The sequence below is a fragment of the Bradyrhizobium sp. CCBAU 11361 genome (assembly GCF_028128935.1).
In the GTDB taxonomy this organism is placed as follows: domain Bacteria; phylum Pseudomonadota; class Alphaproteobacteria; order Rhizobiales; family Xanthobacteraceae; genus Bradyrhizobium; species Bradyrhizobium niftali.
Genome location: NZ_LBJZ01000163.1, coordinates 1 through 55,050, shown reverse-complemented (window position 1 = coordinate 55,050; position 55,050 = coordinate 1). Strand labels below are relative to the sequence as shown.

Here is a 55,050-nt window from a genome sequence, read left to right as displayed (position 1 = left end):
CGAAAACATCAAGCAGCCTCGCTCCTAAAAGGGGGGAGCAGAGAATAGGCCTTATCGGAGCGGGACGCATGGGAACCGGTATAGGCATCAGCCTGTTACGTCACCAAACCGAGCTGCATATTAAGGCCAACAAAAATCGCTTCGGGGCGGATCGTTTGACTGGTGCAGGCGCCCATGAACATCCTACGATCTCTAACCTGGCTCGGCATGTAAGTGTGGTCGTTTTATCCTTGCCTTCCAGCCTCGAGGTTGAGGCGGTATGCCTTGGTCAGAATGGCCTGTTCGTCCATATGCCGCGAGGAAGTTTGATAATTGACTGTTCGACGTCCTATCCTGCTTCGACAGTGGCGTTAGCTGAACAGGCTCAAGAACGCGGTCTTAGCTTCGTGGATGCTCCAGTAACGCGGAGCCCCGAACAGGCAGAGCTAGGCCTTCTCAATGCCGTCGTTGGATCGAGTGAAAAGCTTTTTCCGCTGGTTAGACGTATTCTTGCTGAGTTTTGTGAGACGGTTCTTCACGTCGGGGATGTCGGACAAGGTCACAAGCTCAAGCTCGTCTACAACGGTATGACCATGGGTATAGCGGCGGTAGCTGCGGAGGTTTGCCAACTTGCGCGCGGCGTTGACGTGGATCTCGTAACTCTTCGCTCTTTGGTTAGTCGCGGCTCTACCAACAATGGAATATTCCAAGCTTTCGTCGGATTTTTGGTGGGTGAGAGCCCAGATGTTCTGGCTATCTCAATCGCGAATTCCGCTAAGGATATTGAGTACGCTGTGCGCCTTGCAGCGGCGAGCTCAGTTCCGGTACCGGTCTTGGCTGCTGCTGCGCACAAACTTGCTCACGCAGTTGATGGGGGCGAAGGCGGGCTCACCCTACCTCATCTGTCATCCTCGTGAAAAAGTCAGCGCAGTGCTAGGACACGGACCCCATTAAGGCGCAGCCATAGCCTTGTTGACGCGAGTTGAACAAAGGCAAGGTAGTTGGCGGCAAGTCTGTCGTCGCGCGTCGCGAAGCGACGACATTGTTTGATCCTATGGAAGAACTGCTCGACCCGAGCGAGCGCGGTAGAGATGCGGGCTGAAGCATATCGTATCGCGCCGATTGCTGTCCGTGGGATGTTGGCCCAGGGGTCTTTCTTCGTAGCGCGCTCTCTGATCCAGTCGGCGTCATAGCCACGATCGGCAAGCAGCATTGACCCGGATTTCAGACGAGACAGCAGTTTTCCTGCAAGTCGAACGTCGTGTGCCTCGTCGAGGCTCAACGCCAATCGTACCGGCAGGCCATTGCTATCGACCAACGCACGAATCTTGCTCACCTTCCCATCGACTGGCGCCGTTTCCTTGTGATGCAAGCTCCATGCTGATGCACGCGGACAATGGGGTGTCGACCAGCTGGACGGCGGCATCATGGCAGCGGCAAGCGCGTCTATGATACGGCCCCAGACACGGCCCGTCGCCACCGGAGGAATCGGTTGTTGCAAGTGGTGTATGGACCAAATCGCTCAGGCAGATCACGCCAGGGTGCTCCTGATCGCACACACGACGGTTGTTTACCTGAGGAACGCCCCGCGGCTTGTTGGGCAGCATCGGCTGATGATGGAGCATTTATCGTTGGCGAGTTCGTAGCGCAAGATTTGAGCCCCCAGTGTGGAGTTTGAATCACATGCGCCCCTCCAGGACGCGCAGGTAGATTCGCCGGTCGAAACTCACCTACAACGAGCTCGTTCAGCGTAGATTGTGGTGAAGAACCCGACCGCAAGTTTGATGGTCTCGGCATGAACTGCCTCACGGTCGGTGCCATCCGGGTCGCGGCATGTGTCTCGAACGAATAAGCGTCCGGCCGGGACGCACGTGCACAGAAATATGAAGTGGCCGGCCTTGGGAAATATCTTCAGGGTCGCATGTGGGATCACCCTAGCTAAAGCTTAAGCAGCGGCGGCTGTCGGGATGATGTCGTCCGCGCTTCCAGCTACGTTCGTCACGGGAGGTGAGATTTTCTCAAGGCTGTCCGGTGCGAAGACCGGCCCTGGCCCCGGGCGCCATGGCGAAGACTGCGCGGATGCGTTCGTCACGATAGGACTTGCCGGCCTCGCTGTACCGTTGGCGGAAATCGGGATCGGCGCTCAGACGCGCTACGGTCTCGCAGCGCATGACGGCAGCGGGCGGCGGCGGTCTGCACGACACGTCGGACGCAGGAGAGCGGTAGAGCACCTGCAGCAGTTCCGGATCGCTGATCCCATCGGCGACCGCGAGGACGGTGTAGCTCCCGAGCGAATTACCGGCGGCACCGATGCGCGCGGGATCGTTCAGGCTGCCAAAGATTTTATCGACGAGCATTGCATCGATGATAGCGCTAAGATCCACAGCTCGCAGCCACCACAACGAAGTGCCTCGACCGTGTAATCATCGAGCGCGTTGTTGCCTGGATGATTACGTGCGACGACGATATACCGCGCCCTGAGAGTTCCGTGCCGAGCCAAGCGAGTTGGAACGATGCGCCGCTGTTACCGTGGGACAGGACGATGAGCGGACGCCGTGTTCCCGGTGCCGGCTCCGCATCGCGCGCTGCGTTGCCGGCGCTGGACAACGAGACGATGCGCGCCCCGATCCATTGCGGTCCCTCGCGCGCGTCCGCTTCGGCCGGATACCAGATCGTCGCGCGGAGAGCATGTGTCTTGGCGCCGCGCCAATCGTAAGACTCAGCGATTAAAATCACGCGTCGTAGGACCGACCTTAAAGACCGTGTCCTCTTCGCACGCAACAGCTTGTGACGCGAGAAAGGACTAGGGACAGAGCCAGAAACCTCATCAGCTGCCCTTCTTTGACGCGCAGACATATAGGCCGGCACACGCAGTGACGCCTTCGTTGCGAAGCCGGGCAACTCTGATACCACGAGGCCCTTCAGCTTCGGAAGAGTTGCAGGTTGGCTAAGCTCGATGGAGAGCCATGCTTCCCGCAAAACTTGCGTTGTTGACCCATCGCGTCATTTCGGTATCGCGCAGCAGCCATGTCAGTTTTGCGACCAAAATGGACCTGACCGAAATTGATGAGTACGCGCCTAGCTAGCTAACTGGAGTGTCAATGACGAACCTCAGCGTGGTCCTTTTGGACTGCTACTCAGGCGCAAGAGGTTTGTCGCGAACCACAGGCAACTCCGTGAAGAGTTGTCAACTGTCAACATCATCAGTTGTCCTCGGGAGACCATCATGCGACAGCCATTTGCAATAGCCTACATTGGAGCCCAAGAATGTTTTCCGAGTTCGAAAACGAGTGCATAAACCGAGAAGTCGAGAGGCTGAACCTTCCCAGCTCTCGGATCAAGCACTTCGCCCCGGCTAGCTTCGCACAAGCCGGAGAAGACGTTATTCTGGAAGGAATTGTGGCCGCAAAACTTTGCAAGAGCCAAAGATCTTGGGAGAGTGTGTTCTATATCGAGATCGGCGCCAATCATCCCATCTCCACCTCGAATACCTACCTTATGTATCAAAAGGGAGCGCAAGGTGTTTTAGTCGAACCTAATCCTGAACTGGGAGCACTCATCCAGGCAGTCCGTCCTAGAGACATTCTTGTGGCGTCCGTTGTCTTGCCTGCTCCGCAAGCGCGTGCGACGCTCTTCATCGGAAATGCCCATGAGTTGTCTTCATTGGATGAAGCACATATTAAAAGCTTCGGAGACTTCGACGGCGTAGGCGGTATCCGAGAGCATATCGAGGTGAGCGCTGTCGGTATAAACGAGCTATTGATGCCTTATGCAGACAAAATCGATTTCTTGTCGATCGATTGTGAAGGACTAGATTATGATCTTGTTAAGGCAATTGACTACGAGCACATCAAACCTGCTGTGATCCAGTGCGAGCCAAGTGAGCATTTTCACGAGGGCAACAGGGCTCGGATCATAAATCTGATGGAGAGCAGAGCGTACCGTCTTGCTGCAATCACAGACATAAACGTCATCTTCGAGCGATTAACCTAATGCAATCAGCAAATCAACTCCTGTCATCAAACCGAACCCTGGCATTGGAGGTACGCATCCCGCAACGGTCCCTGCGGGCTAGGCCACTTTAGCCGCGCCTAAGCAGCGTGGGAGACGCTTTTGGACTGACGCGTCCAGGGCAGTAGTTCGTCAAGGCGCTTGGCAGGGTGATCCTGTAAGCAAACCAAGCCTGCCGGATCCATATCATCGAGCTTGGCGGCGGCGATGGGGCCTGTCGTCGACGAGGCGATCGAGCAGGTCGATTTCAGTCGCGGTCAACGCGAGGGTTGGCGGCGCGTCTGGGGCGGAACGGTTGAGCATCGTCATCCAGAAGACCCGTCAACTCAGGATGCAAAAGAGCGAGATCAGATTGGTCAGACGCTGGGCGGTCCTGAGCTTCGACTCCTCAGCTTTGCAGCCCGATTTGAGGATCTTGTGGAATACCTCGATCTTCACTCAAACCATACCATTCCAGCTTCGCAATATAGCGCTTCTGCTTTCCCATCGGTGGCAGGATGCGAATCTTGCGATACGTGATGTCAAGAACGTCCTGGTCGGGATCGCCGTTGCTGTCTCTGCTTCGATGCGGTGGAGCCCTCCTCGTCCATTTCGTCGGCAATCGTGTGATCCCCATCCCAGCCAAGCTTTCGACGCAGGTCCTGATCAGGAAATGAGTTCCGATCTCCGGTGCTGCGCAGAAAAGCTCGTAAATGTCACTCTCGCGATCACCAATATGGATGCATCGTCCCGGATGATCCAACAGTTCGTAGACTGCTTCAGACTTTCCAACCACCGGACGCTTTCCTTTCTCTCGATGGAAATCCGGCTGGGATTAATCTTCTTTTTAAGCGCTGCCGTCCCCTTGAATTTCTTCCGGGTCGAGAACTTAACAGCCGCCAACCCAGCGGCATCCCCTCGATTGTAACCGCAAGGCTCGAATGCCTCAGGATGCCGCAACAGTGTGCGATGTGAGGCGACCCGCCTTATCCCGTCCACAGTTGACGCTCTTGGTGATGCCGATCGCTTCTGACTTCTCGCTTTGATAGCTGAACTCGGTTGTATCGTGCAGCACAACAACGAGACCTTCAGTGGCGGCGGAACGATCACGTGTCGATTGGAAATGGCCGGCCAGAATGTCCGCTTCGCTGACCCCGACATTAGAGAAGAAGCGGTAGGCTGCCTTGGTATTCGCCCAATCCTGGCAGACGAGCGGAATGCTTTGTCCCATGGCACTTCCAATCTGCTGAGCAGTGTGCGGAATCTGTCCCCGAGCCGCGCGTCCCTAAACTCGCATCCACTACTCTCTCGATCAATCCAACATTCACCGTCCAAGGACCGTAAACAACCTTTTGCCGATCGATCCCTTAATGTCAGCCCATAGAGCACCCCCTCGCGAATCAGGCTCAGAAAGAAATCATAAGTGATGCTTTCGATTCAAGATTTCGCCGATCAGCGGATCAGCGCGAGTGGTCAAAGTTATGGGCAATTGAAAGCCGGTGAAGCTTTCAATTACCCACAAATTCTCCTCTGGCGAATAGCGCGATGTCGGTGAGGCGTGACAGCCCGCCACTTGACGGTAATGCCGGGCGGTGGGTTGAGACGCTGGGCGGTCCTGAGCTTCGACTCTTCGTAAAGACGAAAGCGCGCCAACTTCCCCTGAAGGGGCGGCGCGGACCAACCTTGGCAAAATGGAAGTGTGCTGGAACGAGTAAATCTGGATACGAACGAAGCTAGCTGCGACGCCTGAGTGCCGGTCGCCAATTTTAATTTCTTTGGAGCCATTGCGCCCCTCTAAACGCTTGCTCCTCACCTCACCGCGGTTGTTGGGAATTCGCTCGATGGTTGCAGCCGACGTTCGCCCGCAAATGCGTCCGATGATCAGCTGATCAAATGCCTGCCTTCGGTATTTGATGGATTTTGATCAACAAGAAGGGGGACTCTCCAGCATCGGTAACATTTAAAGCTAATAAGCCAATTCTTCGTCGATCGTACATCGATTGGCGACATAAGAGGGGAGGAGACAACAGCGCGACATTCCCGTGCGGGGGCTCCCAAAGGCGCAGCCTCGCTCCTAACAAACTTGATGGATTACTGCCGATGGCCGCAAGGCCGGGCGTCCTGGAATGCGGGCTTTGCCGGATGTTCTGCTGCCCGCAATAGTTGATCACTTGGCTTGAAAACCGCGACGCTGGACATCTGGAGGACGTCGGAGATGACTATTGAGGTTACCGTAAATGAGAAATTCTACACTGTCGATGTGCCGCAGGATACCCCACTATTATGGGTGCTTCGTGATGTGATCGGCCTGATGGGCACCAAATACGGGTGTGGAATTGCCCAATGTGGAGCGTGCACCGTGCATGTTGGCGGCAATGCAGTGCGCTCGTGCATTACGGCCATAGGTGACGTTGCGAAACCAGTCACCACGATCGAAGGTTTGGACGTAGACGGCAATCATCCCGTTCAGCGCGCATGGCGCGAGGAGCGTGTTCCGCAGTGCGGCTATTGCCAAGCCGGACAGATCATGCAGGCCGCGGCTCTCCTTGCCGAGATCAACAGCCCCTCGGATCAGCAGATCAGAGATGCGATGGCGGGGAATATTTGTCGCTGCGGCTGTTACCAACGGATCCAATCTGCGGTCCGCATGGCGTCGAGGGGGAGCTAGCAATGAACGCACAGGCATTCTCACGCTCGTCCAAACCCGGCGTGAGACTCGAAAACGTTAGCCGCCGTAAATTCCTTCGCTCGACGGCAGTTGTTGCGGCGTTTGCTGTGGCTGCCGAGATTTCCGGGTTGGCCCGTGCCGTGGCGTACGAAACTGGTGGCGCGCAGATGCCACATGGGACCGTCAACGATCCGCATGTGTTCGTATCGATTGACTCTGCGGGCATTGTTTCGATCATAGCCCATCGTTCCGAGATGGGGACGGGAATTCGCACCTCTCTTCCGATGGTGGTGGCAGACGAACTGGAGGCCGATTGGTCAAAGGTTCGCATAGTCCAGGCGCTCGCCGATGAGCCACGCTACGGCAATCAAGACACTGATGGCTCTCGCAGCATGCGTCACTTCTTACAGCCGATGAGACAAGTTGGCGCGGCGATGCGCCAGATGCTGGAGCAAGCGGCGGCCAAACAGTGGGCGGTTCCTTTGTCAGAAGTTCAAGCTGCGAACCACGAAGTGGTACATCGGCCGACCGGCCGCAGGCTGGCCTACGGTGAGCTCGCGAAGGCTGCGATGGATCTGCCCACCCCGCAGCCAGAATCCCTGAAGTTCAAGCCCGACAATGCTTTTCGGTATATGGGCCACGGCAACGTCCCGATCTTCGACTTGTTCGATATCACCGTGGGCAAGGCGCAGTACGGCTACGATGTACGATTGCCTGGCATGAGGTACGCGGTGGTCGCTCGTCCTCCGGTCGTCGGCGGGAAGATAAAATCCTTCGACGCTACGGACGCCCTCAAAGTTCCTGGCGTCGAAAAGGTTATGGAACTTAGAGTTGGTTGGGCGCCGCCTGCCGCATTCTCACCGCTTGGAGGGATCGCAGTGGTGGCGACGAATACTTGGGCGGCCATAAAGGGCCGAGAAGCCCTGAAGGTCGACTGGGAGGACGGAGAGAACGGTACTTACGATTCCGTCGCTTATCGACAGCAGATGGCGAAAGCCGCAAGCAACCCGGGTCGGGTGGAGCGGACGCAGGGAGATTTCGACAAGGCCTTCGCTGGCGCGTCTAAGGTTGTATCGGCCGAATATTATGTTCCGCACCTCGCTCAAGCATCGATGGAGCCGCTCGTTGCGACCGCGACCATTCGCAATGGCGAATGCGAGGTTTGGGCTCCGCTGCAATATCCGTTCGGCGCGCGCGAAGCATTCGCCAAGCTACTCGAGTTGCCGATTGATAAGGTCAAGGTGAACGTTACTCTTCTAGGCGGCGGCTTTGGACGAAAGTGTCAATCGGACTTCGCGCAGGAAGCCGTACTACTCTCGAAGGCACTTGATGGCGCGCCTGTCAAGCTCGCCTGGACGCGAGAGGATGACCTCCATCATGGCTTCTATCATACGGTCACCTATTCGCGGTTGGACGCGGGGATCGACTCGTCGGGAAAAGTGACTGCATGGCGGCATCGCTCTGTCGCGCCGACCCTGTTTGCGAATTTTAAGCCCGATCCGAAACGCGAGCAGGCTATTGAACTTGGCTTGGGGCTTGCAGATGTCGCCTTAGACATTCCCAATGTGCGCGTCGAGACGGGTGAAGCGGCGGCGCTGACGCGGATTGGGTGGTTCCGATCGGTTAACAACATACCTCATGCGTTTGCTGTACAATCTTTTATAGGAGAGATAGCCCAAGCCGTGGGGAAGGATCCCAAAGACTTCCTGCTCGAAATCATCGGGCCGCCACGAAAGCTTGAGCTTGAGAAACTTGGGCTGACGGATCCGCTTTGGAATTACGGCGATCCATATTCAACCTACCCAGTCGATACCGGGCGTCTTGCGAACGTGGTCAATTTGGCGGCTTCGCGTGCGAACTGGGGAAGATCTCTTCCCAACGGAAGCGGGCTCGGAATTGCAGCACACCGGAGCTTCCTCTCGTACGTGGCGACAGTAGTCGAAGTGCGCGTGGATAGCCAAGGAAAGCTGATCATCCCGCGCGTGGAGACCGCGATCGACTGCGGCTTTGCCGTCAACCCTGAGCGGATTCGGTCCCAGATAGAGGGTGCGGCGGTCATGGGGCTCAGCAATTTCATCGGGGAGATTTCGTTCAAGAACGGCAGAGCCGAGCAGGGTAATTTTGATACCTACCCAGTGGCCCGCATCGACAACGCGCCGATAAATGTGCGCGTTCACATCGTTCCGAATGGTTCGGACGTTCCTGCGGGCGGTGTTGGAGAGCCAGGAGTACCGCCTTTTCTGCCGGCACTCTGCAATGCGATCTTCGCCGCGACAGGCAAACGTATTCGTTCGCTTCCAGCGGGCGATCAGATCCGCGTCTAGGCGACCAGACGTCAAACTCGATCGCGCTGAGCCGCGATTAAGCTCGAACAGAAACAACAAAACAATCAGCCCTGGAGGAGTGAAGGATGTCCAAGGTAAGCAGGACAAGACTTGGAGCTTGGGAGACCATCAGCACGATCGTGGGAATTGGCCTAGTGGCAGGCGCCCTAGGGAGTCCGGCGGCTGCTTCCGATGAAACGACGGAAAAGCGGCTCCTCAATGCAACGCAGGAAACGAGCAACTGGCTGCATCACCACCGCGATCACACGGCACAGCGTTATTCGCCGCTCAACCAGATCAATCGCAACACGGTCAAGGGGCTGCACGTGGCCTGGACAATGGCGCTGGGCGGTATCGAAGGTGGCGGTATTTGGAGCCATGGCGGTCTCGAGGGGACTCCGATTGTCGAGAATGGATTCATGTATGTCACCGATGGGTGGGGATCTCTCTACAAAATCGATCTCCACGGCGGGAACGGAACTCTCGTCTGGAAAATGGATCCGAAGACCGATCACGACTGGGCTGGCGCCATTGCTTGTTGCGGGGTTAACAATCGAGGCGCTGCACTATGGGGCAATTTTGTAATTTCTCATACCCTCGATGGACGATTGGTTGCGACGAATAAGGAGGATGGCAAAGTCGCTTGGGAGCGCAAGGTAGCCGATCCCGACAAGGGCGAAGTGATCACCGGCGCGCCGTTGATCGTCAAGAACATGGCTATTACGGGCGTAGCGGGCGCCGAGTACGGCATCCGCGGCTGGATTGCTGCAACTGACCTAAAGTCCCAAAAGGAAGTTTGGCGAACCTATACGATTCCAGGCAAGGGGGAACCAGGCAACGAGACTTGGAAGGATGATCACGAGTCGTGGAAGACCGGTGGGGGATCCACCTGGGTGACCGGATCGTATGATCCCCAAGCCAACTTGCTCTACTGGGGGGTCGGAAATCCTGGGCCTGACTTTGATACTGAATACCGTCAGGGCGACAACCTATACACTGATAGTACCCTTGCACTCGATCCGGACACCGGAAAGATCAAATGGCATTTTCAGCACACACCGAATGATCCATTTGATTATGACAGTGTTGCGGAAAGAGTTCTCGTCGACCTCCCGATCAAGGGAAAGGCACGCAAGGTGGTACTTGAAGCCGATCGCAACGGCTTCGGTTACGCGCTCGATCGCACCGACGGCTCGTTCCTTTGGGCAACGCCGTTCGTGAAGAAGGTGACATGGACCAAGGGCATCAACCCCGAGACCGGAAAACCGATCGAGTATGATCCAAGCAAGTCGGTGCAAACCTATGATCCGCAGGTGACGCTGAATCGGAAGAACACGCACGTCACCGTTTGTCCGGGACATAACGGTGGCAAGAACTGGCCGCCTACTGCGTACAATCCCGACTTGAGGACCTGGTACATCCCAGTCATCGAGAGCTGTGACGAGTTGGATAACAAGGAGACCAAACCTGGCGATTGGAAGGCTCGTGAATTCTTCACAGGGGGCGGTCCAGTCGTGAAGATGCCGATAACAGGAAGTGTAACCGCCATTGACACTATCACTGGCAAGGTCACGGGCAAGTATGAGACCAAGTATCCGATGCTCGGTGGGTTGCTTGCAATGCCCGAATTGGTGTTCGCTGGCCACCCATCCGGAGAACTCTACGCCCTCGATGCCAAGACATTGAACAAGGTGTGGGAATTCAATACGGGTGGCGGCGTTAACGCTCCTCCCATGACCTTCTCCGTCGACGGAAAGCAATATATTGCGATCCTCGTCGGACTGGGCGGCGCCTGGGACAAGTGGAACCTCGATTCCACGAAAGGCCTGGAAAAGGTCCCTCCGGGCTCCATGCTGTACGTTTTTGGGTTGTGATCCGCTGTGAGGCGAAGTGGGGCGGGATTGTGCTCGCCCCATTTTTCTAGATTGGTCCAAGAGGAAAGAATGGAATTGAAGGTCGTGCGCCTGACCCAATGGGTAAACCGCGCGCTACGCGTTGGTATAATCGGCTTGCTCGTGGGTGGTGGCTTGGCTCTTCTCGTGACAGGAGACTCTGCTTGGGGCGAAGGTGGCACGCCCGTACCGGGGCAGGTCATTAACGGCGCGCACCGCGCCCAGGATGAAGGGCAACGCATCTACGAAAAGGCAAATTGCGTAGGCTGCCACAAATGGCATGGCGATGGGGGCGGCGGCTATGGAGGCGCAGCGCTTTCGTTACGAGGTACGCAACTCAGTCGCGATCAAATTGTCGAGGTTGTCCATTGCGGGCGGCCGGGAACGGGAATGCCGCATTTTGATCGCGACGCGTACAAGGACTACGCATGCTATTCGGGGATCACGGCTCAGGATTTGAGCAAGGACCTGCCTCCGGATGCAGCTACATTTCTCCGGCCGAAAGAAATCGAGAAGGTCGTTGATTATGTTCTGGAGCACATCAAAGGGAAGGGACCGATAAGCTATCAAGACTGCATTGGCTTCTTCGGAGACAGCTCGAGAGCCTGCGAAGTCTACAAGAACGGTTCGACTGGCTCGCAAGCAACGGGAACGGAAGCGAAGCAATGACACATCGACGATTGGCCTGGGCTCTGGCGCTACTACTTCTCGCTTGGGGTAATGCGAGCGCGCGCGATGCGATCGACTTACGCAACCTGAGTCTTGGGATGTCAGTCGCTAATATTCCGCCCAAGGAGTACATCAACCTCGCTTGCGCCGCGAAAGAGAGCGTCAAGCTGTCTTCTTGGAACGACTTTTCGGCATGCCCGGCGGATGAAATGGGCTTGTACGGTATATCCTTTCGTTTCAATGACGAAGTCAATCCGCTGGCGGCTGTGAACGACAAGTATGAAGGTACGAAGCTCGGCGGCCATCCTGTGTTGCTGAAGGGTCTCGTAGACAGCAGCGGCGCGTTGCGAGGTATTCGGATCGACACGGATCCGAGCGCACGTCTCTTTTGGCATAAGAAGGCGTATCTCTTGGCACTTTCGGTGAGAGCTCGGTACGGCGAGGCGGGTTGGATCTGCCGAGAGCTGGAGTCGCGTGAGGATGAAAATCCGGTGGGCGGTCTACTCATCAAGGAGCGGTGCGAGAAGCGCTCAGAGCGCCGTCACTTGATTTTGGACCGGGAACTCTACCGGCGCGCCGGCCAGCCCGTTTCGGACTTTGTCAATGCGACGCACCTCATCATTGAACAGACGACCGACCGCTGACCGGTATTGCCCATCCGACAAAGACGTGTCGTTGTGAAGGGTCGAGCGGGATTAGTAGTCTAATTCGTCAGCACGGCCAATGAGCCGGTCGATAGCGGCGACGCGCGTCTGGCCGACGCGCTGGCGCTTATCGTTCCAGATCGCATCGGATCCGCTGGCAGACCGGGCTCGTCTGCTTACCTCCCTGGACTTAAGCCGCTGTTGGAGAGGTCCAGCAGCGGCTTCTTTTTTAACCTCCAGGGCCATGGTGGGCGAGGCGTCAGCCTGCTCCTCGCCTGGTGATACCAACCACAGGCCGTTTGCGAGGAATGGTAGCGTTGCATCTATCAGAATCTGTTAGAGATTCTGCGCTGTAATGGTGAGAAACTGCACCGGGGCACTGCTCAAGTCGACGTTAATTAGCCCTAGACGGTGAAGCACTGTATCCAGCGAGCGGCGTGCCTGCGTTTCAGGCGCGCCGTCGATGCAGATGTCCATCAATCCCGAGCGAAGACACTTTGCCGTGTTCTGAGTAAGCGCGTGCCCGATCCAGAAGACCTTGGCAGGATGTGCGTTCAAAGCCGCCGCAATCCCCTCCCTGCCGGCACCCACGCTATACAGTCCGATAACGCGATCGCCGTTGCGCAACGCTTCAGAGAGCCTCTCTGCCGAAAGCAGATTGTCGTCATGGCCAAAAATGACGACATAGAAATTCCGATCGCCATCAGTGTGCTGCATCAGATAGTCCGAGAAGCCCCGTATGCGCTCCCGATGCGCCCTGTAGGCCCCGCTGTGGCACATTGCGAGGACAGTGCCACGAATTCCACGGAGCATGCTTGACATATAATACGCGGCGGTCCGTCCCGCCGCGTAGTTGTCAATGCCGATATAGGGCACATCCTCGTCGGCGCTTCCCGTCAGCAACTGTACGACTTCCACACCCGACATCCGGGCTTGGCGAATGCTCTCGGTAATTTCAGGATGGTCTGGAGCCAGAACAATCAGACCAGCTCGCCGAACAGTTGGTTTCGCAATATGCCGGGCGACGCCCGTGACGTCGTCCTCGCTAACGAATGTCCGGTGCACTAAAATGGCCGGATCTAGGGAGGCAGATATCCGCTGGAAAGTAGCGTTGAGGTCGGCATAAAAAAACTCGGCTTCGGGTTGAACGAGGAGCACCTCAATCCGAATGATGCCGCTATGGGGCCTCAATCGCCGATCGCCATATTTTAGCTTCTTTGCGGCCCTGATGACTCTTTCGGCAAGCTCGGTCCTCACGCCGCCACGGTCATTGAGAACCCGCTCGACGGTAGCGGTTCCGACATTAGCCTCACGCGCAATGTCTCTGATGGTCGGACCACTCAAAGGTGTGCTCCTTCGGCGTGACTTTGATCAACACGGTACGGGCGTCTGCGGCCTACTTACTCCCTCGATTTAGCCTGTGCATTCAAGGAACGTTGCCGTCGAAAGTGTAGGAGGTCTTCACCGTCGTATAAAACTCTTGCGCGTAGCGGCCCTGCTCGCGCGAACCATAGCTGGAGCCTTTGCGGCCTCCAAATGGAACGTGGTAGTCCACGCCGGCCGTCGGCAGATTCACCATCACCATGCCGGCCTCTGCATTGCGTTTGAAGTGGCTAGCGTATTTTAGGCTGGTGGTGCAGATCCCCGAAGATAGGCCGAACAGCGTGTCGTTGGCCAGTTCAAGCGCCTCGTCGTAGTCCTTCGCCCGGATCACGGTAGCAACTGGGCCGAAAATCTCCTCGCGCGCGACACGCATCTGATTGCTCACTTGCGTGAGCAGTGCGGGCGCGAGATAGAATCCCGGCACCTCCCGCTTCAGGAGCTCGCCGCCGGCAACTAGCTTTGCGCCTTCTGCCTGGCCTATGCTGATATACTTCAGGTCCTGGTCGAGTTGGCTCTGGTCCACGACCGGGCCGATATGCGTCCCGGCTTTCAACGCATCATCAATGACAAGCCCCTGCATCCGCTCCTGCATGGCGGCTACAAATCGATCGTGAATGCCAGCCGTCACAATCAGCCTCGACGAGGCCGTGCAACGTTGGCCGGTCGAGAAAAAGGCGCTGTTCACTGCGCATTCCACTGCCAGGGTAAGATCGGCATCATCAAGGACGACCATGGGGTTCTTGCCCCCCATCTCGAGTTGAAGCTTCTTCAGCGGTTCAGCGGTGATGCAGGCCTGGGCGATCTTGCGCCCCGTCGCCACTGAGCCTGTAAAGGAAATGGCAGAAACATTCGAGCTGTTCAGCATCGCCTCACCAACCACCGAGCCCCGGCCCATCACGAGGTTGAATACACCTGCCGGCACTCCGGCGCGGACGATGATCTCGGCGAGTGCATGAGCCGAACCCGGAACAAGCTCGGCAGGCTTGAACACAACGGTGTTGCCGTAGGCAAGCGCTGGCGCGATCTTCCAGGCTGGAATTGCAATCGGGAAGTTCCAGGGAGTGATGAGCCCGATGACGCCGACCGGCTCGCGGGTGATCTCCACACCGACTGACGGTCGTACTGATGGCAGCGTCTCGCCCGTCATGCGGAGGCACTCGCCAGCGAAGAATTGAAAGATTTGCCCGGCACGTGCGACCTCGCCGATCCCTTCTGCCAAGGTCTTGCCCTCCTCGCGGGAGAGCAGGCGGCCGAGCTCGCCCTTGCGGGCGTGGATCTCGTCGCCAATCGCCTTCAGAATGTCATGCCGCGTCTGGATGCCGGAACGCGACCAGCCCGGAAATGCGTGGTGGGCCGCAGCAATCGCGCGCTCAGTCTCTGCAACTGAAGCGTGGGCATACTCTCCTACGACATCGTTGGTATTGGACGGATTGATATTTGGGCAGGCCTCCGCAGCCGGAAGCCATTCGCCAGCAATATAGTTGTTTGTCATCGATAAGCTCTGAACTTGACTAAATTTTTTTGGCGCATGAGCTCTCGGCCTCGCACGTCAGCTCGCCGACTAACTCACGCAGAACCATTCAGTGGCCCCAGCGGAGCGCCAACGGGTTGACCCCGCGCGCCAGCTCAATCAGCCCGGCTTTCGTCTGGGGATGAATGTGCTCCAGCGGATGCCGTACAGCGTCAGATCTGATGACGTTGCCCTCCCTCATCACGGTCTTGGCTGCGCGCAGGCCACATTGACGGTTCTCATAATTGATCAAGGGCAGCACCTTCGCATAGGCTGCGGCCGCTTCCGCGCTGCGACCCGCCATATGATGATCGAAAACGGGCCGCAACAAATCCGGACATAGCGCGCTCGACATCGTCCCGGTTGCTCCAGCTTGCAGATCTGCCATCATGGTGATGGCTTCCTCTCCATCAAACGGACCCGCTATGGCAGCATTGCCCGCCTCGATCAGATTGCGCAGCTTCGCTGCGGCAAATGGCACTTCGATCTTGAAATAATTAACAAGCGGCACTTTCTGTGCGAGCCGAACGAGAAAGGGTACCGAGAGCGTTACGCCGCTGAGCGGCGCGTCCTGAACCATGACCGGAATTCCCGCCGCATCGGCGACACGAGCGAAATGCTCGATCATATGGTCATCGTTCGCTGTGAGACCCGCACCGTGATAAGGCGGCATCAGCATCAGAAGGCTTGCGCCTCGTTCGGCCGCATAGCGTGCGCGTTCGACCGCAATCCGAGTGCTGAAATGGCTGCAAGTCACCATGACCGGCCTGCGGTCGGCCACATGTGACAGGCAGAGGTCAACCAGCAATCTGCGCTCCTCGTCTGATAACAGGAACTGCTCGGAATAGTTGGCAAGTATACAAATTCCGTCGACCTTCTGATCGATCATGCAATCCAAAACACGCCGTTGCCCCTCGAGATCGAGATCTCCAGAGTCCGTGAATGGCGTTGGCGCGACAGGAAACAGACCACCATAGAGCCGACGTTTCTGGACTTGCATGAGCTAGGATCTCTGTTCGAGGGATGAGGAGCGTAGGAAGTGCGACTGGTGTGATGGATCGATCGGGATCGCGAATGTCGTTCGCCTCGAACAATGTCCGAGAATTGACCCTGGCCTTCGCCGCCAAGCACCCTGCCGCGAACATGGATCGTTAGCTCGCGAAGCGCTGCTAACGGCTGTGGTTCGACCTGTGAGGTTGGCTGACACTCGCGTTGCGGCCGGGGAGGAGAGTTGAGCCTGGCAAGACAATGCGAGCGGGCTGCGTGTTATTGGCGATCCTTCGCGGGTGCAGTTGAGTCTCGAACGATCAAGCGCGTTTCGAGCTCTACCCTTGCATGTATGTCCAGGGAATTTTGATCCGCCAGAAAATAGTTGGCAGCCTGTTCGCCCATCAGGCGGGCTGGGACATCAACTGTCGTCAGACCTGGAGTGAGATACTCGGCGATGTCGAGATTATCGAAGCCGATCATCGATATGTCTTGAGGCACGCTTAATCCCGCATCCTTGCATGCGCGCATGGCTCCGACAGCAAGCACGTCGCTCCCGCAGAATATCGCTGTGACATTTCTATTTTGGTTCAGAATGATTTTGGCAGCTGCTCGGCCCCGGCTGAACTCGTAGGGCGATTCCACAACCACAATACTGGAGCGGCTGATTCCGCGACGCTCAGCCATGGCAAGGAAGCCCTCGAGGCGGCCGGATGCACGGTCGTTATCGCGCGTTACCCCAGCGATAACTGCAAGGTGCCTATGGCCGAGGTCTGCAAGGTAATTTGCTGCCAAAGCCCCGCCGCTGCGGTTGTCAAAACCCATACTGGGGATCGAAACGTCGTCAGACAGGGCGTAGGTTACAGCATATCTCACCCTGTGCTCACGCAGCAGTTTGAGTGTTTCCTTCCTATGGCAAGAACCCACGAGGACAATACCGTCAACGCCCTTTTCGATGAGGTTGCGCACGACCCGTGTTTCTCGGTCCAGATCGTAACCCGTTGCGGAGTAGACCAGCGAAGCGCCGGCCGGTGCTAGCCGACTCTCCAGACCTTCAAGCATTCGAGTGAAGATCGCGGCGTCCAGTGTCGGAACTATCAAGCCAATCAGTCGAGAACGCGAAGATCGCAGCGCGCGTGCAGATCCGTTGGGAACGTAGCCGAGTTCATCAACGATCCGGAGAATGCGCTCTCTCAAGTCGATCGCGACGGTTTCGGGCCGGTTCAACACACGCGAAACTGTGGCGATAGAACATCCGGCCCGTTTCGCTATCTCCACGACTGTGGGTGATTGCCTGCCTTGGTCAATCCGGGCCGTTTTTTCTAACGCCATGAGCCTGCTTCTTTCCCGCGAGCCAGCCTGGAAGGCCGTGCTCAGACAAGTGGTATGAAATCGTTATCATATCGCGCGTGCCGGCGCAATTGCTCAATCGGGCCAAAAAGTCGGCACCAAATGAGTTTTGTGAGTATTTTTTGCCCATTAGGATCTTTTCTCTTGCGTGAATGGGTCGAGAAATGTAAACCTTTACATCACCGGAGCCCACGCCAGCATCTGCCGAAGCTGCGCACGGTGCCGGCGCCGGGCCGCAAGGCGGGTCGGTGGTGGTCAAAAGTATCGAACCGGCATTCGGCCAGTGGAGAGAGCATGCAAGCGAAAAAGAATAAGCGAACGGGCGAAGTGCCAATCATTACGGCTCGGCAAGCCGTAGCGCTGATCTCCGATGGCGATTGCGTCTATTTCGGCGGCTCGGCCGGAGTTGCGATCCCTGAGCTAATCATTGACGCGCTTCGCGACCTTCATTCCGAGCAGGGGTCCCCCAAGAACTTAATGCTGGTGGGGACTGTGGCCATCGGCGATTGGGCCACGACAGGATTCAACAAGTTGGCAGCCCCAGGCCTGGTGCGTCGAGTCGTCGCCAGCGGCTTAAACAATTGTCCTGCGCTTGGGCGGCGTGCGCTGGCCAATGAAATCGAAGCCTACACCCTCCCTCAGGGAGTCTTGGCGCAGCTCACTCGCGAAAACGCGGCAGGTCGCCCCGGCGTGATCACGAAAGTGGGCCTCAGAACTTTCGCCGACCCCCGTATCGGCGGCTGCAAGCAGAGTGAGTGCAGCAAAGAGGATATGGTTGCTGTTGTCGATATCGAAGGGGACGAGCACCTGCTCTACAAGACCTTCCCGATCCAGGTCGCGATTCTGCGAGGCAGTATTGCGGACGAGAAAGGAAACATCTCGCTCGAAGACGAGGCATATGTCGGCGAAAGTATGTCGATTGCGGCTGCCACTCGCCGATCTGGCGGAATAGTCATTGTGCAGGTCAAGCGAGTCGCTGCATCCAATACGCTAAACCAACGAGAAGTGAGAATACCCGGGGTTTTGGTCGATTACCTCGTCGTCGATCCCAGTCAGCGACAGACCTATGCGACGGAGTATAGCCCAGCATATGCCGGAAAAATGCGCGTGCCGGATGGGAAGATCGCGTCGCTGCCGTTCGATGTGAGAAAGGTGATCGCGCGCCGCGCGGCCCTCGAGTTGACCCCGGGAGCTACCGTTAACATCGGCTATGGAATCTCGAACGGAATTGCCGTTGTGGCCGCAGAAGAGGGGATATACCGGTCAGTCACATTGACAGCTGAGCAGGGGGTCATCGGCGGCATTCCTGCCCCCGGACAGGACGCCGGCGCCGGAACGAACTACGACATGATTGCGCCGCAGCCGGATCAGTTCGACTTTTACGACGGTGGCGGGTTGGACGTCGCATTCTTGTCTTCTGCTGAAGTCGATCGACACGGCAACGTCAACGTGAGCCGCTTCGGCGACAAGATCATAGGGCCAGGCGGTTTCATCAACATCAGCCAGGGCGCTCGAAAAGTCGTTTTCTCCGGCACCCTCACTGCATCGGGATTGAATGCGATACCGGACAACGGGACTCTCGTCATCGCAACCGAGGGGACGGTCAAGAAGTGGGTGAAGGACGTCTACCAAATCACCTTCAGTGGCGCTTTTGCAACGGAGCGCCAGCAAGAAGTCGTTTTCATCACCGAGCGTGCCGTGTTCAAGCTCACGCCGAACGGCGTCATGCTGACCGAAGTAGCGCCTGGCATCTCCGTCGAAAAGCAGGTGCTGCCGAACATTGAATTCGACGTGCTCGTCTCGCCCGACCTGAAGTTGATGGACACGAGGATATTTACGAATGAGCCAATGAAGTTGGCTGTGCAGTTTCATGACAACCCGGGACGGGCGTAAGGAGCGGCTGACGTGAAGTTCGTCTCGATTGAATGCGAAGACAAAGTCCAGATCTTGGCGATGAATAGGCCAGAGCGACGCAACGCTCTCGGCGAAGACATGCTGAAGGATCTGCTTGAGTCGGTGGACAGGGCAGCCGGCGACACCACTGTGAACGTCATCCTGATCGCTGGAAACGGTCCGGGTTTCTCGGCCGGCGCAGACCTGAAGGATTTTTCGGCTGGCAATATCAACAACACTTTTGACCTGAATCGCCGGCTGGGTGCATTTGTGCGCTCCCTTGCTCTTGTCAGAAAACCTGTCGTCTGCGCGGTGGATGGGTTTGCCTTGGGCGGCGGCCTTATGTTGGCCGCGTCATGCGACGTTGTTGTAACGGCTCGGGAAGCGCGCTGGCATTTGCCGGAAGTGTCTTTAGGTTGGCTGCCGGGCTTCGGGCTGGACACTTTGGCCGCGCGCGTCGGCCCGTTTGCGGCTCGGTCCTTGAGCTGGAGCCCGACTGCGATCGACGGCTTAGAGGCACATCGGTTGGGCTTGGCTGACATTCTGTCATCTCCGACTGAGACTGCTCGCGAGGCGGCGCTCCGCTATGCCAAGGGCCTGGCGGCAATGCCGCCCCATGCCGTGCTCACCACTAAACAGTTTTTCTCCACCTCAGTAACCGCGAGGGGAGAAGTCATGGATGACTTGGCAAACCGCTACTTTGTTCAGGACATTCTGCATGAGACGGCGCAGGCGAATATGCAACGCTTCCTTCCGAAGAAAGCCGCCGGCGCCTAGCCTGCGCTTACATAAGAAAGCTCTTCACGGAGTTTGATTTCAGGGAATAATATGGATCAAACCGTTCCCCCTCTGATCATCGCCGAGCGACCTGACCCAGGCGTACTCCTGCTGCGGCTCAATCGCCCAAAGCAAAGGAATGCACTGAGTGCGGCGCTCTTGGGCCAGCTTGCCGATGCTCTTCGTGCGGCTCGCTCCGATGAGGCTGTTCGATGCGTAATTTTAACTGGCGACGAGGGCGGCTTCTCCGCTGGAGCTGACATCAAGGAGATGCAGCAGCACGGTTTTGGTGCGCTGAGCGATCCTGCACGGCAGCATGCATGGGATTTAATCGCCGCCTTCCCCAAGCCGCTCATTGCAGCGGTTCGAGGCGTCTGCCTCGGCGGTGGCCTAGAGCTCGCGATGCTAGCTGACATCCTGCTTGTCGCGGAAGACAGCGTGCTTGCGCAGCCGGAAATCACGATCGGCATCATGCCTGGAGATGGCGCTACCCAGCGGTTGACGCGGAGCATTGGCAAATCCCTCGCCATGCAGATGGTGCTGACGGGAGAGCCAATCAGCGCGGAAAGGGCAGTGGCTGCTGGGCTCGCATCCGAAATGCTGCCGGCGTCCGGGTTGGTTGAACGCGCGCTCGCCATAGCACGCGTCATCTCGATGCGCGCGCCGATTGCTGCTCAGTTGGCGAAGGAGTCGATTCAGGCAGCTTATGAAACCCCACTGTCGGCTGGCTTGGCGTTTGAGCGGCGCGCTATCCGGTACGCTTTCACTACCGATGACCAAAAGGAGGGCATGGCTGCCTTCGTCGAAAAGCGGCAGCCAATATTCTCCGGACGTTAAGGGAAGACACTCAATTCGTCTCCTGACCTGGTGAATCGTTCGCGATGTTACGACACTCCCGGGCGATCCTGGCGCGAGAAAATGTAAACGTTTTCAGTATAACAAACCGAGGAAACAAAATGACCGCTATCGTTGAACCGATCCCATCAGCCAATCCGCAAAGCACGGCTCGGGAAGTGCCGCACCAAAAGCAAGTTGCCACGAAGAGCATGACCATTGCTTTAGGCGGTGGTGTAGCGCTGGAGTGGTACGACTGGACCGTCTACGGAATGATGGCTTCTTTTCTCTCGCCGCTTTTCTTTCCGTCCAGTGATCCAACAACATCGCTGCTCGCCGCACTCGCCGTTTACGGCGCGGGCTTCTTCGCGCGACCGGTAGGAGCTGCGATACTCGGTCCGATCGCCGATCGCATCAGCCATAAGCGGGTGATGATGATCTCCGTCACCGCGATGGCCTTGTGCTCGCTCCTCATTTCCGTGTTACCCAGTTACCGGGAGCTCGGCGTCGCAGCGGCCGTCATATTGTTGGTCGTCCGGCTTATCCAAGGACTCGCCACCGGCGCTGAGGCCGGAGTCGCGAATGCCATTGCGATTGAGCTTGCACCGCCTGGCCAGGAGGGGCGGTACCTTGGCCTGATCAGCGGCACGTTCATCCAGCTCGGAGTATTCGGCTCCAGTTTGGTCGCCTTTCTCGTGAGCGCCTCGGTGACGCCCGAGATAATGCACGATTGGGCTTGGCGGCTACCCTTTGCCGTCGGTGGAGTGCTCGGCCTGCTGATCATCTATCTGCGCAGCAAACTACCAGAGACCTTGATCAAACACGTCATGCATCGGGATGAATTGTCGCGTACTCAGGAGACCACCAGTGGCGTCTGGAAGACACTCTGGAGCGTGCGGCTTTCGCTGCTCGCAGTCATCCTGGTCGTAGGGGCGGTGCAGATCGCGAACTACGCTTGGAATGCTGGCTTGCCTAATCTGGCGAATGGCGTCTTCAAGGAGAACAGCACCTCGGTGTACGGGATCACGACACTGATGGGCGTGATCTGGATCGTTACAGCGCCATTTGTGGGTGCTTTCGCGGACAAGGTTCGAGCTTCGCGCGCGTTCACACTCCTACGTCTCTTGCTCGTGGCGTGCTTCTTCCTGACGTTGCTCTATTCCGAGAAGAGCATTTCCACGTTCTTCTTTGTAATGGTGTTCGGCGGCGCCGTCGTCGGCTTCAACATGGCTCTCTACAACTTCATCGCAACCACGTTGATGCCACGCGCGGTGCGCACAACGGGCATCGCTGTCGGGTATGCGCTTGGAGTATCACTCTTTGGCGGAACCTCACCCTATTTGCTGGTCTGGTTGCAGCACGCAAATATGGCATGGATGTTCCCGGTTTATGGATCTGTGGTCGCGGTGCTGAGCGTCGGCGTCTATCACGCAGCAAAAAGGCGCGGGCTCGTCTACATAGGCGACTGAATTCAACCCTTCTAGCTTTACAATCAGGGCTCAGTCTGGAGCCGACTTTTTCCCAGGAGAAAACATGTCGAAAAGCAACTACTTGTCCGCACGCGAACGCATGCTGGCGCGCATCGCACAAACGAGGGAGACTGCCAAAACAGGCCTGCCGCACTGGGCTCGCACTACCGATGGAAAATGGACGTTCACGCCCGATGGTGATTGGACCGGCGGCGCCTTCGTCGGCCAGCTTTGGCTAGCACATCTGGCCGATCCTCAGCACTTCCCGATCTCTGACGCGCGTGCCGCCCTGAGCAGAATGTTGCCCCGCGCCCAGCTTCGGACGGCTTTCAAAGGATTTGGCTTCTACCACGGTGCCGCGCTTGGAAGCATCCTCTTCGCAGATGACGTGGCACGCGATGCTGCGCTTAGTGCAGCCAGGTCGCTGGAGCAGATGTTCGATCCCAAGCTCGGCTTGATCCCGCTAGGCCAGGATGCCGAGGAAGCCAACGCTGTTGGTACTGCTGAAAGCAGCATCGACTCTCTGCAAGCGACGGGACTGCTCTATTGGGCGTCGGACCAGTTGGGAGACTCGCGCATGGAAGAGATCGCCAATGCACACATGCGGAGGGTATTGGAGATTCATGTTCGACCCGATAACTCGGTGATCCAATCATCCACACTCGACCCGCAAACCGGTAAGGTGCTCAGGACGCACACGCATAAGGGATACAGCAATGTGAGCACTTGGGGACGTGCGCAGGGATGGGCGATCCTATATACCGCTCATGCGGCAATGGTTCGCCCAAAGGAGCCGCTGTGGCGCGAATATGCTGTGCGCGTGCTGGACTGGTGGATCGACCACGTCCCTGCGGATCTGGTCGCGTATTGGGACTTTGACGATCCAGCAATTCCAAATACGAGTCGGGATACCGCGGCCACGGCTATCGTCGCGGCAGCATCCTTGAGACTTGCATCCGCATCGAGCCCCAGTGGGGGCGCTAAGTACCGAGACTTCGCGGAACGGACCGTAGCCGAGCTGGTCTCGGCATATTTGACGCCCATCGTTCCTTCCGACAAGCGTCCGCCTGGAATGCTCACAGGAGGATGTTTCACTCGAAAAGCGTTGGCGCGAGACATCGACACCACGCACGACGCAGAACTGATATTTGGCAGTTACTTCCTATTTGAAGCTATTGCGATCCTCACTGGTCTAGTGAGCATGGGGCGGATCTGATCCTGTATTTGCAATGGCGGTAATGGCGTTCCGTTTCGCGCCGACTCGTTATCGAGGATTACGCTTGCTGAACCAGCGTGGAGGCATGGGAAGCCAGCCGGCAAACATATCTCGCGTGTCAATCAGCATGCTTCGACGCAGCAAGTATTTTTTCGCCGATCCACGCCTGCTCCCTACGACAGCTGAATACTTGTTGAACTGCGCCACTTCCTGCCTTTTCTAAAGAGCTTCTGCGACACCTATGTGCCGGCAGGTGCAGACGGGCAGGTTGGCCGAGTGGCCCAACGGTTCGGGCTCATCGCCGCCGGAGGTGAGATCGCGACCCTGTACGGGATCTTGCCCTGGTCGCGGAGAGACGCCGTGAAGGCAGCAGCCTTGTGCTTCGAGCAGTGGCTCGCAGCGCGCGGTGGGCATGAAGCGGCCGAGACCGCCGCCGGCATGGAGCAGGTAAGGTCGTTCCTTCTCAGAGACGGGATGTCGCGCTTCATCCCCGCATGGGAGGACAACCCGCCGAAGGGCATGAACGCCCGTGATGTCGCCGGTTTCCGCGAGCAGATGGGCGACGGCTGGGACTACTACGTCACCACCACGGCATGGAAGGAAATCTGCGCCGGTCTCGACCCGCGGCGCGTGGCGGCGATACTGAGGCAGAAGGGCTACATCGAGGGCGAAGGTACCCACATCGCAAGGTCAGTTCGCGTGCCCGAGTACGGAAAGATGAGGCTCTACCACATCCGCTCGACGTTCCTGGAGGATGCGAATGAAGCATGACTTGCAAGCCTTCTCCCGGGACATCGTGACCCTCATCAAAATGAGTGGGTACAATGGTGGCAGTGGGGACACTTTCGAGAAGTCCTTGCGGCACAACGACTTTTTTGTCCCCACTCAAGAGACGATCGTGTCCCCACTCAAAAACGAGTGGGGACAGACCCCAACGGCAACTGGGGACAGAAAAACGACGAGAATTGAAGCGGTTAAGCGGGATGATCGAAGACGCCGAAGCCCTCCTGTCGGGCTGGGATAGCGCGGCGTGCGATCTCGGTTGGACCGCTCTGGACCTATTCGGCGTTCACGCCGTCGCGCCAGGATGCCGATACGATGTTATGGGCCTAGTGATGTTGCTTGGCGGCGGGGCTGTGTTTGCGTTGACCGATCAGACGGCGGCTTTCCGGCGGCATTCGGGATCGGCGCTCACGTATCGACGGAAGCCCATGTCGGGTGCCGTACTCCTGTGCGGAGGTCAGCATGCAATCCGCTGAGGAGACCACATGGAGGGTGCTCACACCGTACGATCCCCGAGAGGGCATTAGCCTGGCGATGGCAGCAAGGAGGGCTGGCAAGTCAGAAACCACGATCCGGAATTGGTGCCCTCAGCACGGTCTTGGGCGTCGTGTCGGAGGCGGCGTCTGGGTCGTCAGCCAAGTTGCTCTGGCGATGTTCCTGGATGGCGATATGGGCGGCACTCGCTGCGTATCATTCCGGCGACCATTCGAGCTCGGAAGTTGCTCAGTACTTTGAGCGCTTCGGTCTGCCCAGGCCAAAACCTTCCGCACTCCGAGGCGGACCGGACATGCCCCGGGAGATCCGCGAGGTGCGCTTGTGACCTTAAGCGGATTCATCATGGGCCTCCCTACGTTTGCCAACGCGCCTGTATTCGAGTTTTTGCTGGACACGCGGCGAATACAGAAAGGCGCTTGGCGAAGCTACCGATTCTTATAGTATCCGCGCCATGTCCATTCATGTTGAGCGAACCGTCGGCCCTCCCGATCTGCCAAACGCTTTCGCGCGTTTCGTGGTCCACCACCTCGGCGGTCGATCGCTTGACGACCAGAAGATGAAGAGGCTAAGCTCGGAAAATTCCCGGACTTTGCCTGCTGTCGCGGCGGGACGGCGCTCCGGGATCCGCCACTGGGTGCGATTTCGCTTCCGACAGCTCAAGCCGTCGTGTAGCCGATGCTCTCCGCCCAGTATGTCCACCACGTCGTCCCGGCCCTCATGTCGCCGCAGCTTCCCACGCGGCTTCGCGTGAAGGTTCTCAATTCCGGCGACGAAGCCTGGCTCTGTAGCGAGGTCGAGCCCCACCGGGTCTATCTCGCTGCATGGGTGAACGGCCTTCCGGCTGCGGCCGGATACTTCGCCAATGCCGATATTGCGCCGGGACAGTCAGCCGAGGCGTCGATTGACCTCACTCCTCCCAACGAGCCGGGCTCCTTCATCCTGAAGATTGGTCTCGTTCAACAGGACATCGCATATTTCGAGGATCACGGCGTCGATCCCCTGGTCTTCGAGCCACGCATCGCCAGCAAGCGTCTTTTCGAGCGTAACGGCGCGGCGACAATGGTGCCACGTTACCGGTTCGACGTGGTTGATGTCCGCCTCCCGCCGAGTGTCGCGCCGGGGATACTTTTCGGGCTCGGCCTGAAGCTCCGCAACACTGGTGCAATGACCTGGGACGGCGCGGATCACCGGAACAGACTGGTCAGCGCGACATTGTCAATCGACGGCCTCCAAGTGGCAGGCTCGGTTTTGCCGGGTTCTGTGCCGCCGGGCGGTATCATTGACTTGCAGCTCACGGTATCTGCGCCCGATCGGCCTGGCCGACACCAGGCGGTCGTCGGCCTTGTGCACGAGGGCGTCACCGCCTTCGGCGTGCAGGTGCCCGCCGCGGCCATCGAGATCAACGTACGATCGGAGGCGCGGAGCGAAACTTCGCGTTTGCATGGGATCGCCCGGCGGCGGAATTCATGGTCCTTCCAACCCAGCGGCGGCGTGGGGGAAAGCCGAGACGGCCGTCATTACCCGCTCCTCCTTGAACGGTCGGAGGGGTGCCATGTTTGGGACACTGAGAGTCGTTGCTATATCGACTACACCATGGGATGGGGCTGTGCCCTCTTGGGCCACCGCTTCCCGCCGGTTCAGGACGCCATTCGCGCGGCGCTCGACCTCGGATCGACCCTGCCGCTCCCGCACCGGATCGAGATGGAGGTCACCGAGGCTCTGTGCGAGTGCATTCCTTGCGCCGAGGCCGTGGCGTTCGGCAAGAACGGATCAGACGCCTGTACCTTGGCCATTCGGCTTGCGCGGGTCGCAACCGGTCGACAAACGGTCCTCGTCTGCGGTTACCATGGTTGGCAGGATTGGTACGCGGAGGCCCTTGGGTTTACAGGGACGGGCGTGCCGGAAAGGGATCGTCTTCTGGTGCATCGCTTCCCGTTCAACGACCGGAACGCGTTCGACAGAGTAATCGAGGAGCATGGCGCCGACCTCGCGGCGGTGATCCTTGAACCAGCCGGCCCGGCCGGGGAGCGGGGCATGGGGCCGGGCGAAGACGCCGATCTAGACTTCCTGAGACATGTCGCGGACAGGACGCGCCGTGCCGGAGCGCTCCTCGTTTTCGACGAGATCATCACGGGGTTCCGATATCCGGGTGGCAGCGTTCAGCAAGCGACCGGCGTCGTCCCGGACCTCGCCTGCTTCGGCAAGGCGTTGGGCAACGGCATGCCGTTGTCCGCGCTCGTCGGGCGTAGCGAACTCCTGCGCGAGATGCGCCATGCCTTTTACGGGCCGACCTACAAGGGCGAGGTTCTGTCGCTCGCCGCAGCGGGGGCCGCGCTTCACGCCTATCGCACTCGCCCCGTCGCCGAGCATGTCCGGCAGTACGGCGAAACGCTTCGCGCCGAGATCAACCGACTATGCCGGCAACTAGGTTGCCCCGCAGAGGCGATCGGCCCGCCGTTCCGGTTCGCGCTGGTCTTTCACGGCGAGGACAGGCGCCAAACCTCGATGTTGCTGACCCTCTACATGCAAGAGGTGCTTAGAGAGGGGATGATCCCTTACTACGGCTATATGCTGCCGAGCTACGCTCACGACGAGCGCGTACTGGCGCGAACCGTCGAGCTGGTCGGCGCGGCCTTGGATCGCCTGACGTGGCATTGGAAGCGGGGGGCGCTCGACGAGGCGATCGAAATTCCCCTCGTCGAGGTGAAGTGATGACAGTCGCTCGGCACGCCCAGGTCTGGCTGGTTCTGCCTGCCGCGGAGATCGCGCCTCTCTTCCATTTTCCGCGCAGCCTCTATGCCATAGTTGTGAATTCGCTGGTGCTGCAGGCGAAGCAGGCTTGGGGATGTGCTGTTCGACCCATCGCCTTTCACGGCAAGTCACGCACGGTGTTCGACCTGACGGATGGTCAGGTGATCGCAATCAGGCGGCCGCTAATTGCCTTGTCCAATCAAGCACCCATTGTCGTCCTGAACGCATCGTTCATTCAGGAGCGCAGCCACGAGCCTGAACGCCTCGTGGAGCTTGCCGGCGCCCACGAGCTCTCCCTTTGCCTCACCCCCACCGGCGAATTTCACGCGTTCGCCTTCGTGCCTGCAAGGCGCAAGGCACGCACCAATCGTGTCATAGAGCTCCTCGGCCTCCTCGCCGGATCGGATCCCGGACCTCTCCGGAGGCAAGAGGGAGATAACGTCGTCGTCGCCGCAGGGCGAAGTCCGCAGCGATCCCCGGCCATGGCCGATGTTAATGACGTATCGACAATCCGTCGGTACGACAGTTCGCGCTACCTCGACGCCGCCCTGCTCGAAGTCGCCACGCGACCGGAAAGTCTGGCGCCGCTCCAAAGCGCGGACCAACTGCAAGAGGCTCTCGGTGCGCTTCGCTTAAGGTCACGCGTACCGTGGATCTTCAACGAGCTCCTCTGTGAGGTCGATCATAGGCTTGCGGCCGTGCGTCCAATGAGTGTCCCCCCAGAAATTCACGTCTCTCTGACGGGGAGCTGCAACGTAGAATGCCGCTTTTGCTCCTACGAGCACGCCTTGGCTAAGACGGGGCGAGTGACTGTCGAGCAAATCGAGCGGTTGGAGTTCGTCCCCTGGATCAGGACTATCCGATTGCACAGCGGCAATGGCGAGTCGACGTCCAATCCGCATTTGCCGCAGATCATTCAGTCGTTGACGAAACTTCATCCTCATCTGGAGCTTAATTTCAGCACCAACGGCTTGCTCCTCGACCGCCCCGGTCTGATTGACGCACTCGTCGGCGGAGTGAGCTGGATCAACGTCTCCCTGAATGCCGCAACTCGCGAAGGCTGGGCCAAGGTGCACGGCGTCGACCGCTTCGAGCGCGTCTGCGCGAATTTGCAAAAGCTCCGGGAGAACAAGCGCGCGAAGCGACGACTCAACCCTACGGTGATGGGGTCGATGGTGTTGACGCGCCACAGCTGCTTCGATCTTCCGATGATGCCCGCTTTGTGCCGCCAGCTCGGGGTCGACTATCTCACCGCGATCCCGTTTTTTTCGTTCCGCTACTATCGCGGAGATCGCTTCGGACCAGACGATGCGTACCATGTGATCGGCGACGCTTACGACTCCCTCTACTGGCGCACGGTAGAGCAGGCTGAAGCTCACGGCGTGTCCGTCGAACTCCCGGCCCCTTATTCCGCCAAGGATGCGGCTTTCGGTCTGGAACTTCGCAAGTTTCATGATTTTGCTTGCATGGAGGCGGAAGGCGGCTGGCGCTTGGCGCGACTCCTTTCCTGTTTCGATGGCTTCCAAGAGGGGAGCGAGAAAGCCTGCCCGGCTCTCTGGCGAGTAGCCCATATTGCGACAACGTCACGCTCGCACGTCGCAACCGACGAGACACATTTTCTCTATCCGTGCCTTGGTCCATTGGGCGCCATCGATTTTTCGCAGACCCTCCCGTTTCGCTTCCAGGGTGGGCCCGAGTTCGCGCAGCTTTGGCACGGCTCAATTTTTCGCAACTTGCGTGAGGCACAGCGCCGGCCCGGGAAGTCCGTCGTGTGTGATACTTGCAGGGGCTGCGACAGTCGGGATCCAAAAACTCACTTGGCGCTAGAAAGAGATCTCGATGCGTTTCGAGCATCCATGAACAGCGGATTATACCACTGATGCTGTCGTTGGCGTGTGTTCCGGCAGTTGACGTATCGACCCCAGGTCATCTGCAGTTTCCGAAGGAATTGGGTAGCTGTGGTCCCACGCGACAGCCCCGTGGTCGCATGGCGATGAAGGGGCTCTACGGGCCCGCAGCAGCACCGGGCACGCCGGTCATGACCTCGTACATAGTCGGCGACGGCTCGGAGTAGAGAAGCGGCACCACGGCGTCGTGCACGATCGTGGCGACGCGCTAGTGATGCGAGGCCCGATCCCACGGCGTGGAAATCCGCAACAGGAGCATTCTCCGAGCTGCCTTGACAAAAGGGCCTTTAGTCATTTTTTGCAGTTCCTTATATCCCGTTTTTGGCCCCCTTCGGCCTTTGCATGCTCCTGACAAGGCCTTTTGTCTTACGAGGTAGAGCACCTTGGGCGGCCGCCCGTGGGGATCTGCTCCGGGATGATTCAGTCGTAGTCGGCGAGGAGATCGAGTTCGGCTTGTACTTCGTCGCTGTCAGCCAACCCAGTCCACGTCGGGCGGTAGACATCCTGGGCCGGAGACTTCGGAGGGACGTCACCACTGCGCAGCGCCGAAGGATCAGCTTTGCGGGATGGCCGGCTTGGACGGCGGCCCCGTATGCCCGGCTCGCATGCGTTTCACAGGTAAGCTGCTCACGGCAGCTCGCGGCAACGAGATGGACCGCGTCCGATCGCTCACAAGGCCAACGAATTGTCCCGGCATACGCAATGTCAGCACATCGTTGCGATAGTTGATAATGCATCTCCGAGTCGCCGATTTCTTTGACTTGTAGGCAATGCTCCAAACTGGTGAAGTGCTTGAAGCGCCGGCACGGTCTGGTGCCGCGGCAACTAACAACTCACCCCGCGTATCGGGCGTATTGGATGGGGCGAAGCCAAAAATGCAGTACCGTCGTTTGGGGCGAACCGGTTTGATGGTTTCCGCAATTGGGTATGGCACCTGTCAGCTTCGGATGGTGCCTGTCGAGCGCGCGGTCGAAACGTTGGTTACCGGCTTCGATCTCGGTGTCAATATCGTCCACACGGCCCCTGATTATGCTGGCGCCCACAACATCGTCGCTGAGGCCATACGGCAAAGTAGGCGCGACGTATGTGTTTGCTCCAATGGTTGGGGTACCATCGAGTTTTTCGAGCATCTCTTCGAAGAAACGAGACGTCAGTTTGGCAAGCCCGGGCGTCCCGGAACGAAGCAACTCGAAATGTTTGGGATCGCGAGTGTCGAGGATCGCGAGATACTGGAGGAAAATGTATGGGGTGAAGGCGGAATGATCGAGTTTCTTATGTCGAAGAAGCGCGAAGGCAAGCTGCTGAACACCTTTTGTACGTCGCACGGCTCGCCTGCCTACATCCAACGGCTAATCGAGAGCAATGCGTTTGACGCGGTCATGTTCGCTTACAATCCGCTCGGTTACCACATGCTGTCGGGTAATCCTCCGGACGATCGGGACCGCGAGTCGGTAGCCGGAAACAGCAAGCTTTTCGAGATCGCGGCGGCTTACGACGTCGGTGTCATGCTGATGGAAGTTCTGGGTGGTGGACTTCTATGCAACGGTGTCGCATTCCCGGCACGAACTCCTCCTCCGCCGTCCATTGGCGAGTCCTCGCCCCTGCCCCGCGCCGGTGAAATTCTGCGGCACATCCTGTCCACGCAGCCGACGGCCACTTGTCTGCTGCCCGGAACGGCGAGCGTCGAGGAGGCGCGCGAAAACGCAATGGCCGGATATGCCGACACGCACGATGGCCAAGCGGCATCGCATCGCATCGAAGCGGCAGCGGCCCATCTGCTGAGCACCGTATGCTGCCGTTGCGGCGCGTGCGAGCCGCTCTGCAGCCAGCACCTGCCGATTTCTTGGATGTTTAGAAGCGCCATCATCGGCAGCGGCGGGGCAGTTCCCTTCGAGATTCCGCCGCGCGGGGAGTACTTCGATCTCCATCCGGCGGTCGATCAGGCGATCTGTGACACGTGCGCTGACGTGACGTGCTCTTGCCCCTACGGCATCGACATTCCTACCCAGCTTATCGACGCCCATGCGCAGATGTGGGATTTACGCTTGCGCGGGCAGGTGCCGGGTCCGACACCTCCACCCTCCGAATTTGGGCTCGCCGCGTATACGGCCCGGCTGGTCTCCGCCTATTTCGATGGCAGGTTCGCGACAGTCGTCGTTCAGAATATGGGAACCAACGGATGGCACGATTTGCCCGGACACCCTGCGGTCGAGGTTCAACTGCGGGAAGACGGAGACTTCCTTGCGGGCTCCCCGATGCGGGCCGATGTGCCCACGGCTTCCTACGGCTACTTCGTTTTCGATGTTCCACAGCGGCCACGCGACACTTCCGGTATTTGGATCGTTTTTCGCCGATCTGAACCCGAGCTACTGAGCGAGACGCGGCTCGGACAATTGACGATGGGTGATTACCGCTAACATCGACCGACCTCTGGCGGCGCACGCTGCGGCGGCGTAGCCAGAAGGATCGGATGACGTGGGAACGGATGACGCAGCTAGTTGAGCGACTGGCTCCCAGAACCAATCATCCATCATCCCTGGCCGAGCGATCGTTTCGCCGTCACACACCCAAGATGGGAGCCGTATGCGGGAAAGCCGCTTGTACGGCTCTGTGCGGGGGGCGCGAGGTAACTCGCGTCCCTACCGCGAAATGAGCCGACTTCCGGATGTGGCCCTTCGCGGACGCGCCGGCGGCCACGAGCTAGGTCTGCTTCGGGGCTATTAGCGGGCCAGCAACGCCTGCAATGTCCGCAACTTCCACCTAACTCGCCATACCCGCAGCCTTAGCGTGGCGCTCCTAATCGAGCCCTCGTACTGACAGATTGCATGAGGGCGAGCAATGGACGATCCCGTGAACTTCGAGCAGCTGGTGCAGTTTCGTGCCCCGGCAAACTTATCAGAGGCGATCGACGCGGTCATCATCACGCAAGAATGTGCATCGCAGCCTACGGATTCCTGATCTCCGAGCGGGAGACGATTCCCCCCTCAGGCGCTCGGCGCGCCCGGCCGATCCCGCTCGATCGCATTTCCGCAGATCACAGACCCCGCGGATCTGCCGCTGCGGACCCAACGTCACATTCCAAATTCGATCGCGACGATGCGACGGCGCCTCGAACATGGGCTCGTCCGAACGCTGTCGAGATGTCCTTGTTGTGCGATCAAGTTCGACCACCAGACAGATCATCGTTTGTGACGCAGTAGGACTAGGTCTGATCGGCTCTCGATACTCGAAAAATTGGAAAAGTCCGATCCGGCACAGACCCGAGCCAGAGCGCGAGAGCGAACGACTGTAAATCTAAGGAAAACTATAATAAGCGGGACAACAGAGAGACCAGCTCAGCCTGCCGCCTAGTCCCGGTTCGCAAAAAAACAGCCTTGAGATGATTACGCGCTGTCCCCGACGAAATGTTCAATTCAAGGGCAATTTCCTCCAGCGACTTTCCTTCCAATAGCAGCGATGCGAGACGAGCCTGCGCGGGCGTCAAGCCAAAGATCTCCATCACCGAGCTCTGCGAGATGCGAGGTATTTCATTCAGATCAGTCAAGATCAGAAGAGCGCCCATGTCCGGAGGAAGCGCATCGCCCGCGCTTTCCCAGCCTTGTACGATCGCATCAATGACAACGGGCCGGCGCTGGCTCCGCGTGATGACTGTCTGCAAGGTGGTGCCGCCCGGCTTGCCAGATAAGAAACGGACCTGAGTGATCAATCTGTCCAACCTCAATCGCGACTGAGCGTCCGCCGCAAACAGGCGCCTTCCTTTCACCGAGAGGTCGTCATCAAAGAGCTTCGAGGCATTTTCGTTGACGGCGGCCACAAAGCCGTGCCGATCGATCAAGAGCGCGGGCCGGCCCAGCAGATCAAGCGCACCAATCATGCCGGGCCGTTCCCCTCGAGCGATGTGCAGTTCACTCGGGCAAAACAAAGCCTCTTTCGGATCGGCCCCCGTTTCCGCGTCACCCATAAGCATAGCAATAGTTCAAAAAAAAGCTTCTCATGACTAAGGCTAAAACGCCGTCACCCAATGCACACTTATAGTTGCGTGCGTCAAAGTAGACAGTCCCATTTGGGATATGTTGGTATTAATTTCTGGAGACTTTCAGACTATGTACGTGTGCTACGGATCTTTTCTATGCGCGATGCAACGCGCTCGCTGCCTTTGCTGGTTCAATTTGAATGCTTCTTCGGCTACATTCGATTGCGTTTGATCGAAAATGAAAAGCGGACTTGTCATCAGGGAGGAAGCCGCACGTCTTGCAAATCCATGCTTGCATAGATCAGGCCAAATTTTCTCCTTCGCGCTGAATTTCATCGCGGCGAGCCCTCTTGATGCAGCCTGCTGTGCGGCATCAACCGCAAACACCCGAACGCTAAGTGAAAGGGGAAACGCAGACGCCCAGAATCCTGTAGCGTATTACTCTAAGTGATCTGACCGCCCTGGAGAGCTGCCGTCTTCAAGCCACCTATGAGGCGTAGCTCCGTCCGGGATATTGAAAACCAATGGAAACATTGCGGAGACAAGCGCGTCCAGAGCACCACGCTCCTCGCACAAGCGCTTCTCGACATATTGGCGCTCAAGCCCAGCCACCTCAAGCAAGCCGCGATAGCGATGGATGCGGTTGCGGTGACTGCGCATGGCGGCGAGAATTTCACTGATCATCGGCAGGTCCGCATTGGAAATCAAATTCCTTCTCCTTTGCCTCGTCCCTGCGGCTGTCTGGAGCATAGCTTACTCCATGGGGTGCTCTGATAGATCGGCTTTCTGCGGAGGTGGCCTTGAACGGTTAATTGTCTCTGTAACGCATCAGTTTCGTACGTAACGTACAACGAATTCAGTAGTAACTGCCCGGCAGCGAAAGCGGCAACCAGCCGTGTGATGCACGGGGCAAGGCATCCCGCCAGGAGCGTTCGGTGTTGTGACGAGACCCGACCGCCAGGCGCGACCACCGGCAAGCGCATTGGCCGCGTCGATGAACGCGCGACGGCCAGAGGAAATGCGATGTGCGGTGCCTGAGCTGCAGACATGCATGCCCTGCCAGTCGACGTCGCCGCCATGAGCCGGGAAGTATCAATCACCCACGGACGGAAAAACTCAGGAGCGGCTTGCAGGAGGATGGGCGCAAGACGAGTCTTCCGGCGTCAGCACCCTGAGGAGCCCGTTCGGTCGATGCAACTCGACGCCGTTCGTCCTGGAACGGCGGGTAGGTGTTGGTTACTATGGATGGAGGGGAGGGAAGTCCGCACATTTTGGGTCTTCTATCTCATATGGGACTCGTTGCGACCCCTTCGAGTTGGCTATTCGTCGCTCAAGGCAGTCGTTTTCAGGAGCCTGCGTTGATCGTTCGTGTTCGGAAATAGGCAGCGTTGTCCCTCGATGGGGATCAGGGCCGCGCCTTGCAGGTATAGCGGGCATCAGACTGCCTCGGCCTCAATGCAATCGCTTCTGGGGGGCCCGTTCGTGCGTTTGCCGCTTCCAATCGACTGCGTCGAGCGCGCCCTATCGCCGCGCGCGCCCCGGTCGTTCATTGGACAGGGGGAACGCAATGCAGAGCGAACCAATCGCTGATCATTTCGATAGTGTTTTTTCTCAGACGAGCGCGAGCTCGAGCAAGCATGAAAAAGAATGAGGATTCTTCATCTTTATAAGACGCATCTCCCAGACACATATGGCGGAGTGCCCCAGTTCATCGACCAGCTTGCGCGAGGTGTTACCCAGCGCGGTCACGCCGTCGACGTCCTCTTTCCAAGCCGCCAGCGATTGTTGGATGCCTCCACAGTCGGCAACTACACCAACCATCCGGTGCCTTTGCACCTTGAATTGGCGTCAACCACTTTTTCGCTTTCCGTGTTCAAGAAGTTCGCGGAATTGGCCGACAATGCGGATATTGTCCACTATCATTTCCCGTGGCCACTTATGGATCTCGTGCATCTGACGGCTCTCTCATCCAAGCCGTCCGTCGTTACTTATCATTCAGACGTTGTCCGTCAGCGTTTTGGGCTTCGGCTGTATCGTCCGCTGATGAAGAAGTTTCTCGATAGCGTTGATCGTATCGTGGCAACTTCGCCGAACTATTGTGCAACGAGCGAAACGTTGCGGAGTTACGCATCAAAAACACGCGCAATCCCGATCGGCGTCGACCAGTCAACCTATCCGCAGCCTCCTGCGTCCGTCATTGAAAAATGGCGTGCCCGCGTCGGCGACCAGTTCTTCCTTTTCGTTGGAGGTTTGCGCTACTACAAAGGACTTCACATCCTTCTAGAGGCAGTCAACGGAACAGACATTCCAGTCGTCATTGTTGGAAAAGGTCCCGTTGAGCGGGCATTGCACGGGCAGGCCAAACGGCACGGCCTTTCGAACGTTCAACTGCTCGGTGAACTTCCAGACGAGGATAAGTTCGCTCTTCTAACGCTGTGCTTGGCCTTTGTTTTCCCATCCCACCTTCGATCGGAAGCGTTCGGGATATCGCTGCTCGAAGGAGCCATGTACGGCAAGCCGATGATCTCGGCAGAAATCGGCACCGGAACGACGTTCATCAATATTGACCGGCAGACCGGGCTTGTGGTTTCGCCATCGGATGCAAATGCCCTACGGAGGGCGATGATATATCTCACGGAGCACCCAGTACTCGCCAAGCGTATGGGGCAAAATGCGCGTCTGCGGTATGAGAAGCTATTTACAGCGGATCTCATGGTGCAGCGATATCTGGATCTTTATGACGAGATGCTTCGCGAGAGCCGTAGAGGGAAGGGGCATGGTATTGTGGCGCAAAGGCCATCAGGACAAGGAACGCCCGACCGCCATCTCTCTAGATAACCTGAAATCCGGACCCACTAGGTCCAAGCGGTGGCGGTTGCGCCAGGAGACCGGAAAGAGCGCAATGAAGGCCTGGCACAGTTACTTGCGATCTCCGAGCTGTGCCAGCAGCGCCTTCCACCACACCGCATAAGGCTGGGCGAGCCACCACTTCATCGGGAGGCTGCCGTGGTGTCGGCGAACAACGCCAATCGCTTCAGCATAATGAGCGGCGCGGTTATTCCGCGTCTTTGTGTCCGTGTGAAGACGGTTCACGGCCAGGATACGAGGTACATGGACGAGCGGTCCAAAAGAGCGGTAGAGGCGCCACCATAGGTCATAGTCCAGTGCAAAATGAAGGGTTGGATCGAGCCCGTCGAGTGCTTCCCAAGCGGAGCGTCGGATCAGCGTTCCAGGCTGCGAGATGATGCAGCGCAATCTTAAGCGACGCTCGCTGAATGGCTGCACCCAGACCGGGCTCGTGCTGCCCCTCGAATTTATGTTCAGGGCGTTGCCATAGGCGGCAGGTGCGGTGGGATTGTCCTCCAGTGCCTTGATGAGAGCACGCAGGCTACCTGGCTCCAATTTGTCGTCGCTGTTCAGCCAACAGACGTATGGGGCGGTGCCGCGTCGAATACCCTCGTTGATCGCAGAGGCTTGTCCGCCGTCAGGTTCACTACGCCAATATGCCAGCCGTTCGCTCCAGCGCTTGAGGACCGCGAGAGAGATGTCGGTCGAACCGCCATCCATCACGATAATCTCTGTCGCAACGTCCTGAATTTCGATAGATTGCAGCGCATCTTCAAGGTAGGGGCCTTGGTTATAGGACGGAACCACCACCGTGACTTGAGGTGAATCCGCTCTCGCCGTTGCAGCAGCGTTGTCTTCGGGGGCGAGTGTCATCATTAACGGCGCTTGTAGTCGTCCTCGATGCGGATAATGTCATCCTCTCCAAGGTAGCTGCCGGTCTGGATCTCGATCAGCTCCAGGGTGATTTTACCGGGGTTCTCCAGCCGGTGCACCGCGCCCATCGGAATGTAGATTGACCCGTTCTCGTGCACCGTCGTCACGGTGTTGTTGACGGTCACCTCGGCTGCGCCGCGCACCACGATCCAGTGCTCGGCGCGATGGTGGTGCTTCTGGAGCGACAGTCGCCCGCCCGGTTTCACCACGATGCGCTTGACCTGGTGACGGGCGCCATTGTCGACCGACTGATAGCTGCCCCACGGACGATGCACTTTGAGGTGCTCTTCGGTGACCTTTGGCGCAATTGTCTTGATCTTCGTTACCAGGCGCTTCAGGCCATTGGCATCCTTGCGCGAGACAAGCACCGCATCGGCCGTTGCGACCACAACGAGATTATCGACGCCTTCGAGAGCGACCAAGGCGTGATCGGTCGTGACGCTACAATTGCGCGAGTCCTCGAATACAGCGGTGCCATGCGCGGCATTTCCTTCCGCATCCTTGTCCGACAATTCCCACACCGCGTGCCAGGAGCCGACATCGGACCAGCCGCAGGACACCGGGACGACCGCGACGCGCGCGGTCTTTTCCATGACTGCATAATCGATCGAGATCGCCTTGGCGGAAGCGAACGTGTCCGGCTCAATGGTCACGAAGCCAAGATCGCGGCCGGCATTCGCGACGGCCTCAGCGACGGCCTGCACGCTTGCCGGATCGACCTTGCGATATTCGTCGAGCAGAACCGTGGCCGGGAACATGAAGTTGCCGCTGTTCCAGAGATAGCCCGAATTGACGTAGTCGGCCGCCTTCGCCGCGTCCGGCTTCTCGACGAATTCCGTGACCGCGCGCACCTCGCCCGCGACCACCTCGCCGGGATTGATGTAGCCATATTCGGTGGCTGGCCGCTCCGGCTTGACGCCGAAAGTGACGATGCGCCCCTCACGCGCGGCGATAAGACCCTGACGGCACGCGGCGACGAAGGCAGCGTTGTCGCGCACGACGTGATCGGCAGCGAGCGCGAGCAAGACCGCCTCGCTATCGGGGCTTTCTGCGAACACGGCTCCCGCGGCGATCGCAGGGCCGGAATCACGGCGCGTCGGCTCCAGCAAGATATCGGCCTCGATGTCGATCTCGGCCAACTGTTCCAGCACCACGAAGCGATAGGCTGCGTTGGTGATGACGATCGGACGGTCGAACAGCCCGCTATCGGAGACGCGCAGCATCGTGTCCTGAAAGGTGGAGCGCGTCCCGAATAGTGGCAGGAACTGCTTCGGCCGCACCTCACGCGAGGCCGGCCACAACCGCGTGCCCGCACCACCGCACATGATCAGGGGCACTATCAATCCGCTCATCTCTTCTTTGCCTCAGTTCAAGCAATGTACATTTAAATGTGTCTCGGTCGCGCGCTTGCCGGCTGCGTCGTGCGACGTCAAACGGCCGATCAATTGGCCGGCGCACACATGATCGGCTGCGCGCGGGTCGCGCCCAAGCCAAGCAAGGATGCCGCCTAAGGTCGAATGCTGCTGCAGCGACATCTGGCGCTATGCCGTGCGGACAAGCCCGGCCAGCGCGCGAGGCCGGGCAAACAATCCCGCCGTTCAAAGCGCGCTCTCGCAAAACGAAGGCATACCGGACTGCTCAGCTTTCTGAAATGCATCTAGTTTGAAGAAGTGCGGTCCCCTGCTGCGCCCCCGATCTGTCGAAATGCCTGCTTGCAACGTTTAGCTGCAACGAAACGAACGAACAGTCCCATTTGGGATATGGATGAGCGGTTTTTCTTTGGGTAGGGGAAGGGGGCCTTCGGCACCGGATCGGCGGGCAGAACCATCTGCCGGCGACGGTCATCACGCGCGCGCTCTCTATGTCCATAGAATTCTTCATGCACGATGCCTATCAACGGCACAACCGGAGGCGGCAAGAGCACCTTGCCAGCTTAATGCTGCCTATAGCTGGCCGGACGGTTCTCGAGCTCGGCGCCGGCATTGGCGATCATACGAGCTTCTTCCTCGATCGCGGCTGCGAAGTAACCGCAACCGATGCTCGGGAGCCGAATCTCGCGCATTTGCGAGCGCGCTTCCCAAAGGTTACCGCACGCATGGTGGATGTCGAACGCGACCTTCCAGCCGATCTGCCTGCGCACGATATCGTCTATGCCTATGGGATCCTGTATCACCTTTCAGACCCGCTTTCGGCGCTGACGCGGATCGCGTCACTGACGAAAGACATGCTTCTACTCGAAACATGCGTCTCCTTTGGAGCCGAAGAGACGATCAATACGGTCCCTGAGGACGTGAACGATCCGACGCAGGCCGCGAACGGCCTTGGCTGCCGGCCGACCCGTCTTTTGCTCTTCAACTCTCTGAAGCGCCTCTTTCCTTACGTTTACGTGCCCCGCACCCAGCCCTGGCACGATGAGTTTCCGATCAATTGGCTTGATCGTGCTCCGGCCAATGCCACAAGGCTTTATCGCAGCATCTTCGTCGCCTCTCGGACGCCTCTAAAGAGCGCAATGCTTGCTGGCGGCCTGCTCAGTATCCAAACGAAGGAATAGGGATATGACGCAGACGTTTTGGCTTGGGTTCATGTTGACGCGAAGAGACCTGTCTCAGCGCTACCGTGGCACGGTTTTGGGTGTCTTGTGGCCGTTTCTGTATGCGGGCCTGCTGTTATCGATGTTTACGTTCGTGTTCTCGCTCGTCCTGAACGTGCGCTGGTCGGCGGGCACGGAGGGTCGTCCGAACGAGGGCGCGCTGATGATCTTTGCCGGACTGGTGCCTTACCTCTTTATCGCGGAGGTCATGACACGTTCTGCGTCATGCATCACGTCCGCGTCGAACTTCGTGAAGAAAGTTCGCTTTCCGCTTTCTCTGCTTCCGGTGGTGGTCGTCAATAGCGCGCTCGTGCTGGCCGCAATCAACGCGCTAATCCTCGTTGCCGCCGTCGGAATCCTCTGGGCTGACGTGCCCCCAACCGTCCTGATGCTGCCGCTGATATTCGTGCCGTTGGCGGCGCTTGGCCTCGGTGTCGCATTCCTCTTCGCAACCCTTGGCGTGTTCTTTCGGGACCTGTCGCAATTGAGCCCCCTGCTGGCGCAGTTGCTGATGTTCCTGGCGCCGGTTTGCTATCCAGCCTCCGCGGTTCCACCGGCGTTTGCCAAGGTGGTCGAACTGAATCCGGTGACGTGGTTTGCGACTGCGTTCAGAAACGCAGTTGTGGACGGCGAGGTGACAACGCCAGGCGAATGGGTCAGCCACTCGCTGGCTTGCTTTCTCTTTGCGTTCGCGACATTCGCCTTCTTCCAGCGAACGCGGCGCTCATTCGCCGATGTGCTGTGATGACGGCTGCTTCTGAGCGCGGACAGGACTATTTGCGCGCGCTCGCCGCGCTGTTCGCGCCGTTCATTGAGGACTGCACGGTCGTCGATGTCGGCGCTCACGGTTCGGGCGACGCGGACGTTTACGCGCCGCTGCTTGCCGGCAAAGGTGCGGCGGTTGTTGGCTTCGAGCCCAATCGCGTCGAGTGTGCCCGGCTCAATGAGAAATGGTCGGGCAAGCGCCGCTTCTTTCCGTACGCAATTGGTGATGGCGCCCAAGCCTCGTTTTACGTCTGTCGAGCGCCCCTCACCTCGTCCCTGCTCCGGCCCAATGGACAGCTGCTTGTCCACTTTGAGGGGCTGGCGGAGATGTGCGAGGTGACGGAGGAGATCCCGATATCGACCGTGCGTCTGGACGATATCGAGGGAGTGTCGGCCGCAGACTTCCTGAAACTTGACATCCAGGGCGGGACGCTCCTTGCGCTTCGAAACGCCGAGCGGCTGCTCGAGCGGACGCTTGTCGTGCATGCGGAGACTGAGTTTCTCCAGATCTACCGTGACCAGCCGTTGTTCTCCGAATGCGAGATCTTTCTGCGCCATCGGGGATTCATGTTCCATCATTTCCATAATCCCGAAGGTCGGCGGATGACGCACGGCGGTTACGCGGTCGGACGGGCGCCGTCACAAACGCTCTGGGCAGACGCTGTCTTTGTGCCGTCTTTGCGTCGGCTCGACCAGCTAGCCAGCCGCGAACTGGTCCGCCTCGCCTGGATAACGGAGGCTGTCTACGGGGCCTCGGACATGGCCATGGCTTGCCTGGGACGCTGTCGAGACGCCGAGACCGCTGACCTAGCCACGAGGTTTCGCTCTGTGTTGGCTGCTCATGGGGTGTTGGCATGAACATTCTCGCGGGCGTTGATGCTGCCCGGGCAAAAGTGAGCGCGGGCATTCCCATCGTGCAGGTGCGGGCACTCAGCAAACGATATCACTTGCATCGTGGCCCCGGCCACCTATTGGCGCGGGCATTGTTCGGATCCTTGCTGAAGCAGCCGCCGGCGTATGAGGCACTCAGCGGCGTAAGTTTCGATCTTCTGCCGGGTGATGCGTTGGCTGTCATTGGGCGAAATGGCGCCGGCAAAAGCACGCTCCTCCAGATTTTGGCGGGCGTCCTCAAGCCAACGAGCGGTTCGGTGCAGACGTCGGGGCGTATCGCCGGCTTGCTGGAGTTGGGCAGCGGCTTCAATCCGGAATTCTCCGGACGGGAAAACGTGTTCATCAACGGCGCGATTCTCGGCTTAACCGAGCGTCAGATGCGCGACCGCATTGAGGAGATCATTACGTTTGCCGAGATCGGTGAATATATCGATCGTCCGGTCAAGACATACTCGAGCGGAATGTTCCTGCGCCTGGCATTCAGCGTCGCCATACATGCAGAACCAGACCTCTTGCTCGTGGACGAGGCGTTGGCTGTCGGCGACGTGTTCTTTCAGCAGAAATGTTACGCGCGATTGAACGAGCTTCGCGAGCGCGGAATGACGGTTCTGCTTGTTACGCACTCGATGGCGGACGCCGCCGAGTTCTGCAATCGTGGCGTGGTTCTTTCGCAGGGACGAAAGGTCTTTGAAGGAAGGGGCAAGGAAGCGGTCGAATACTACTTCCATCACGAATATGGAACGCCCACCGGTCAGTACAGGGAAGAGTTCCACGAAGTGCGAGAGAGGGGCGTCCCGGGCGACGCGGCCCTGGCAACGAAGTTGAAGGAAGAGTGGGATCCGTTTCAGGCCAATCCTACCGCGATACTTGATCTCAGCGCGGTCGAGCAGTTCGGGCGATCAACTGCAAAGGCGGTCAGGGCGGTCATCGCAGACCGCAACGGCAAAGCGCGCCGGGTCTTCCAGCAAGGCGAATGGTTGCGGATCTACGTTGAGTTTCTCGTGGATCAGCCGGTCCAGGTGCCTTTGGTCGGTGTCCAGCTAATCAACGCAAAAGGCGTTCTGGTCCATGGCCGCAATTCACTGCAGTTCGATACGCCACCTGAAGCGATTGATACGACGGGTACGAGGCTTCGCTGCGTGCACGACATCAAGCTCGATATCGATGTCGGCGAGTACACGCTCGAATCGGGGCTTGCCGAGTTGCCGAAGGCGATGTTCGACCGTCGCCGCGCCTGCCTTCCTTCGGAGATAGCGCCGCATATTCAGCTGCTGTCTCACATTAGCGCAATGGCTGCCATTTCCGTGATCCACCGGCATCAGGGTAATCCATGTCTGTTTAGCCATTACGGCGTTGCCGACCTGCCGAGCGTGCAACAGCTGTCGCTCGTGCCTCAGGCTGCGCGCCCTGAAAAGTCACCCAGATGATCTCCTACAGCCAAAACTTCGAGGATGTGATTCTCGCCAGGCTCTTCCAGGGCCAGGCGAGCGGATTCTACATCGATGTGGGTGCCTGGGATCCGACCCGTCATTCGGTGACGAGACATTTTTACGACCTAGGCTGGACGGGCATCAATATCGAGCCGGTCTCGCGGCAATTTCAGCTGTTCGCGGAAGAAAGGCCGCGTGATCGGAATCTCAACGTCGCAGTGGCCGACTTGGCCGGGCGGTTGCGTTTCTACGAGTGTAAACAGCTTACGTCTCTGTCGACGGCCAATGAAACGCAAGCCGGGGAGCTGCAACGCGCCGGGTACGAAGTCATTTCCTACGAAGTACCGGTCGTGACGCTTGAAGAGGTGATCGCTGGCTGCGGAGACCGGGTGATCGACTTCTTGAAGATTGACGTCGAGGGGTTCGAAGAAACGGTGCTCCGCGGTCTTGATTTGAGGACGCGCCGGCCACGCGTGCTTGTTATCGAAGCGACGTTGCCGTCCGTCAAAATCGAGGACTGGGATCAGATCGACAGGATCCGCAACTGGGATGACTGGGAGCCAGCCATACTTGCGGCTGACTATGAGCTTGCCTGGTACGACGGTCTCAGCCGCTTCTATCTGCGGAGGGAGGATGCAGGTCTGCGAAAGCGCCTTTCCCTCCCGCCATGTGTTCATGATGGAGTTGAGCTTGCGGAAGTTCATGAGCTCAAGCGTGCCCATCAGGTGTTGCTGCAGGAGCGAGAAGACGTCCTAAACACCAATCGGCGTCTCGTGGGTGAGCTGCGTGCGGTCGAAGGCGACCGGACCGAAAAGGCCAGCGTCCTTGAACGTGTCGAACGAGAGCTCGCGAACCTGCAGAGCAGCCAAATGGCGCTGGCGAAAGAGCGTGAAGACGTTCTGGAGGCGAATGAGCGGCTCGCGGAGGAATTGCGAGCCGTTGATGAAGATCGTGCTGCAAAGGCTGTCAATCTTGAGGGGCTCGCTGCGGAACTGTCCGAGCTTAGAACAAGCCGCCAGCAGCTGCTCGATGAGCGCGAGACGATTCTAAGTGTCAACCAAAGCGTGGAAAGCCAGCTACGGTCGGTTGAGGCGGATCAAGCCAACAAGGCGGACGTGATCGCGAGGCTCGCTCAGCAAGTGACCGAGTTGGCGGGTGAGTGCCAGGCCTCGACCGAGGCACGCGAGAAGTTGCTGGAGACCAATACGCGTTTGCGGAGTGAACTGCGTACCATCGGCGCCGACCGGACCGAAAAGGAAGCCACTATCGAGCGCCTTGACCGAGAAGTCGCCGAACTCAAGACCGACCGGCTGGCTATTTTGGAAGCCCGCGACAAGGTTCTTCAGGCAACGCAGCGCCTGGAGACCGAGCTTAGGGCTGTCGAAGCCGACCGCGCAGAAAAGTCGCAGGTCATCGAACGCCTGAACGTGGATCTTGAGCGTGCCTCGCTCGAGAACACGATTCAGTCCCATAAGCTGCTTGCCAAGGACCAGGTTATCGAGCTGGCGGCGATCCGCAACCTCAACGGAAAGGCGGTGCTGCGCGGGCTTGCCGATCTGCGCGCGCGGCGCCGGCATACGGTGCCGGCCTACGGCGATTACGTTCCCGCCGAAGCGACCGGAAACGGCTTGCACGTGGCGATTGACACGCTCGAGATCGTCTTTGGCGTCTCTGGCGGCGTCGAGACCTATATGAAGATGCTGACCAGTGCGCTGCTGGAGGGGGGGCGGCGCGTTACGCTCATTTGCCTGCCAGACCAGGTTGCGCCACTGCGCAAGGTGTTTGGTGCCAGGGTCGGCTACTTCGTGATGCGCAGGAGTGCCGCGATCGGGTTGGCGATCGATGTGTCGAACCGGCTCCTCAGCCGCACCCGACGATTGAGCGCAACGACTTCGATGGCGACGTTCTCGCGGCTGCGCGAAGATATCGGCGTGGATATTCTCCACAGTCCTGTTCAGATCTTCTCTGTCCTTGACTTCCGTGTTCCTTCCGTCCTGAACCTGCACGACCTGCAGCACCTTCATTTTCCCGAGAACTTCTCCCCGTCGGATATCGAAGCCCGCAACAGGCTGTACGGCCTCTCGGCGTCCCTTGCGGATGCGATCGTCGTGTCCTCCGACTTCGTCCGGAACGATCTCATCAACCAGATGAGGGTGCCGGCCGCCAAGGTCTTTACGGTGCCGGTCACCTGGGATCCGAGAGTGATCGCGGGCCTTGATGGCTTCAGCGTCCAGGATGCGATCTCGCTGTACAAGCTACCATCGACTTACGCGATATATCCGGCGCAGTTCTGGCCGCACAAAAATCATGCGAGGCTTGTTCAAGCGCTGCGGATTGTGCGCGACAAGTGTCCCAATGTCGATCTGAAGCTGGTCTTTACCGGTTACCGCGGGCATTCCGGCTGGCCGGCCGTGCAAGCAACCATCGAACAGCTGGGCCTCGGCGCGGATGTCATTTGCCTTGACCACGTTCCGGTCGATCATCTCGCGGCAATTTATAAGGGCTCTCTCTATTGCGTGATGCCCTCGACGTTCGAAGCCTCAAGCTATCCTGTCATCGAGGCTCAAGTGCTCGGTGTGCCTGCGATGTGCTCGAACGTCACGTCGTTACCTGAACTGACGCGCGGCGGCGCTGGCCTGCTCTTCGACCCGTTCGATGTCGAGGACATCGCGGCCAAGATGCTGCGATGGCTCGGTGATCCCGACGATCGCCAGACGCACGCCGAGCGCGCGCACGCGAAGGCAGGCCGGGATCATGACATCGAGAAGTACATCGCGGGTCTGGCTGGCGCTTACGACTATGCACGCGGGGAGAGAAGTGAACGATTCAACGCGTGTGTGGCGGCGGCACAGCCTGGGTGACCGCTCTTTCGGGATGCGGTGCGTGTTTTCGGTTTGATGATTCAGCAGCGACTTTAAGAAGTAAATTGAATGAACATTCGATTCCAGGTCTCCAAGCCGGTTTTGTGCGGTAACGAACGGCGTTACGTCATCGACGCGATCGATTCCGGCTGGATCTCCAGCAACGGCGCGTATCTCCAGAAGTTCGAGCACGCGATCGCGAAGACGTTACAGGTTGACGAGTGTCTTTCCGCGAGTAACGGAACGACCGCGCTTCACCTGGCGTGTCTTGCGCTTGGATTGCGTGCCGGCGAGGAGGTCATTGTTCCTTCGCTGACCTATGTCGCTTCGGCCAATGCCGTTCGCTACTGCGGCGCAACTCCGGTGTTCGTTGATTGCGATCTGAAAACCTGGAACGCCACCGCCGAATTCATCGAGCGGGCCTGGACACCGCGCACCGCCGGCGTCTTGGCGGTTCATTTATACGGACTGCCAACGGACGTCGCGCAAATTGCAGAACTGTGCCGGGATCGTGGCGCGTGGCTGCTTGAGGATTGTGCTGAAAGCCTCGGCGCGAAGGTGTTCGGCAGACCAGCGGGTAGTTTCGGCGACGCGGCGACGTTTAGTTTCTATGGGAATAAAACCATTTCGACGGGAGAGGGTGGCGCAGTCCACGTCCGTGATCCTGCGCGTCGCCGTCACGCCAAGATGCTGCGTGGTCAAGGAATGGATCTCGAGCGCAGGTACTGGCATCCCATCTTGGGCTACAACTACCGAATGACCAACATTGCGGGAGCAATCGGTCTTGGTCAGATCGAGATGCTCGATTTTCATCTCGGCGAACGCCGGCGGATCGCCAAGCGGTATGCGGAGCGGCTTCACCCGCTCGAAGTGGAGGGCCTCCTGCAGCTGCCGGCGCAGATCGCAGGTTATGAGGGGACCTACTGGCTATTCTCGGCGGTCCTGACAGCCGGCGGGGAAAAGCGCCGGGAGACCATCATGCGTCACCTCGCCCGAGATTACGGCATTGAGACGCGGCCATTCTTTGTGCCCATGCATCACCTGCCGATGTACGCGTCCGGCGAGAAGCTTCCCAATACGGAATTCCTCTCGGCGCATGGGATCAATTTTCCGACCTACACGGGTCTTCGGGATGAGGAAATCGACGAGATCTGCGCGGCAATCACCGACCTGGTGCGTCGCTCAGCATAGTCCGCGCGTGAGACAGAAACCCGATACCGGAATTCGATGATGAATGACCTCGAGCGCAGCCTCGCATTCAACCCGAAACCAGAGCAGATCGCGCATGTCCGCAGTCTGCCGCGCGCAGAGCTGCCAGGCTTCGCGGTAGTTGTTCCCTCGTTCAATCAGGCGAAGTTCCTGCGGGAGACGCTAGAGTCCGTTCTCGCACAGGGCTACCCCAAGCTGGAAATCTTCGTCGCCGACGGCGGATCGTCCGATGGATCCGTCACTATTCTGGAAGAATACGCCCGAGTTCATCCCGGCCTTGTTCGCTACGACAGCCGGCCGGATGGAGGACATCATCACGGTGTCAACAAGGGCATTGCCAATACGACGGCTGAAATAATCGCCTGGATCAATTCGGACGATGTCTATCTAACCGACACGTTCTGGAAGGTCGCAACCTTCTTTCACTACAATCAAATGGCAATGGTCGTGTACGGCCGCAACCGGTACGCAGACCGGGATCTGAACCCCGTCATTGATTACCCGGTCGATTGGAGTCCGCTGCTGTCCGAGCAGCGCCGACGCATGATGCATTTCTGTCTCGTGCCGCAGCCGTCGCTGTTTTTCAAACGCATCGCCGTAACGCTATGTGGCGCGCTCGGTTCCAAGATCCTCGACTATGAGCTCTGGATGCGTTGGCAGGAGAATGTGCCGTTCTACTTTTGCGATGACTATTTTTCATTGTCGCGACTGCATGACGACGCAATCACCGCCAATGCGAATCGAAAGTTGCTGCGCGGGATCTGCGAGACCGTGCATCAATATTACGGCGTCGTGCCCTTTAGCTGGGCCTTCAAATACGCATACACGATCGAGCACGGTGCGGCGTGGGCGCGCGGCGCAGCGCCCTCAGCAAGCCGAAAGGTACAGCTCATGGCGCGGTGGCACTGGATGGTCATGAATCTACGTTGGTCGCCACGGCTCGCGTCACGATCCATGCGGAGTGTCAGGACGTGGGCGGCCCAGGTTCGCCGCATAGCTGCCTAAGGAGACGTGCTGATGGAGAAGACAGAGATTCCGATTACGGTCGTTGTCCCATCGTACAATCAGGGCCGCTTTATCGATGACACAATAACCAGTCTGCTGGAGCAGGACTATCCGGCACTCGATATCCTGGTGATGGACGGAGGCTCGACGGATGACACTGTCGAACGCCTGAAGCGCTACGGTGACCGCATCACCTGGATCAGCGAGCGGGATTTTGGCCAATCGGACGCGATTGCCAAGGGATTCGCACGGGCGCGCGAGGGGTGGATCACCTGGCTGAACTCAGATGACGTTCAGTGCAATCGCGCGCTTTGGGCGGTTAACGAGGTCGTCGCGCGTAACCCTGAGGTGGAGGTCGTCGTCGGCAACGGCCATTACATGGATGAGGATGGCAATAATCCTAGGCCTTACCCAACAATTCCTGTCGGTCCGACAATCGACGTAGCCGGCCAAATGTTCGAGAAAGGCTATGTTGCGCAGCCTTCGATATTCTTCCGCAAGTCTGCTTACACGAAGGCGGGCGGAATAAACCGCGCGCTGAAGTTTTGCATGGACTACGACCTATGGACACGCCTTGCGCTTGCGGGTTGTCGGTTTGCCGCATGCGACGTCGACATCTCGGGTAACCGCTGGTATGCGACGACCAAGTCGGCGGGGCAGACGCTCGAACTCCTGGCTGAAGTCGCGGCAGTGCAGGTCAAGCATTTTGGGCGGGTCTCACCGTACTTCGTGCAGGCCATCAGTGACAATCTCTACCAAACGCTGCACGGCGATCACTATGGCGACACGCACCACATGGTCTATCGCCTGCTCTATTTCAAAGCCGTTTGGCTATGGCTGAACATACGCCGGCCGTCTTATTGCCTGCGCGGACTGTTTCGTGAGACGATCGCAAAATCGGGCCCTCTCGTTGGCGACAGGCTGACAATCGGTGATTGCTGGCGCGGTCTGCGCAAGGCGATCGGCGGGACAAAGGTCGCGGCATGACGGTCAGCCTTGAAATCGTTCATCTGCGACCAGGTCATGCCACGTTGCTGGCCGAGCTCTTTGCCGTGATCGCTGCCGATCAGCGCAGCAGTCGTTTTCACCCGCATCCATTCACGCAAGCCGAAGCCGCGCGCATCTGCAGCTACCGCGGAAACGATAGATATCTGGCGCTTCGGGCGGACGATCGGCTTTTGGCCTATGGATTGCTGCGAGGTTGGGATGAGGGCTTCGCCGTTCCAAGCCTTGGCATCTATGTCGTACCCGAACTCCGGGGGAGCGGCGCGGCACGGCTTCTGATGGAGCACCTCCATCTGACCGCTCGGCTATCGGGCGCCAAGCAGATCCGCCTCAAAGTCTATCCGGACAACATCTCAGCCCAAAGATTGTACGTGTCGCTCGGCTACCGCTTTTCCGATCGTCGCGAGACGGATCAGCTGGTTGGGATTCTTGATCTGTCGCACGAGTCCTCGGGCGCGCATTAAATGCCTATCGTACCAGAGTGGAAGACGATCCTTCGTCAAGTAAGCGGCTTTCGGCTTGGCCAGCTCCAGGCCTATCCGCCACGGCCGATTCGACCGCCAGCGACCGGAGTGGACTACATAAGCCCGCTCTCCATTTCCATAGTCACACCCGTCCTGAACCAGGTCCCGTTTGTTGCCCAGGCCATCGAGAGCGTGCTCAGCCAAAACGTCGCGCCTATGGAATACATCATCATCGATGGGGGGTCGACAGATGGTACGACTGAAACTATCGCGGTCTACCGCAAGTATTTGAGCCATTACGAGAGCAAAAAGGATAATGGGCAATCAGATGCGCTCAATAAGGGCTTTGCCCTCGCATCGGGCGACATTCTCGGCTGGCTCAATGGCGACGATTTTCTGCTTCCGGGTGCGCTCCAATTCGTCGCTCGTTTCTTCGCCCTGCACCCCGATGTGGACGTGGTCTATGGCGACCGGATTGTAGTGGACCGCGACAGCCGAGAGATCGGCCGCTGGATGCTTCCGAGTCATTCAGACCGGATACTCTCATGGGTCGATTACATTCCCCAAGAGACGATCTTCTGGCGGCGACGTCTCTGGGAGCGCGTTGGATCGCATCTCGACGACTCCTTTGAGTTTGCGATGGACTGGGAATTGCTGGTGCGGTTCCGGGAATTCGGGGCGCGTTTCTGCCACCTGCCACGGTTTATTGGCGCTTTCCGTGTGCATCCCGACCAGAAGACGACAGCTCAAAAGGACCTTGGCCTCGTCGAGATGAACAGAATTCGCGCGCGTTGCCTGGGCTATGTCCCGTCAGCAGCCGAGCTGAGACTTGCCGTATTTCCCTACGTGCTTCGCCATATCGGGCGCGAGTGGTGCTCACGCTTGACGTGAACCGAATTCGCGCTTCCAGGCGGGCCGCATCCTATCGCTGAAAGCCGAGCAGACAGCAAGCAATATTCGAAGATTACGCAAACAAGGACTACTCAAAAATGAAAAAGGCACTGATCACGGGCGTTACCGGCCAGGATGGCGCGTACCTGGCGGAGCTACTCCTCTCCAAGGGCTATGAAGTGCATGGCATCAAGCGCCGGACCTCGCTCTTCAACACCGACCGGATCGACCATCTCTACCAGGATCCCCACGAGAAAAACCGCCACTTCATTCTTCACCATGGTGACATGACCGACTCGTCCTCTCTGGTGCGTATCGTTCAGCAAGTGCAGCCCGATGAGATCTACAATCTGGCCGCGCAAAGCCACGTCGCCGTGAGTTTCGAAGAGCCGGAATACACCGCCAATTCCGACGCGCTGGGAACCCTGCGCGTGCTTGAGGCCATTCGCATCCTCGGTCTGGAAAGGAAGACACGCTTTTATCAGGCCAGCACGTCCGAACTTTATGGTCTCGTTCAGGAGATCCCGCAGAAGGAAACAACGCCGTTCTATCCGCGCAGCCCTTATGCCGTGGCGAAGCTCTACGCCTACTGGATAACGGTGAACTACCGTGAGGCTTACGACATGTACGCCTGCAACGGCGTTCTGTTCAACCACGAGAGCCCGCTGCGCGGCGAGACATTCGTGACGCGCAAGATTACGCGCGGCCTGGCTCGCATCAACCTGGGCCTTCAGGATTGCTTGTACCTTGGTAACCTCGACGCCAAGCGCGATTGGGGCCATGCAAAGGATTATGTCGAAATGCAGTGGATGATGCTGCAGCAGGACAAGCCGGAGGATTTCGTTATTGCTACCGGTATCCAATACAGCGTGCGCCAGTTTGTCGAAACCGCCGCCCACGAAATCGATTTGCGGATCAACTGGAAAGGGTCGGGCGTAAACGAGAAAGGTTACGATGCCGCCGGCAACTGCATCGTCGCGGTCGATCCACGTTATTTCCGGCCGACTGAAGTGCAAACCTTGCTAGGCGATGCCTCCAAGGCGAGAACCAAGCTTGGTTGGCAGCCAAAGATCTCCTTCAAGGAGCTCGTGAAGGAAATGATGGGCGAGGACCTGAAAGCGGCGCAGCGCGATGAGCTGATCAAGCGGCACGGATTTAGCGCATTCAATTATCACGAGTAGTGCGATGAACAAATACAGCAAGATCTTTATCGCCGGACATCGTGGCATGGTCGGCTCCGCCATCGTCCGGCGGCTCCAAAGATCCGGATATGAAAACTTGCTAACCTGCGCGCGGTCCCGTCTGGATCTGACCAATCAGGCAGCTGTTGCGCAGTTTCTTGCGGGAGAGAAGCCCGAGTACATCTTTTTGGCGGCGGCCAAGGTCGGTGGCATACACGCGAACGACAACTATCGCGCGGAATTCATCTATCAGAATCTCATGATCGAGGCGAACATCATTCATGCGGCCTGGCTGGCCGGCGTGACACGTATCCTGTTTCTCGGATCAAGTTGCATTTACCCGCGAGGCTGCGCTCAGCCGATCAAGGAAGAGTACTTGCTCAGCGGGCTATTGGAGCCGACGAACGAACCCTACGCAATCGCCAAAATTGCGGGGATCAAGCTGTGCGAGAGTTACAATCGGCAATACGGAACGCAGTACGTTTCCGTGATGCCCACGAACCTGTACGGCCCCAACGATACTTACGACTTGAACAATAGCCACGTCCTGCCAGCTCTCATCCGTAAGGCCCACGAGGCGAAGGAGAGGGGGGATGCGACTTACCCTGTCTGGGGATCGGGACGGCCGCGACGCGAATTTCTGTACGTCGACGACATGGCCGACGCATGCGTATTCCTCATGGAGCGAACTGACATCCGCGATGGAATATTCAATATTGGCACCGGAGAGGATAGCACGATCGGCGAACTCGCCCATACAGTCAACGAGGTGATCGGGTTCAAAGGATCGATCGTCTTCGATCCGACGAAGCCCGATGGGACACCCCGCAAGCTACTCAATGTTGATCGAATGATCGAATTGGGTTGGCTCGCCAAGACCGGCCTCAAAGAGGGTATCGCCAAAGCTTATGCTGACTTTCTGCAAGCGCAGGCCCGGAGGCAGGTTTAAGTCCGACCGCCCAGCTATTCCGTAACGCTGACGAGCGCGTCATCATAATCTTGGTACGCCGTGTGCAGACCTTACCCCACCTTCAGTCGTCGAGAATACCAGCTTGCGATGGTCGTCGTCTTTGACCGAGCGATCACCCCGCTCGGCAGCTTAGAGCGAAGCCACGAATTCGCTCAGTGGAGGGATACTTATGGCAGATCATCCGGTCAGCAGGATCGCTCTATTCATCGATGGGCTAAATCTGTACGCCACGTCCAGGGCGCTCGGCTTCGAGGTCGATCACAAACGCCTGCTAAAGCAGTTCGAAAGTCACGGGCGTCTGCTGCGGGCCTTCTATTACACAAGGACGACCGAGAGCCCGGAACCTTCCACTATACGCCCCTTGATCGATTGGCTCGACTACAACGGCTTCACCGTCGTCACTAAACCGACTAGGGAGTTCACGGACGCGTGCGGCCGGCGCAAAGTCAAATGCAGTATGGATGTCCATCTCGCGGTCGATGTCATGGAGCTTGCCGGCCATGTGGATCGGATCGTGCTGTTTTCAGGCGACGGCAATTTCCTCCGGCTGGTGATGGCTGTCCAGCGGCTAGGTGTGCACGTAACCGTGGTCGCGACTGCGGCTACTCAGCCGGCCATGATCGCCCACGAATTGCGCCGTCAGGCCGATGCGTTTATCGACTTGCTCGAACTCAAACCGAAGATCGGCCGCGTAATCGTCAGGCGCTCTGTCGTAGCACCAAACGCGGATCGAACTGGGCCGGTGCGTGGCAACGACACAGAGCCCATAGTTTAGGAATGGTGTCGGCTTCCCGCGCCGTCGGGAAACGATTTGCGCAGCTTCGATCGCCCAGGTTTAACCAATCAGCGCAAGCTCATTGCGGTTGAATTGAAGAGACGAGCTCCATGAGAGCGAGAGCGGTGCGAACCAGCCACTGAGGGACTGACACATCAAAGCGGGTTTGCGCTTCCTTCTTCGTATCTGGCGCTCACGATGAGCTGCTGCCGGTTTGATGGACACCGAGATTGGGTGTTTTATCAAGCCGGAGGTTGGTCATGCAGAGACGGAAGTTCAGCCGAGAGTTCAAGATCGAAGCGGTCAAGCTTGTCAGGGAACGCGGGGTGTCCGTGGCGCAAGCCGGCCGCGACCTGGGGGTTCATGAGAACGTACTGCGCAAATGGGTGAAGGAGTTCGGCTCTGACCCGGTGCCAGGCCTTTCCCGGCCACGGGCAGATGAAGCCGGAGCAGCAGGAGATCGAGCGGCTGCGCCGCGTGGTCGCCAAGCTGAAGGCCGAGCGGGATATCCTAAAAAACCGTCCAGCGGCGTGGCGCGCCTGTGCGGGGTAGAAACACCTTGTGCTACCTTTGTCGCTTGGAGGGTAGCGGCCGTCAGCTTATTGGAGGCACTGTCCCCGTTAAAAAACGTGGTCCATGGGTGCATGCGGACTTGAGAGTGGTGACGTCGCTCCGGTGGCGATCCCGATTAGGAAGATGACGATTTGGCATAACCCAAACCCTCCTGCTCATCAATGAATGGAGGACCTGTTTATGCCCAAGGCGACGACCAGTGACCGCCCGGAGTTGAAGCCGGTAAATTTCGGCGCGGCCGCCATCGACATCGGATCAAAGATGCACATGGCTGCGGTGAACCCAGCCTGCACTGACATGCCGGTGCGCATGTTCGGCACATTTACACAGGACCTACATGATCTGGCGGACTGGTTCAAAGCGTGCGGCGCGACCAGTGTCGCGATGGAATCCACTGGGGTCTATTGGATCCCGGCCTATGAGATCCTGGAACAGCGCGGGTTTGAGGTGATCCTAGTCAACGCGCGGTACGCTAAGAATGTGCCCGGACGCAAGACCGATGTCAGCGATGCCGCGTGGTTACGCCAGCTTCATTCCTATGGCCTGTTACGCGGTAGCTTCCGTCCCGATGCCGAGATTGCGACTCTGCGCGCCTATCTGCGCCAGCGGGAGCGGTTGGTCGAATATGCCGCCGCGCATATCCAGCACATGCAGAAGGCCCTGATGGAGATGAACCTGCAGCTCCATCACGTGGTTGCGGATATCACCGGCGCGACCGGCATGCGGATTATCCGAGCCGTTGTTGCAGGCGAGCGCAATCCCGACGTGTTGGCAACCTATCGGGACGTGCGTTGTCATTCTTCGACCGAGACAATCCGCGCGGCACTGGTGGGCAACGACCGGGAAGAACATGTCTTCGCCCTCCGTCAATCGCTGGAACTATACGACGTTTACCAGGCGAAGATGCTGGACTGCGACCGCAAGCTCGAAGCCTTGATCGCCGTATTGAGCAACAAAGGGGCAAAGCGGGCGCAAAGTTATCAAAGCCACGCGTTAAGACCAAGCAGGTCAACACACCTACCTTCGATGTCAGGGCCGCGCTGTACGGAATGCTCGGCGTCGATTTGACTGAGATCCATGGGTTAGGTCCGTCCCTCTCGCTGAAGCTCATCGGCGAGTGCGGCACGGATCTGAGGGCATGGCCGAGCGCCAAGCACTTCACCTCC

General features: G+C 58.4%; 43 protein-coding genes and 3 pseudogenes. 33 read left to right on the top strand and 13 right to left on the bottom strand.

Annotated elements, in window-relative coordinates:
• The coding region (locus XI08_RS16045; protein ID WP_271575127.1) for an NAD(P)-dependent oxidoreductase at window positions 1-896 on the top strand (896 nt) is incomplete at its 5' end.
• Window positions 897-901: 5 nt separating this feature from the next.
• Here the strand turns inward: XI08_RS16045 and XI08_RS16040 are convergent.
• The 3 genes from XI08_RS16040 to XI08_RS16030 form a co-directional block, all read right to left on the bottom strand.
• Window positions 902-1,315, bottom strand: a complete 414-nt coding sequence (locus tag XI08_RS16040) for a transposase (RefSeq protein WP_271575128.1) — start codon at window positions 1,313-1,315, stop codon at window positions 902-904.
• 110 nt (window positions 1,316-1,425) lie between these two features.
• Window positions 1,426-1,776: a transposase gene (locus XI08_RS46320; RefSeq protein ID WP_442869828.1), complete on the bottom strand. Its 351-nt coding sequence runs from the start codon at window positions 1,774-1,776 to the stop codon at window positions 1,426-1,428.
• A 221-nt stretch (window positions 1,777-1,997) separates the two neighbouring features.
• Window positions 1,998-2,336 carry a hypothetical protein gene (locus tag XI08_RS16030; protein ID WP_271575126.1) on the bottom strand — a complete coding sequence of 113 codons (339 nt, stop codon included), beginning with the start codon at window positions 2,334-2,336 and terminating at the stop codon, window positions 1,998-2,000.
• Between the two features lie 910 nt (window positions 2,337-3,246).
• On the opposite strand from XI08_RS16030, the gene XI08_RS16025 reads away from it, so the two are divergent.
• The gene (locus XI08_RS16025; RefSeq protein ID WP_271575125.1) at window positions 3,247-3,972 is read left to right on the top strand and encodes an FkbM family methyltransferase; all 726 of its coding nucleotides are present in this window, start codon (window positions 3,247-3,249) and stop codon (window positions 3,970-3,972) included.
• A gap of 406 nt (window positions 3,973-4,378) precedes the next feature.
• On the opposite strand, the gene XI08_RS16020 is transcribed toward XI08_RS16025, so the two are convergent.
• The gene (locus XI08_RS16020; RefSeq protein WP_271575124.1) at window positions 4,379-4,765 is read right to left on the bottom strand and encodes a hypothetical protein; all 387 of its coding nucleotides are present in this window, start codon (window positions 4,763-4,765) and stop codon (window positions 4,379-4,381) included.
• Window positions 4,766-4,915: 150 nt separating this feature from the next.
• Window positions 4,916-5,200: an IS4/Tn5 family transposase DNA-binding protein gene (locus XI08_RS16015; RefSeq protein WP_271575123.1), complete on the bottom strand. Its 285-nt coding sequence runs from the start codon at window positions 5,198-5,200 to the stop codon at window positions 4,916-4,918.
• Window positions 5,201-6,184: 984 nt separating this feature from the next.
• Between XI08_RS16015 and XI08_RS16010 the strand changes: the two genes are divergently transcribed.
• From XI08_RS16010 to XI08_RS15990, 5 genes are all read left to right on the top strand, one after another.
• Complete coding sequence (locus tag XI08_RS16010; RefSeq protein WP_271575122.1) at window positions 6,185-6,637, top strand: (2Fe-2S)-binding protein; 453 nt, start codon at window positions 6,185-6,187, stop codon at window positions 6,635-6,637.
• A 2-nt stretch (window positions 6,638-6,639) separates the two neighbouring features.
• Window positions 6,640-8,961: a xanthine dehydrogenase family protein molybdopterin-binding subunit gene (locus tag XI08_RS16005; RefSeq protein WP_271575121.1), complete on the top strand. Its 2,322-nt coding sequence runs from the start codon at window positions 6,640-6,642 to the stop codon at window positions 8,959-8,961.
• Window positions 8,962-9,047: 86 nt separating this feature from the next.
• Window positions 9,048-10,835 carry a PQQ-dependent dehydrogenase, methanol/ethanol family gene (locus XI08_RS16000; protein WP_271575120.1) on the top strand — a complete coding sequence of 596 codons (1,788 nt, stop codon included), beginning with the start codon at window positions 9,048-9,050 and terminating at the stop codon, window positions 10,833-10,835.
• 69 nt (window positions 10,836-10,904) lie between these two features.
• A complete protein-coding gene (locus XI08_RS15995; RefSeq protein WP_271575119.1) occupies window positions 10,905-11,522 on the top strand; it encodes a c-type cytochrome in 618 nt (205 codons plus the stop codon).
• The gene (locus XI08_RS15990; RefSeq protein WP_161533341.1) at window positions 11,519-12,166 is read left to right on the top strand and encodes a hypothetical protein; all 648 of its coding nucleotides are present in this window, start codon (window positions 11,519-11,521) and stop codon (window positions 12,164-12,166) included. Before XI08_RS15995 ends, XI08_RS15990 begins: the two co-directional genes overlap by 4 nt.
• A 336-nt stretch (window positions 12,167-12,502) precedes the next feature.
• Here XI08_RS15990 and XI08_RS15985 read toward each other — a convergent pair whose 3' ends face one another.
• From XI08_RS15985 to XI08_RS15970, 4 genes are all read right to left on the bottom strand, one after another.
• On the bottom strand, window positions 12,503-13,510 hold the full coding sequence (locus tag XI08_RS15985) for a LacI family DNA-binding transcriptional regulator (RefSeq protein WP_161533342.1): 1,008 nt from the start codon (window positions 13,508-13,510) through the stop codon (window positions 12,503-12,505).
• Between the two features lie 82 nt (window positions 13,511-13,592).
• Window positions 13,593-15,041 (bottom strand): aldehyde dehydrogenase family protein, encoded by a 1,449-nt coding sequence (locus XI08_RS15980; RefSeq protein ID WP_271575118.1) that lies wholly within the window; start codon window positions 15,039-15,041, stop codon window positions 13,593-13,595.
• An 88-nt stretch (window positions 15,042-15,129) separates the two neighbouring features.
• Window positions 15,130-16,059 carry a dihydrodipicolinate synthase family protein gene (locus tag XI08_RS15975; RefSeq protein ID WP_271575117.1) on the bottom strand — a complete coding sequence of 310 codons (930 nt, stop codon included), beginning with the start codon at window positions 16,057-16,059 and terminating at the stop codon, window positions 15,130-15,132.
• Between the two features lie 266 nt (window positions 16,060-16,325).
• Window positions 16,326-17,378, bottom strand: coding sequence for a LacI family DNA-binding transcriptional regulator (locus tag XI08_RS15970; protein WP_271575116.1), 1,053 nt, complete (start codon window positions 17,376-17,378; stop codon window positions 16,326-16,328).
• A gap of 162 nt (window positions 17,379-17,540) precedes the next feature.
• Here XI08_RS15970 and XI08_RS15965 point away from each other — a divergent pair, with 162 nt between their 5' ends.
• The 10 genes and pseudogenes from XI08_RS15965 to XI08_RS46315 all read left to right on the top strand — a co-directional run.
• Window positions 17,541-19,289, top strand: a complete 1,749-nt coding sequence (locus XI08_RS15965) for an acyl CoA:acetate/3-ketoacid CoA transferase (RefSeq protein ID WP_271575115.1) — start codon at window positions 17,541-17,543, stop codon at window positions 19,287-19,289.
• Between the two features lie 12 nt (window positions 19,290-19,301).
• Window positions 19,302-20,066 carry an enoyl-CoA hydratase/isomerase family protein gene (locus XI08_RS15960; protein ID WP_161533347.1) on the top strand — a complete coding sequence of 255 codons (765 nt, stop codon included), beginning with the start codon at window positions 19,302-19,304 and terminating at the stop codon, window positions 20,064-20,066.
• A 51-nt stretch (window positions 20,067-20,117) separates the two neighbouring features.
• Window positions 20,118-20,903: an enoyl-CoA hydratase-related protein gene (locus XI08_RS15955; RefSeq protein ID WP_271575114.1), complete on the top strand. Its 786-nt coding sequence runs from the start codon at window positions 20,118-20,120 to the stop codon at window positions 20,901-20,903.
• A gap of 119 nt (window positions 20,904-21,022) precedes the next feature.
• Entirely contained in the window at window positions 21,023-22,369 is a 1,347-nt protein-coding gene (locus XI08_RS15950) for an MFS transporter (protein ID WP_271575113.1), read from the top strand.
• 64 nt (window positions 22,370-22,433) lie between these two features.
• Entirely contained in the window at window positions 22,434-23,585 is a 1,152-nt protein-coding gene (locus XI08_RS15945) for a hypothetical protein (RefSeq protein ID WP_271575112.1), read from the top strand.
• A 360-nt stretch (window positions 23,586-23,945) separates the two neighbouring features.
• Window positions 23,946-24,356 (top strand): hypothetical protein, encoded by a 411-nt coding sequence (locus XI08_RS15940; RefSeq protein ID WP_271575111.1) that lies wholly within the window; start codon window positions 23,946-23,948, stop codon window positions 24,354-24,356.
• Window positions 24,357-25,538: 1,182 nt separating this feature from the next.
• Entirely contained in the window at window positions 25,539-27,575 is a 2,037-nt protein-coding gene (locus tag XI08_RS15935) for an aminotransferase class III-fold pyridoxal phosphate-dependent enzyme (RefSeq protein WP_271575110.1), read from the top strand.
• Window positions 27,575-29,494, top strand: coding sequence for a radical SAM protein (locus XI08_RS15930; protein WP_271575109.1), 1,920 nt, complete (start codon window positions 27,575-27,577; stop codon window positions 29,492-29,494). Before XI08_RS15935 ends, XI08_RS15930 begins: the two co-directional genes overlap by 1 nt.
• A 902-nt stretch (window positions 29,495-30,396) precedes the next feature.
• Complete coding sequence (locus tag XI08_RS15925) at window positions 30,397-31,938, top strand: aldo/keto reductase (RefSeq protein ID WP_271575108.1); 1,542 nt, start codon at window positions 30,397-30,399, stop codon at window positions 31,936-31,938.
• A gap of 480 nt (window positions 31,939-32,418) precedes the next feature.
• Window positions 32,419-32,721 (top strand): annotated as a pseudogene (locus XI08_RS46315) (IS701 family transposase); the annotation flags it as partial.
• Window positions 32,722-32,825: 104 nt separating this feature from the next.
• Here the strand turns inward: XI08_RS46315 and XI08_RS15920 are convergent.
• A complete protein-coding gene (locus tag XI08_RS15920) occupies window positions 32,826-33,482 on the bottom strand; it encodes a helix-turn-helix transcriptional regulator (protein ID WP_271575107.1) in 657 nt (218 codons plus the stop codon).
• A 450-nt stretch (window positions 33,483-33,932) separates the two neighbouring features.
• On the bottom strand, window positions 33,933-34,202 hold the full coding sequence (locus tag XI08_RS15915) for a hypothetical protein (protein ID WP_271575106.1): 270 nt from the start codon (window positions 34,200-34,202) through the stop codon (window positions 33,933-33,935).
• 939 nt (window positions 34,203-35,141) lie between these two features.
• Here XI08_RS15915 and XI08_RS15910 point away from each other — a divergent pair.
• Window positions 35,142-36,332 carry a glycosyltransferase gene (locus tag XI08_RS15910; protein ID WP_271575105.1) on the top strand — a complete coding sequence of 397 codons (1,191 nt, stop codon included), beginning with the start codon at window positions 35,142-35,144 and terminating at the stop codon, window positions 36,330-36,332.
• Between the two features lie 81 nt (window positions 36,333-36,413).
• Here the strand turns inward: XI08_RS15910 and XI08_RS15905 are convergent, their stop codons facing one another.
• Both XI08_RS15905 and XI08_RS15900 read right to left on the bottom strand, forming a co-directional pair.
• Window positions 36,414-37,217: a glycosyltransferase family 2 protein gene (locus XI08_RS15905; protein ID WP_271575104.1), complete on the bottom strand. Its 804-nt coding sequence runs from the start codon at window positions 37,215-37,217 to the stop codon at window positions 36,414-36,416.
• The gene (locus XI08_RS15900; protein ID WP_271575103.1) at window positions 37,217-38,626 is read right to left on the bottom strand and encodes a mannose-1-phosphate guanylyltransferase/mannose-6-phosphate isomerase; all 1,410 of its coding nucleotides are present in this window, start codon (window positions 38,624-38,626) and stop codon (window positions 37,217-37,219) included. The genes XI08_RS15905 and XI08_RS15900 overlap by 1 nt, the downstream gene beginning before the upstream one ends.
• Before the next feature lie 527 nt (window positions 38,627-39,153).
• Between XI08_RS15900 and XI08_RS15895 the strand changes: the two genes are divergently transcribed.
• The 15 genes and pseudogenes from XI08_RS15895 to XI08_RS15825 form a co-directional block, all read left to right on the top strand.
• Window positions 39,154-39,825: a class I SAM-dependent methyltransferase gene (locus XI08_RS15895; protein WP_271575102.1), complete on the top strand. Its 672-nt coding sequence runs from the start codon at window positions 39,154-39,156 to the stop codon at window positions 39,823-39,825.
• Between the two features lie 4 nt (window positions 39,826-39,829).
• Entirely contained in the window at window positions 39,830-40,609 is a 780-nt protein-coding gene (locus XI08_RS15890; RefSeq protein WP_271575101.1) for an ABC transporter permease, read from the top strand.
• Entirely contained in the window at window positions 40,609-41,487 is an 879-nt protein-coding gene (locus tag XI08_RS15885) for an FkbM family methyltransferase (protein ID WP_271575100.1), read from the top strand. Before XI08_RS15890 ends, XI08_RS15885 begins: the two co-directional genes overlap by 1 nt.
• Window positions 41,484-42,947, top strand: coding sequence for an ABC transporter ATP-binding protein (locus tag XI08_RS15880; RefSeq protein ID WP_271575099.1), 1,464 nt, complete (start codon window positions 41,484-41,486; stop codon window positions 42,945-42,947). Before XI08_RS15885 ends, XI08_RS15880 begins: the two co-directional genes overlap by 4 nt.
• Window positions 42,944-45,811 carry an FkbM family methyltransferase gene (locus XI08_RS15875; protein WP_271575098.1) on the top strand — a complete coding sequence of 956 codons (2,868 nt, stop codon included), beginning with the start codon at window positions 42,944-42,946 and terminating at the stop codon, window positions 45,809-45,811. Before XI08_RS15880 ends, XI08_RS15875 begins: the two co-directional genes overlap by 4 nt.
• 69 nt (window positions 45,812-45,880) lie before the next feature.
• Entirely contained in the window at window positions 45,881-47,002 is a 1,122-nt protein-coding gene (locus XI08_RS15870) for a DegT/DnrJ/EryC1/StrS family aminotransferase (RefSeq protein WP_271575097.1), read from the top strand.
• Between the two features lie 39 nt (window positions 47,003-47,041).
• A complete protein-coding gene (locus XI08_RS15865) occupies window positions 47,042-48,025 on the top strand; it encodes a glycosyltransferase (RefSeq protein ID WP_271575096.1) in 984 nt (327 codons plus the stop codon).
• Between the two features lie 12 nt (window positions 48,026-48,037).
• Entirely contained in the window at window positions 48,038-49,012 is a 975-nt protein-coding gene (locus tag XI08_RS15860) for a glycosyltransferase family 2 protein (protein ID WP_271575095.1), read from the top strand.
• Window positions 49,009-49,494, top strand: a complete 486-nt coding sequence (locus tag XI08_RS15855; protein ID WP_271575094.1) for a GNAT family N-acetyltransferase — start codon at window positions 49,009-49,011, stop codon at window positions 49,492-49,494. Before XI08_RS15860 ends, XI08_RS15855 begins: the two co-directional genes overlap by 4 nt.
• A gap of 108 nt (window positions 49,495-49,602) precedes the next feature.
• On the top strand, window positions 49,603-50,385 hold the full coding sequence (locus XI08_RS15850) for a glycosyltransferase family 2 protein (protein ID WP_271575093.1): 783 nt from the start codon (window positions 49,603-49,605) through the stop codon (window positions 50,383-50,385).
• Window positions 50,386-50,483: 98 nt separating this feature from the next.
• Complete coding sequence (gene gmd / locus XI08_RS15845) at window positions 50,484-51,566, top strand: GDP-mannose 4,6-dehydratase (RefSeq protein WP_271575092.1); 1,083 nt, start codon at window positions 50,484-50,486, stop codon at window positions 51,564-51,566.
• A gap of 4 nt (window positions 51,567-51,570) precedes the next feature.
• Window positions 51,571-52,515: a GDP-L-fucose synthase family protein gene (locus XI08_RS15840; protein WP_271575091.1), complete on the top strand. Its 945-nt coding sequence runs from the start codon at window positions 51,571-51,573 to the stop codon at window positions 52,513-52,515.
• Between the two features lie 190 nt (window positions 52,516-52,705).
• Window positions 52,706-53,311 (top strand): LabA-like NYN domain-containing protein, encoded by a 606-nt coding sequence (locus XI08_RS15835; protein WP_271575090.1) that lies wholly within the window; start codon window positions 52,706-52,708, stop codon window positions 53,309-53,311.
• 260 nt (window positions 53,312-53,571) lie between these two features.
• A pseudogene (locus XI08_RS15830) lies at window positions 53,572-53,827 on the top strand (transposase); the annotation flags it as partial.
• Window positions 53,828-54,064: 237 nt separating this feature from the next.
• Window positions 54,065-55,050 (top strand): annotated as a pseudogene (locus tag XI08_RS15825) (IS110 family transposase); the annotation flags it as partial.

Coding starts and splice junctions, on each gene's coding strand:
- XI08_RS15995 (WP_271575119.1), top strand. CDS start 10,905: ATGGAATTGAAGGTCGTGCGCCTGACCCAATGGGTAAACCGCGCGCTA.
- XI08_RS15975 (WP_271575117.1), bottom strand. CDS start 16,059: ATGCAAGTCCAGAAACGTCGGCTCTATGGTGGTCTGTTTCCTGTCGCG.
- XI08_RS15840 (WP_271575091.1), top strand. CDS start 51,571: ATGAACAAATACAGCAAGATCTTTATCGCCGGACATCGTGGCATGGTC.
- XI08_RS15970 (WP_271575116.1), bottom strand. CDS start 17,378: ATGGCGTTAGAAAAAACGGCCCGGATTGACCAAGGCAGGCAATCACCC.
- XI08_RS15935 (WP_271575110.1), top strand. CDS start 25,539: ATGCTCTCCGCCCAGTATGTCCACCACGTCGTCCCGGCCCTCATGTCG.
- XI08_RS16025 (WP_271575125.1), top strand. CDS start 3,247: ATGTTTTCCGAGTTCGAAAACGAGTGCATAAACCGAGAAGTCGAGAGG.
- XI08_RS16000 (WP_271575120.1), top strand. CDS start 9,048: ATGTCCAAGGTAAGCAGGACAAGACTTGGAGCTTGGGAGACCATCAGC.
- XI08_RS15870 (WP_271575097.1), top strand. CDS start 45,881: ATGAACATTCGATTCCAGGTCTCCAAGCCGGTTTTGTGCGGTAACGAA.
- XI08_RS15865 (WP_271575096.1), top strand. CDS start 47,042: ATGAATGACCTCGAGCGCAGCCTCGCATTCAACCCGAAACCAGAGCAG.
- XI08_RS15855 (WP_271575094.1), top strand. CDS start 49,009: ATGACGGTCAGCCTTGAAATCGTTCATCTGCGACCAGGTCATGCCACG.
- XI08_RS15980 (WP_271575118.1), bottom strand. CDS start 15,041: ATGACAAACAACTATATTGCTGGCGAATGGCTTCCGGCTGCGGAGGCC.
- XI08_RS15875 (WP_271575098.1), top strand. CDS start 42,944: ATGATCTCCTACAGCCAAAACTTCGAGGATGTGATTCTCGCCAGGCTC.
- XI08_RS15890 (WP_271575101.1), top strand. CDS start 39,830: ATGACGCAGACGTTTTGGCTTGGGTTCATGTTGACGCGAAGAGACCTG.
- XI08_RS15925 (WP_271575108.1), top strand. CDS start 30,397: ATGCAGTACCGTCGTTTGGGGCGAACCGGTTTGATGGTTTCCGCAATT.
- XI08_RS15955 (WP_271575114.1), top strand. CDS start 20,118: ATGGATCAAACCGTTCCCCCTCTGATCATCGCCGAGCGACCTGACCCA.
- XI08_RS16005 (WP_271575121.1), top strand. CDS start 6,640: ATGAACGCACAGGCATTCTCACGCTCGTCCAAACCCGGCGTGAGACTC.
- XI08_RS15880 (WP_271575099.1), top strand. CDS start 41,484: ATGAACATTCTCGCGGGCGTTGATGCTGCCCGGGCAAAAGTGAGCGCG.
- XI08_RS15910 (WP_271575105.1), top strand. CDS start 35,142: ATGAGGATTCTTCATCTTTATAAGACGCATCTCCCAGACACATATGGC.
- XI08_RS15950 (WP_271575113.1), top strand. CDS start 21,023: ATGACCGCTATCGTTGAACCGATCCCATCAGCCAATCCGCAAAGCACG.
- XI08_RS15860 (WP_271575095.1), top strand. CDS start 48,038: ATGGAGAAGACAGAGATTCCGATTACGGTCGTTGTCCCATCGTACAAT.
- XI08_RS15905 (WP_271575104.1), bottom strand. CDS start 37,217: ATGATGACACTCGCCCCCGAAGACAACGCTGCTGCAACGGCGAGAGCG.
- XI08_RS15990 (WP_161533341.1), top strand. CDS start 11,519: ATGACACATCGACGATTGGCCTGGGCTCTGGCGCTACTACTTCTCGCT.
- XI08_RS15920 (WP_271575107.1), bottom strand. CDS start 33,482: ATGGGTGACGCGGAAACGGGGGCCGATCCGAAAGAGGCTTTGTTTTGC.
- XI08_RS15930 (WP_271575109.1), top strand. CDS start 27,575: ATGACAGTCGCTCGGCACGCCCAGGTCTGGCTGGTTCTGCCTGCCGCG.
- gmd (WP_271575092.1), top strand. CDS start 50,484: ATGAAAAAGGCACTGATCACGGGCGTTACCGGCCAGGATGGCGCGTAC.
- XI08_RS16015 (WP_271575123.1), bottom strand. CDS start 5,200: ATGGGACAAAGCATTCCGCTCGTCTGCCAGGATTGGGCGAATACCAAG.
- XI08_RS15945 (WP_271575112.1), top strand. CDS start 22,434: ATGTCGAAAAGCAACTACTTGTCCGCACGCGAACGCATGCTGGCGCGC.
- XI08_RS16030 (WP_271575126.1), bottom strand. CDS start 2,336: ATGCTCGTCGATAAAATCTTTGGCAGCCTGAACGATCCCGCGCGCATC.
- XI08_RS46320 (WP_442869828.1), bottom strand. CDS start 1,776: ATGCCGAGACCATCAAACTTGCGGTCGGGTTCTTCACCACAATCTACG.
- XI08_RS15885 (WP_271575100.1), top strand. CDS start 40,609: ATGACGGCTGCTTCTGAGCGCGGACAGGACTATTTGCGCGCGCTCGCC.
- XI08_RS15900 (WP_271575103.1), bottom strand. CDS start 38,626: ATGAGCGGATTGATAGTGCCCCTGATCATGTGCGGTGGTGCGGGCACG.
- XI08_RS15895 (WP_271575102.1), top strand. CDS start 39,154: ATGCACGATGCCTATCAACGGCACAACCGGAGGCGGCAAGAGCACCTT.
- XI08_RS16010 (WP_271575122.1), top strand. CDS start 6,185: ATGACTATTGAGGTTACCGTAAATGAGAAATTCTACACTGTCGATGTG.
- XI08_RS15835 (WP_271575090.1), top strand. CDS start 52,706: ATGGCAGATCATCCGGTCAGCAGGATCGCTCTATTCATCGATGGGCTA.